Source organism: Methylosinus sp. LW4, from assembly GCF_000379125.1.
Lineage (GTDB): Bacteria > Pseudomonadota > Alphaproteobacteria > Rhizobiales > Beijerinckiaceae > Methylosinus.
Genome location: NZ_KB900626.1, coordinates 1,527,112 through 1,583,503, shown reverse-complemented (window position 1 = coordinate 1,583,503; position 56,392 = coordinate 1,527,112). Strand labels below are relative to the sequence as shown.

Genomic DNA, 56,392 nt, shown 5'->3' with positions numbered 1-56,392 from the left:
GGGCGCGGAGCGCGGCGACGAGATCGGCGCGATCTCCAAGGCCTTGATCGTGCTGAGAGACGCGGTGCGGGCCAATAATGAGATGGCGGCCGAGATCCGCGCCCGTGACGACCGCGAGGAGCGGCTGCGCCGCGAGGCCGTCATTCGCGAGCAGGTCGAGCATTATTCCCACGAACTTTCGGCGACGACCGCGGCGCTCGGCGAGCTGACGAAGAAAATGGCCGGCGCATCGGAGGAGATGATCGTGCAGGAACGTCGCGCCCGCGAGGATACGGATTTCGCCCGCACCGCCTCGTTGCAGGCGGCCGCCGACGTCGCCTCGGTCGCCACCGCCTCGGAGCAATTGCTGGAGGCGATCGGCGAGATCAGCCGTCAGGCGGTGGAGTCGACCACAGTCGTGCGCCAGGCCGTGCAGGAGACCAATGGCTCCAGCGCCGAGATGCTGCGCCTCTCCGCCGCCGCCAATCGCGTCGGCGATGTGGTGAGCCTCATCTCGCGCATCGCGGCGCAGACCAATCTTCTCGCGCTCAACGCCACCATAGAGGCGGCGCGCGCCGGCGAGGCGGGCCGCGGCTTCGCTGTGGTGGCGCAGGAGGTCAAGAGCCTCGCCACCCAGACCGGCAAGGCGACGCAGGAGATCGCCGATCAGATTTCCGAGATTCAGGCGGCGACCAATCTCTCCGTCTCCTCCATCGACAAGATCAAGAACAAGATCGCAGAGGTGGAGCATATTTCGGCGATCATCACTTCCGCCGTGCATGAGCAGGACGCCGCCACCAAGGACATCACCCGCAGCGTGCGCTCGGCCGCCGACAGCGCCTCGGCCATGTCGCAGCATGTCTCGCAAGTGGCCAGCGCCATGGCCATGACCGGCGCTGGCGCCGAGTCGATCGTGACGCTCGCCCGCGAGATCGACCATATGGCCCGCCGCACTCAGGCGCATACGGAAGAGCTGGCGCAGAGCCTCGCGAGCTGACGATGGGGCGAATAGCGAGTAGCGAGTAGTTCTACTCGCTACTCGCTACTCGCTACTCGCTCACCCCAAATCCAGCTCGAACGCCGCTTCCACATGCAGCGGCAGGCGCTTCGGCGCGATATAGACCGCGTCGCCGCGCAGCACATGGTCTGCGGCCCAGGGATTGGACGCGAGCCATTTCGACGCCGCGCGGGAGATGCGCCGGCGCTTCTCCTCGGTGATGGAGATCATCGCTTCGTCGAGATTGGCGCGCGCCTTCACTTCCACGAAGGCGATTGTCCGCCCGCGACGCGCCACAATGTCGATCTCGCCGCCGCGAATGCGATAGCGGCGGTCGAGGACGGCGTAGAATTTGGCTCTCAGGAAAAGCGCCGCGATCGTCTCGGCGCGCAGCCCGCCGCGATAGCGGGTGCGCCTTTCTTCCGTCTCGCTCACTCGCGCGTCTCGCTCTCGCGCTCGGCGGCGAGCTTGATCGCCCGCGCATAGACTTCGCGGCGCGGCCGGCCGGTGGAGGCGGAGACGACGCTGGCGGCGTCCTTCAGCGAATGGGCGGCGAGCGCCTCCTCGAGCTTGGCGTCGAGCTCCGCCTCGCTCGTCGCCTCGGCGTCCGCGCCGGGCGGGGCGATCAGCACGACGATCTCGCCGCGCGGCGGCTCCTCCTCGCGCAGAGCCGCGGCGAGCGCGTCGAGCTTGCCGCGCCGCACCGATTCATAGAGCTTGGTCAGCTCGCGGGCGATGGCGGCGTCGCGCGGGCCCAGCACGGCGGCGGCGTCTTCCAGCGTCTCGGCGACGCGCTTGGGCGATTCGAAGAACACGAGAGTGCCGGGAATGCGCGCCAGCTCGGCGAGGCGCGCGCGTCGCGGCCCGCCCTTATGCGGCAAAAATCCCTCGAAGAAGAAGCGGTCGGTCGGAAGGCCGGCGACGACCAGCGCCGCCAGCACGGCGGAAGGGCCGGGGACAGATGTGACCTTGATTCCCTTTTCCAGCGACTCGGCCACGAGCTTGAAGCCGGGGTCGGAGACCAGCGGCGTGCCGGCGTCGGAGACGAGAGCCAGCGCCGCCCCGGCCTCCAGCCGCGCGATGAGATGCGGCCGCATCACATGGGCGTTGTGCTCGTGATAGGCGACCAGCGGCGTCGAAATCCCATAATGGGCGAGCAAAGTCTTGGTGACGCGCGTGTCCTCCGCCACGACGGCGTCGGCCGCGGCCAGAGTCGACAAGGCGCGGAAGGAGATATCCTTCAGATTGCCGATCGGCGTCGCGACGAGATGCAGCCCTGGCGCGATCTTCTCCGCCTCCGCCCGCAGGCCGAAAGCGGTATAAGCCGCCGGCGTCGTCACTTTTCCCTCGCTCATGGCCCGCCTCTCTGCCGATGCGTTCGATGAATCGTCCGCATGTTCTTTTTACAGAACATGGAAAGCGCGTTCAAGGCCGCAATTTCCCCGCAAAATTCCATTTTATTTCAATTTAGGGGTTGCCGCGCGCTTTCCGCAATCGCGTATAAGACGGCGATTTCATCGGGCCGTTCGAGCGGGAGGCTTCCATTGGTCATGGGTAGGCGGAACAGGTTTCGGCGGGGCGGCGCTGCGGCGTCGGCGCGCCTCGTCTGCGCCTTGGCTGCGGCGTCCTTTCTCAGCGCCTGCAATCCCACGGCGGGGCCCGGCGTTCCGGGCGCTCCCGATCTGCGGCTCTCGGCGCCGCTCGGCAAGGTTGAGGTCGGCCAGCTCAACGAGGGCGAGCTGATCGGCAGCGGCGCGACGCGCATCGCGCTGATCGTGCCGCTCTCCATGGCCTCCGGGCCGAGCCAGGTGGGCGCCTCGCTGCTGAACGCCGCCAAGCTCGCCTATGCCGACAGCGGCGCCAATGATGTGACCATTCTGGTCAAGGACGACCATTCGACGCCCGCCGGCGCCGCCCAGGCCGCGCAAAACGCCATAAACGAGGGCGCGGAGATCGTCATCGGCCCCGTCTTCGCCAGCGGCGTGAAGGAGGCGGCGCGCGTCGCCCGCGGCGCGGGCAAGCCGATCATCGCTTTCTCGACCGATTCCTCCGTCGCCGGCAAGGGCGTCTATCTCCTGTCCTTCCTGGTGGAGGGCTATGTCGAGCGCATCGTCGATTTCGCCGCGCAGCGCGGCAAGAAATCCATCGCCGCGCTCGTGCCCGAGAATGATTATGGCACTGTGGCGCTGGCGCAATTCCAGCAGAGCGCGGCCAATCACGGAATGCGCGTGCTGACGATCGAGCGCTACAAGCCCGGCGCCGTGCAGCCTTCAGTGCAGCGCATCGCCCAGGCGGCCGAGCAGATCGACGCTCTGTTCATCCCCGAGCAGGCCGAGGCCATGGCCGCCGTCTCGCAGGAATTGCAGGCGGCGCATATCGACACCAAGCGCATTCAGGTGCTCGGCACCGGCCTCTGGAACGACGCCCGCGTGCTGAAGCTTCCGGCGCTGCAAGGCGCTTGGTTCGTCGCGCCGGAGAACGCCGGCTTCAACTCCCTGGCGCAGCGCTACCGCGCCAAGTTCAACACCGATCCGGCCCGCATAGCGACGCTCGCCTATGACGCCGTGTCGCTGGCCATCGCTCTGTCGCGCAGCCAGGGCTCGCAGCGCTATTCGGACAATGTGCTGGTCAATCCGTCGGGCTTCAACGGCGCCGATGGGGTCTTCCGCTTCAAGGCCGACGGCATGAACGAGCGCGGCCTCTCCGTGCTGGAGATTTCCGGCGGCGCCGCCAAGGTGCTCTCGCCCGCGCCGCGGACGTTTACGGGGAACGGGGCGTAAGCAGCGCGCCCCCTCCCTCACCCTCCCCCGCAATAGCGGGAGAGGGAGACGGCAAACGCTACGCGAAACCCCGATGAAGCGCCGAATCTGCCCCCTCTCCCGCGAAGCGGGGGAGGGCTGGGGAGGGGGCCTCACGCCACTTTCGAGAAATCCGCGACCTGCAGCATGGCCTCGCGCAGCTCCGCGAGCAGGCGCAGGCGGTTGAGGCGCACTTTCGGATCGTCGCAATTCACCGTCACCGCCTCGAAGAAGTCGTCGACAGGCTCGCGCAGCTTCGACAGCGCCTGCATGGCGCTCTCGAAATTCTCCTTGTCGAGCCGCTCGGAGGTCTCCTCCCGCGCGCGCTTGATGGCGGCGGCGAGCTTATGCTCGGGCAGCTCCATGCGCAGATTGGGATGGTGCGGCTCGTCATAGGCGCCGGCGCCGTCCTTCTTCTCCTCGATCTTGAGAATATTGGCGGCGCGGCGGAAGCCGGCGAGCAGATTCTTGCCGTCGTCGGTGTCGAGGAATTTCCCCAGAGCCTCCACCTTGCGCGTGATGGTGAGCAGATCGTCCGGCATTTGCGCGCTCCCTTCTCGAGACTGCGCCGAGGCCGAGGCCCCGAGCGCCGCATCGATGAGGTCATATCGTGCGCCGCGATCGCGAAGGTAGACCTTCAGGCGGTCGATGAAGAAGGCGAGGAGATCGGCCGCATTGGCGGCCAGCAGTGGCGGCAGCGTCTCGCGCAAGAAAATCTCGGCGGCAGGCGAGGGCGCCTCGGCGCCCGGCTCTCTGCCGACGGCGTGAAGCTGCTTCTCTATGTCGCGGCGCAAATGCGCCTCGGCGTCGGCCGAGAGAGTCGCGGCTCCATTGGGCGAGAGGTCCGAGGCGACGCGATTGACCTCGCTCGTCACCAGCTCGCGCAGCGGCGTGCGCGCCGCGAGCCAGACAGGCCATTGCGCCGCGGCGAAGGCTTTGCGCAGCGGCAGCCGCAGCTCATTCTCGAGCGCGAGGCGGATGACGCCCAGCGCCGCTCTCCGCAGCGCATAAGGGTCCTTGCTCCCGGTCGGCTTCTCGTCGATCGCCCAAAAGCCGACCAGAGTGTCGAGCTTGTCGGCGAGCGCCACGGCGATGGACACCGGGCTGGTCGGAATACGGTCCGCCGGCCCCTGCGGCTTGTAATGCTCCTCCAGCGCCGCGGCGACCTCCGCGTCCTCGCCCTGCGCCGCCGCATAATAGCGGCCCATGAGTCCCTGAAGCTCGGGGAACTCGCCGACCATTTCGGTGACGAGATCGGCCTTGGCGAGCGTCGCCGCCCGCGCGGCCTTGTCCGCATCGGCGCCGACGATCGGCGCCAACTCGCGCGCCAGCGCCTCGATGCGCTTCACGCGCTCGCCCTGCGTTCCGAGCTTTTCGTGGAATACGATATTGTCGAGCTTGGGCAGGCGCTCGCCGAGCGGCGTCTTCAGATCGGTCTCATAGAAGAATTTGGCGTCCGACAGACGCGCGGCGATGACGCGTTGATTGCCGCCGATGATCGTCTCGCCGCCATCGCTCGCCTCTATGTTCGAGACGAGGATGAAGCGATTGGCGAGGCCGCCGTCATGGCGCTTCAGCACGAAGCATTTCTGATTGACGCGAATGGTCGTGCGAATGACCTCGGGCGGAATGGAGAGAAAGCTCTCGTCGAAAGCGCCCATCAGCGTCACCGGCCATTCGACGAGGCCGGCGACCTCCTCGAGAAGCGCGGCGTCCTCGATGAGCTCGAGCCCCAGCGCCATAGCGAGATTGCGCGCGTCATGAAGGACGATGTCGCGCCGGCGCGCGGCGTCGAGCACGACCTTCGCCTTCTCGAGCGCGGGCACGTAATCGTCGAAGCGCTTCACCGCGAAGGGCGCCGGCGCCAGGAAGCGATGGCCGTGGGAGAGATCGCCGCTCTCGATTCCATCGACCGAGAAGCGCACGATGTCGGGCGTCTCCATCTCGGTGCCGAAAGTGGCGAGGATGGATTGCAGCGGCCGCACCCAGCGCAGCGAATCGAGCCGCGTCGAGGCCTTGCCCCAGCGCATGGATTTCGGCCAGGGGAAGCTCTTCACGATTCCCGGCAGCAGATCCGCCAGCACCTCTATCGTCTCGCGCCCGGCGCGCTCGATGACGGCGACATAGAACTCGCCTTTTTTGGCGTCCTTCTCGATCTTCGCCTCGTCGATCGACGCGAGGCCGGCGCTCTTCAGAAAGCCCTGAATGGCGGCCTCCGGCGCGCCGACGCGCGGACCCTTCTTCTCCTCGCGCGTATCGGGCTGGCGGCCGGGCAGGCCGGCGATATGCAGCGCCAGCCGGCGCGGCGTCGCATGAGCGGCCGCGCCCTCATAGGTCAGCCCCTTTTCGGCGAGCGCGCCGCAGACCAGCCGCTGCAGATCATCGGCCGCCTGACGCTGCATGCGGGCGGGGATTTCTTCGCTGAAGAGTTCGAGGAGAAGGTCGGGCATCGATTTATCTGTTTCTCGTGCGTGCGGAAACGAGGCGTTCTTCCACCCTCCCCTTCAGGGGGAGGGTCGGCCTGCGCAGCAGGCCGGGGTGGGGTGAGCCCGAGTCTTTGTTGCGCGGACCCCACCCCGCGCCTATGGCGCGACCCTCCCCCTGAAGGGGAGGGTGGGGGCGCGGGGCCTGCGATTTCGCGGTGATCAGCATCGGGGGTCTCAGCGTTCGTCATTCGGCGGCGCGTCGAGAGAGCCGTACAGCGCCGCATGGATCGTGTCGAGAACGCCGTCGATATTCTCGTAAACTTCCTGGTTCCAGAAACGGAGAACGCGATAGCCTTCTCGTTCGAGCCAGAGCGTCCGCGCTGTGTCTCTCTGCGACGCCTCGGTTTCGGCATGCGAAGGGCCATCGACCTCGATCACGAGCCTCTCGCGCAAGCAGACGAAATCAACGACATAAGGTCCGATCGGCGCCTGTCTTCGAAAATGCGTGCGCAGCAGCGGCACGCGATCCAGTTCGCGCCAGAGTCTCTGCTCTGCGCTTGTCGTATTTTCACGGAGGCGGCGCGCCGTTCCGAGACGAAATCGTCGAAGCCTGTCCTCCTCGCGCATAGTGGGCCGTCCTGCTCACCCTTCCCTTGAAAGGGAGGGTCGGCCTGCGCAGCAAGCCGGGGTGGGGTGAACTCCCGAAATCTCTATCGCGCGGACCCCACCCCGCGCCTTCAGCGCGACCCTCCCCCTGAAGGGGAGGGTGGGGGCGCGGGCCGCCGTTACAAAGGCTCCTCGGAGGCGAGCGCGTCGCTCGCATGCGTCGGCGTCTCCAGCAGATAGCGCTCAACGTCCAGCGCCGCCATGCAGCCGAGGCCGGCGGCCGTCACCGCTTGGCGATAGGTCTCGTCGGCCACGTCGCCGGCCGCGAACACGCCCGGAATATTGGTGTTGGTCGTGCCCGGCTGCACGGCGATATAGCCGGAGGGTTTCAGCTCCAGCTGGCCGACGAACAGCTCCGAGGCCGGCTGATGGCCGATGGCGATGAAGACGCCATCCACATCCAGAGTCTGCGTCGTGCCGGTCTTGACGTTCTTCACGCGCGTCTGCGTCACCGAAGGCGGGGCGCTGCCGCCCAAAATCTCGTCGATGGCGTGATCGAAGAGGATTTTGACATTGGGCCGCGCGGCCAGCCGCTCCTGCAGCACGCGCTCGGCGCGGAAAGAGTCGCGGCGATGCACCACCGTCACCTCGGCGGCGATCTGCGAGAGATAGAGCGCCTCCTCGACCGCCGTATTGCCGCCGCCGACGACCAGCACCTTCTTGCCGCGGAAGAAGAAGCCGTCGCAAGTGGCGCAGGCGGAGACGCCATAGCCCTTGAACGCCTCCTCGCTCGGAAGGCCGAGCCATTTGGCCTTGGCGCCGGTCGCGATGATGAGCGCGTCCGCCGTGTAGAGCGTTCCCGAATCGCCGAGCAGCTCGAAGGGGCGCTTGTCGAGCCGCGCCTCGACGATATGGTCGGAGACGAGCTTCGCGCCGACATGCTCCGCCTGCGCGCGCATCTGATCCATCAGCCAGGGGCCTTGGATCGGCTCGGCGAAGCCGGGGTAGTTCTCCACATCTGTGGTGATCATGAGCTGGCCGCCCTGATCGAAGCCGGCGATGACCACGGGCTCGAGCATGGCGCGCGCCGTGTAGATCGCCGCCGTATAGCCGGCGGGGCCGGACCCCAGCACGATGACGCGGGCGTGCAGGCGGCCTTTATCGTCTGCGGACATGAAGAGGCTCTTTGCGAATGTCTCCGCGCGGACGGCGCGGCGCGTTCGGATGGGCGCAATCTAGCCATTATGCGTAGCGCCGCAACCGCTCCTGATCTTCGGGCGACTCGCGAATTTATTACGAAGCGCGCGAGCCATGAAGCAATACGGGGGCCGCCCCATGGAAGGCCGCGAAGCGGCGGGCGATCTCTTCGGCGATGGCCGGCGTCTCGTTCAGCGGCTCGTAGCGCCAATGCTCGAGCCGTCCGCGCCAGCGGCGCAGAGCGCCGCGCTGTTCCAGCGCATCGAGAAAGGCGGCGATCTTGGCGGCGCCGCCTTCCGGCTCGAAGACGTGGATCGGCGCGCCGGTCGCGGCCGCCTCGGCGACCATATTGACGCTATCGGCGGTCACCAGCAGCGCCTGCGCGCCGGCGAGAATGGAGAGATAGGGATTCTCGCTTTCCCCCATCCAAAGAAAGGCGCGCGCTTCCTTCTCCCGCGCGCGGGAGAAGGTGGCCCTCGCGTCAGCGAGGGTCGGATGAGGGCCCCCGAGCCGCTCCCGTAACGCCTCGATCAGCGGCGCCGGCGTTCGCCGCGAGACCGTCGCGGCGATGCTCCACCCCTGGTCCAGTATGGCGCCGACGTCGGCGAGAAGCCGTTCCGCATCTCGCTCCGAAAACCGAAAATGGCGGCTATCCCCGCCGATGAGCAGCCCCACTCTCGGCTCCGGCAGCGTCGCGACGCGGGGATCGAGAGCGGCGCGGGCTTCGGCGAGGCGCTGCGGCGTCAGCCGATTCGCCGGCGCAAGCGGGGCGATGACATTTTCGCCTGTGAGCCCATCATGGCGCGGCGCGACGATGGCATCCGCTGTTCCGAGCCCGCTGGCCGGGCGGTTCACATAGACGGTGAAGACCGCGCCGCCCGAGGCGCGCTTCACATGGCGCAGATAGGGAATGGTGCGCCGTCCGCAGGCGATGGCGATATCGGGATAGGGCGGGGCGAGGAGCTTCGCCTCGCGCAGGTCGATCGGGCCGAAAGGCGCGAGCGCGGCGATGAACGCGCGGGGAGCGAGGCGAATGAGGCGGGGAGAGAGGCCGAGGGCTTCGGCTATGCCGAGGCTCTGGACCTCGTGGCCGGCGCGGCCGTCGGAGAGGACCCAGGCGGTTCGCGCTCTCCCTTCTCCCGCTTGCGGGAGAAGGTGGCCCCGTGAAACGGGGTCGGATGAGGGTCCGAGCCGCTCGTCAAAATCTTGGCCTGCGGGAGGCGCCCTCATCCGACCCTCGCTGACGCGAGGGCCACCTTCTCCCACGAGTGGGAGAAGGAGCGCGCGAGCTTTTTCAGATTCCTCTCGGTCCCCGGGTCCGCCCCTTCTCCCGCGTAGCGGGGGAGGGCTCGGGAGGGGGCCTCGCCGCCCATGCCGCTCAGACGAAAGCGACCTTCAAAATCTCATAGCTCTTGCCGCCGCCCGGCGTCTTCACTTCGACCGTGTCGCCGGCCTTCTTGCCGATCAGCGCGCGGGCGATGGGGGAGGCGATGGAGACGCGGCCGTTCTTCACATCGGCCTCGGGCTCGCCGACGATCTGATAGGCCTTCTCTTCCTCGGTGTCCTCGTCGACGACCGTGACCGTCGCGCCGAACTTCACCGTATTGCCGGTGAGCTTGGATACGTCTATGACCTCGGCGCGGGAGAGCTTGTCCTCGAGCTCGGCGATGCGGCCCTCGTTCAGCGATTGGGCCTCTTTCGCGGCGTGATATTCAGCGTTTTCCGAGAGATCGCCATGGGCGCGCGCTTCGGCGATCGCCTGAATGATGCGCGGACGTTCGATCTGCTGGCGCTGACGCAGCTCCTCGTCGAGAGTCGCGTAGCCGGCGGCGGTCATAGGCACCTTGTCCACCATGTCTCTTGCTCTTTCGCTCCCGGATGCGTCCAGACCCGGCCAATAAAATTCCCCGCGCCCCCGGACCAGCGTGAGCTGCGGCGGACGGTCGGACTTCCTCGACATGAACGAGCCGCGGATGCGGCGGCCTTCACTTATATTCGCGCGGCGCGAGGTCACGCATTCGACGCGAAATAGTCCTGAAGGGCGCGGACTTCGAGATCTCCCGATACATAGGCCCTGATGCTCTGGACCGCTGCGATCGCGCCGGCCAGAGTCGTATAATAGGGGACTTTATGCAATAGCGCAGCTTGGCGCAAGGAACGAGAATCCGCCAGCGCCTGAGCGCCTTCGGTCGTGTTGAACACCAGCTGAACCGAGCCGTTCTTGATGGCGTCCACAATATGCGGACGCCCTTCCGACACTTTGTTGAGCTTTTGCGCCGGCACGCCCTGATCCTGCAGATAGCGCGCCGTGCCGCCCGTCGCCACCACCGTGAAGCCGAGGCTCACCAGCTGCTGAACCGCCGGTATGACACGCGGCTTGTCGGCGTCGCGCACCGAGACGAAGACGGTTCCCTGCCGCGGCACCTTGGTGCCGCCCCCTAACTGGCTCTTGGCGAAGGCCGCCTCGAAGCTGCGGTCGAGGCCGATGACCTCGCCGGTCGAGCGCATCTCGGGCCCGAGCACGGTGTCGACGCCGGGGAAGCGCGCGAAGGGGAAGACCGACTCCTTCACGCCGACGTGATTCGGCGCGCGGGAGGGCAGGGTGAAGGCCGAGAGCTTCTCCCCGGCCATGATGCGCGCCGCGATCTTGGCGATGGGGGCGCCGACCACCTTGGCGACGAATGGCACAGTGCGCGAGGCGCGCGGATTGACCTCCAGCACGAAGATTTCGCCGTCCTTCAGCGCATACTGCACATTCATCAGCCCGATGACGCCGAGCGCCTTGGCGAGCTGGATCGTCTGCCGCTCGAGCTCCGCCACCATCTCCGCCGAGAGCGAGCGCGGCGGCAGCGAGCAGGCCGAATCGCCGGAATGAATGCCCGCTTCCTCGATATGCTCCATCACCCCGGCGATGGCCGCCTCCTCGCCATCGGCGAGGCAGTCGACGTCCACCTCTATAGCGTCGGTGAGATAGCGGTCGAAGAGCAGCGGATTCTTGCCGAGAACCGTGTTGATCTGCCCGGTCTTGTCATTGGGATAGCGCGCCTTGACGTCCGACGGCACGAGGCTCGGCAGCGTGCCGAGCAGATAATCATCGAGCGTGTTCTGATCGCGGATGATCGCCATGGCGCGCCCGCCCAGCACATAGGAGGGCCGCACCACCAGAGGCAGGCCGAGCTCGCCGGCGACGAGCCGCGACTGCTCCACCGAATAGGCGATGCCGTTCTTCGGCTGCTTCAATCCGAGCTTGTCGAGCAGGCGCTTGAAGCGGTCGCGATCCTCGGCGAGGTCGATCGAATCGACCGGCGTGCCGAGAATGGGCAGGCCCGCCGAGCTCAGCGCATGGGCGAGCTTCAAGGGCGTCTGGCCGCCATATTGGACGATGACGCCATGCAATGTCCCATTGCTGCGCTCGACGTCCAAAATCTCCTCCACATCCTCGGCCGTCAGCGGCTCGAAGTAGAGACGATCGGAGGTGTCGTAATCCGTCGACACTGTCTCGGGATTGCAATTGATCATGATGGTTTCATAGCCGGCGTCGGCGAGCGCGAAGCAGGCGTGGCAGCAGCAATAGTCGAATTCTATGCCCTGGCCGATGCGGTTCGGCCCGCCGCCCAGAATGACCACCTTGCGCTCGGCGGAAGGCCGCGCCTCATTGGCCGGCGCGCCGAGGAAAGGCGTCTCATAGGTCGAATACATATAGGCGGTGGGCGAGGCGAATTCGGCCGCGCAAGTGTCGATGCGCTTATAGACCGGCCGCACGTCGAGCGCCCGCCGCGCCGCGCGCACTTCCTTCTCGCCGGCGCCGGTGAGCGTCGCGAGCCGCGCGTCGGAGAAGCCTGCGAATTTCAGGGCGCGAAAGTTTTCGGCGTCCTTGGGCAGGCCGAAAGCGCGCACCCGCGCCTCCAGCGCGACGATCTCTTCGATCCGCGCTATGAACCAGGGGTCGATCTTGCAGGCTTCGTGAATCTCCTGCGGATCCATGCCGAGCCGCAACGCCTGGCCGACGACGAGCAGCCGATCCGGCGTCGGCGTGCCGAGCGCGGCGCGCAGCACGTTCATATCGTCGCCGCGGCCCATGCCGTCGATCTCGATCTCGTCGAGGCCGGAGAGGCCGGTCTCCAGCGAGCGCAGCGCCTTTTGCAGCGATTCGGCGAAATTGCGCCCGATCGCCATGGCCTCGCCGACGGATTTCATCGCCGTCGTCAGAATGGGCTCGGCGCCGGGGAATTTCTCGAAAGCGAAGCGTGGAATTTTGGTGACGACATAATCGATCGTCGGCTCGAAGGAGGCGGGCGTCGCGCCGCCCGTTATGTCGTTGGCGATCTCGTCCAGCGTGTAGCCGACGGCGAGCTTGGCGGCGACCTTGGCGATGGGGAAGCCCGTCGCCTTGGAGGCCAGCGCCGAGGAGCGTGACACGCGCGGATTCATCTCGATGACGATCATGCGGCCGGTGGCGGGATCGACGGCGAATTGCACATTCGAGCCGCCGGTCTCGACGCCGATCTCGCGCAGCACGGCGAGCGAGGCGTCGCGCATGATCTGATATTCTTTGTCGGTCAGCGTCAGGGCAGGGGCGACCGTGATGGAATCGCCCGTATGCACGCCCATGGGATCGATATTCTCGATCGAGCAGACGATGATGCAATTGTCCGCTTTGTCGCGGACGACCTCCATCTCATATTCTTTCCAGCCGATGACGCTCTCTTCGATGAGCACTTCGGTGGTCGGCGAGGCGTCCAGGCCCCGCTCGATGATGTCGATGAACTCCGCCTTGTTATAGGCGATGCCGCCGCCCGTGCCGGCCAGGGTGAAGGACGGCCGAATGATCGCCGGCAGGCCGATATCCTCCAGCGCCTCCAGCGCCTCGGTCAGGCCCTTGGAAATATAGCGCCGCTTGCGCTCCGGCTCATCCGCTTCCCAGCGGCGACGAATATCGGCGATCGCCTTCTGCTTCTCTTCGTCGGAGAGGGCGGAGGCCTCGATCTCGGCGATATCGGCGTTGCGCTTGGCCTTGTCGGAGGTCTTGACGTCGGTGGCGTTGGCGAGGCGCGAGCGCGGCGTCTCGAGGCCGATTTTCGTCATCGCCTCGCGGAACAATTCGCGATCCTCGGCCTTGTCTATGGCCTGGGCGTTGGCGCCGATCATCTCGACGTCGAATTTCTCCAGCACGCCCATGCGCTCGAGCGAGAGCGCGCAATTCAGCGCCGTCTGGCCGCCCATGGTGGGCAGCAGCGCGAAGCCGCCGGGCGCGGCGTAGCGCTCCTTCTCGATGATCTTGGCGACGATCTCTGGCGTGATCGGCTCGACATAGGTCCGATCCGCCATATCGGGATCGGTCATGATCGTCGCGGGATTGGAATTGACGAGGACGATTCGATAGCCCTCGGCGCGCAGGGCCTTGCAGGCCTGAGTGCCGGAATAGTCGAATTCGCAGGCCTGGCCGATGACGATGGGGCCGGCGCCGATGATCAGAATGGTCGAGATGTCTGTTCGCTTCGGCATGTCGGTCCGTCTGTCATCCTTTCGTCGCGGGACGCTCCCCAGAATGGGGGAGAGCGCGCGTCTTGTCGTCTATCGGGGCGCCGGCGCGCACAAAAAAAGGCCGCGCTGCAGCCTTTCCAAGGTCCAGCGCGCCCTCCCTAGAGACGAGATCGAGCGGGGCGGTCGGCCCGGCCCGGCGGTCGGCCGTGTGTTAGACGAGAATCTGCGGAAGGGAAAGGGGCAGGGAGGCCCCCTGGGGAAGAGTCAGCGTGGATTGGCCGGCCCGCCCACCTGAATCCGCGCCGTGAGGTGCTGCAGGACCGTCCGATTCTCGAGGTGATAGGCGACGTTCAGCACGAAGCTGTCGTAGCCGGTGAAATTATGCTCGGGCGTGTAGGTCACAATCGTCGCATAGCCGGGCTGGCCCTGGCAGTGCCGCACCGGCGCCTGCCCCTCGCCAATGGTCAGCGTCCCATGCTCGGGATGCTGTGGCGACACCACTGTCGCCCGCTGCGCGAGCCGATAGTTCGGCACGCCCTGGCAATTCACCCGGAAGGAATGAAAATAAAAGACGGTCGGCGTGTTGGGCTGCGTCAAGCGGGTGAGCAGCGCATCTCGGGCCGCCGCCGGCGCCGTGGGCAGCGTTGCGGCGGCGAGGAGCGTGAGAGCGACAGCGCGCGCAATGAGCCGACAATTCATGAGGTTCTCGGAAACAGACGAAACCGGAAGTCATTACATCGGATTTATGTATTAGTCCAGATCAGGCTTGGCCGTCATCCGTCATGGGGCGGCCAGTGTCCACGCTTTTCGCTCAGGCTCTGCGGAACGGGCCTGGAAGCTTCTGTGGCGCGGCGATCCGCAATTGCTTGTTGACGTTCATGCGTCCGAACACGACTTCGATCGCCGAGGGAGCGACGCCGAACTCGCCGGCGAGAAAGCGGACCATGTGATCGGTCGCCCGGCCTCGCCGCGGCGCCGTGGTCACGCTGACCTCGAGCTGATGGCCTCTGGGCTTGCCGATGGCGTCGCGACTGGCGGCCGGCCGTCCCAATATGTTGACCACCAGCGTCTCGCCTTCCCACCAGAAAAAGCGCTCGTCCTCCGCCGATTTGCGCGTCATCGATCGGCTCCCGGCCGCAGCGGCGAATCGACGCGCGTGGCGAGCCAGATCACATGCCGCGCGCCGCCGCCTCCGCGATGGGCCCGCGCCTTCGCCTCCTCGACGCGAAAGCCGGCCTTGCGCAGACGCGCGGAAAACGCTCGATCCGGCGCGCAGGACCATACGGCCAGCACGCCGGCCGGACGCAGCGCGGCCCGCGCCGCCCGCAGTCCCTCCTCGCCATAGAGCCCGCCATTGGAATCGCGCGTCAGGCCCTCGGGACCATTGTCGACGTCGAGGAGAATGGCGTCATAGGCGCCGCGGCCGGAGCGAATCGTCTGGCCGACGTCCTCCACTTCTATGTCGAGACGCGGATCGGCCAGGCTGTCGCCGAAAACCTCGGCCATCGGTCCACGCGCCCAGGCCACGACGGCGGGCACGAGCTCGGCCACGGTGATCCGCGCCTGGGGGCCGAGGGCGCCGAGCGCGGCGCGCAAGGTGAAGCCCATGCCGAGCCCGCCGATGAGCGCGCGCGGCTGCGCCCGGCCGGCGATCTTCGCGCAGGCGAGCGTGGCCAGCGCCTCCTCCGAGCCGCTGAGGCGGCTGTTCATCAGCTCATTATTGCCGAGCATGATCGAGAATTCCGCGCCGCGCCGCTTGAGCCGCAGCTCGCCCGCGCCGCCGGGGACGGGGGCCGTATCGAGCAGGGTCCAGGGGATCACGGGAGGGCTTCCTTCGAGGGTGCGCGGCGTTTCAGCGGCGCGGTGATAGCGCGAGGCGAGATTCGGCGTCCAGCGCGGCGAAGGCGGAATGGCCCACGAAACTGGGCGCGGCCCGGCTCGACGCGGCGCTGCGCGTCCGAATTCAAAGCATTGGCGCCTCATTGGCGCGTCGTCCCGTCGACTAGAAATTCGCCATGAACTCGGCTATAGGACGAAAAAATATCTCTGTTCGCCGCGCGGATTGCGGCCGGCGCGACGAACGGATTTCCCGATCGGAGTCCGCCTATCCATGTCGCTCGAGCCATTCGGATATATTCCTCTCTCCCTTCTCGCCTGGGCTGCGCAAATGGTCGCGTTCCACGGGATCGGCTACGCATTCGAATGGTGTGATTCGACCGGTCGGCTGAAGCGCTTCAAGGTGCGCGAGCTCGATCGCATGAGCTATCGTGAGCTGCTGCCGCGTGTCTTGCTCAACCAGACGACGATTCTTCTGCCCTCCATGCTGGCGGTGGAATATTTCGGCCTCGGCTTTCTCGGCGCGCCGCATCTGACCTGGACCGCGCTCGTCCTGACCATGATCGGCATGCTGATCGGCCATGACATCGTGCAATATGTCGCGCATCGCCATTTGCTGCATCATCCGGCGCTGATGAACCGGCTCGGACATGCGCTGCATCACCAGACCGGCGCCAGCAAGGCGATCAGCGCCTGCTATCAGTCCGGCGCGGATTTCTTCTTCGAGATCGTGCTGCCCTATCTTCTGCCGCTGGTTCTCGTCGGCGGCGGCGGCGCCAGCGTCGCTTTCCATCTGTGGACGACGAGCCTCGGCGCGCTCGGCGGGCTCTATGAGCATTCCGGCTATGATTTCGGCCTCGCCTTCCGCGATCCGGCGGCGACCGGCTGGCGCAAGCGGCTCAACGCCGCGCTGGAGCATCTCACCTCCAGCGCGGCGCACGGCTTCCACCATACGCGTGGCAATGTGAGCTTTTCCGACGGCTTCGGCACCCCGGGCATTTGCGACACCCTGTTCAAGACGCGTTGGGATCTGGTGCCGGAGCGCGCGCGCCGGAGAGAGCGCGCGGCGGCGACGTCGGCCTGAGCTCGGCGAGGCGAGAAGCCGGCTCTTCGTCAATTGGTCAGCAGAACGCCGGTGGCCTGCGCGGTCGCATCATTGGCGGCGCATGTCACCGACATGACGGCGTCGTTATAGTCGTAGTCGTCGGTGTTTCCGCCCATGTCGTTCCAGGCGTAATAGAGCGTCTTGCCCGCCGCCGCCGCACAATTGAGCGCCGCATAGCTCGGCAAAGAGGAGAGGCAGGAGCCGCTGACCAGCGACGACAGGCTGGTGACGACCTGAAGGCTGCAGTTTTTCGTCACGGTCGGATAGGCCGATTTGCTCGGCGGCGACAGATGCGAATAGAAATAATGCGTCGAGCCCTGCGCGCCGCCATAGCCGTTGGACCCGTAGCCGCTGCGTCCGCCGGTGACATTGTAGAGGGCCAGTCCCAATTTCTGGCCCGCGGTGAGCGTCACCTTGATCGTGCCGGAAGTAGAGCCGCCGGTGTTGCTGAACAGCTTGGTGAGATTGGAGGTCGAGGGCGCCGAGCCGTCGCTCGGCACGATGTAATAGTAGAGCGTGTTGGCGTCCAAGGCGCTGGAGTTGAACTGCGATAGGGCGATGCTCGCCGTATAGACGAAGTTTTTCGCGGTCGCCGTCACCGATATCGGCGCATTGGCCATGATGGCGCCCAGCATCTGGCTCTTGGCCGTGGCCGAGGCCGTCACCGTGACGATATAGGCGGTGGTCGAGCTGCTGGAGGCGGCTGTCGATGTCGTCGCCGAATAGCTGACGGAGGCCGAGGCGCTGGGCAGCAGCGCGACGGCGCCGGCCATATAGGCTTTGGCGGCCGTGACCGCGGCGGCGCTGGTCGAGGAGGAGACATAGGCCGTCGCGCCCGCCAAGGCCGCCTGATCGACGGCGTTCTGCAATCGGGAGCGAATCGCGAAGGCGCTCGCCAGATTGACGCCGGCCCCGATCAGCAGAGCGAGCGGCAGCAGCACGGCGGCGAACAGCAGGACGGCCGCGCCGCGGCGATCCGCGCGGAAGCGGGCGAATGTCGATTTTTTTTCAGTCATGGCTCACCTTCGTGCCGTTGCGTGGCTTGGCGACCGCGATCGCCGAGAATGAGAAGGTCGACGGCAGCACATAGGCGACGGGCGCCTTGTAGGCGTAGGTCGCCTGCACCACTATGGCGCTGTCGCCGGATGTGGGCGTGTAGGTCGCCGCCAGAGTCGGGGCGTTGGTCGTCGCGGCGGCGGATCCGCAGCTCGTGTCCTGCCAGTCCTTCGTCCGGCCGCTGCTCGAATAGACGACGCTCGTCACCGCGGCTGTGAAGCCCGAGCTCGTCAGCGGCGACAGCGTCATTTGCGCGCCCGAGCAGAGATTGGACATGATCGTCGTCGAGATGCTCGTCTGCTGGGAGACGAGATCGGCCAAGGTCTGCGCCGCCAGTCGCACTTTCCAGCTCGCGCGAATGAGCCGCGTCGCCTCGAAGGCGCCGAGAGTGAGCATGAGAGCGACCGGCGCGATCAGCGCGAATTCGACGAGCGCGACGCCGCCGTCGTTTCGAGGCGGGCGGCTCATGAATAGGGCTCGTTCTGGAAGGCGACCGTCGACAGAATCAGCAGATAGCCGTTCTTGCCGAAGAAAGCCGAGAGCCAGGGAGCGAACAGCGTCCGCGTGAAGCCGACCCGCACCAGCACGTCCGATCCCCCCGAGCCGATGGAAAAGCTCGTATTGGTCAGCGCATTGGAGCTGTCGGTCGTGATGGTTGTCGAAAGGGCGGAGAAGCTCGTCCCCGATTGGACCGAATATTTGATCGAGGAGCAGGGGACGACGGCGTAGAGATAGCTGCAGAGCGTCGTCTTGAAGGCGGCCGAAGTCGTCGTCGCGCCGATCTTGACGCTGCGCGCCGCGCGCAATGTCGCGCTGTCCAGCACGCTCTGCGCGAGCAGGGTCATGCCCAGATCGATCCATACGACCAGGATCAAAACGAAAATCGGCGCGATGAACGCGAATTCGACCGCCGTCGCGCCGTTTCGAGCTTCGAAGAAGGCGGCGCGCTTCTCACATGTTCCCAAAGTGGCCATCATGGCGCTCCGCCTGTGCGTGGGAAATATTCCCACATCATGCGCGACGCGCGTTACCTATGGATTAATGCGGATCCGTCTCGCGGAAGCCCCGTTCCCGCGCCATTCGCCATAATGTCGCCCGAACTCGCCCGTCATCTGGCCGCGGCGACGAAGCTTCCGCGGTCGCCGGCCGCTCTCTTCTCGTCTCGCGCGCGTGGCCCGCGCGCTTGTTTTCTCGTGGATCTGTCCGGGTGGCGCGCGCCGGCGATTTGGTCTACAGAAAGTTAACCGCCTACGCCCGATGAGGTCGATCACATGCCGATGATTTTCCGCTCGTCCCGTTATCGCGTCGCGGTTCTCGCCTGCGTTCTGCTCGCGGCGGCGCCGGCTCGCGCCGACATTCTGGACAGCATCACGAGCGGCTTCGGTCTCTTCTCGGGCGAGAAATACAAGACCGAGATTCTGCCCGATATTCCGGCCGAGGATATTTACAATCAGGGCCTCGCTCGCATGGACGCCCATGATTATGAGAACGCCGCCAAAAAGTTCGGCGAGCTCGAGAAGCAATATCCCTTCTCGCAATGGGCGCGCAAAGGCCTGCTGATGCAGACTTTCGCGCAATATCAGAAGCCCGCCTATGACGACGCGGTCGCCTCGGCGCAGCGTTACATCGGCCTCTATCCGACCTCTCCCGACACGCCCTACATGTATTATCTCGCGGGAATGTCCTATTATAATCAGGTCCCTGCGGTGATGCAGGATCAGGAGAGCGCCGAGAAGGCTCTGGCAATCTTCACCCAGCTCGTCGAGAAATTCCCCAAGTCGGAATATGTGACCGACGTCAAATACAAGATTCAGGTGGCGCGTGATCAGCTCGCCGCCAAGGACATGACGGTCGGCCGCTTCTATCTGACCCGCAAGAATTATGCGGCCGCGATCAATCGCTTCCACGACGTTCTCGCCAAATATCAGACGACCCGCCACGCCGAGGAGGCGCTATATCGGTTGACGGAAGCCTATTTCGCCATGGGCGTCGTCAATGAGGCGCAGACGGCGGCAGCCATTCTGGGGCATAATTTCCCCGATTCGTCCTGGTACAAGGACGCGCATGCGCTGCTCGCGACGGGCGGCGTCGCGCCCGAGGAACATCAGGGCTCCTGGCTCTCCAAGATCGGCAAGACGCTCGGCGCCAGCTGAGCGTTCGCGAGGGCGAGCCGAGGGGGCCGGAAGAGTAGAGCGCGCGCATGCTCGTCCGTTTGTCTATTCGCGATATCGTCCTCATCGACAGGCTCGATCTCGAGTTCGCGTCCGGCCTGACCACGCTGACCGGCGAGACCGGCGCCGGCAAATCCATCCTTCTCGACGCTTTCCTTCTCGCGCTCGGTGCGCGCGGCGACGCCTCGCTGGTGCGCGCCGGCGAGGAGCAGGGGCAGGTGACGGCGGCCTTCGATCTGCCGCGCGACCATCCGGCCCTCGCCGCGGCGCGCGAGTTCGGCCTCGACGCCGAGGACGAGCTGGTCTTGCGCCGGGTGCAGACCAGCGACGGCCGCACCCGCGCCTTCGTCAACGACCAGCCGGCGAGCGCCCAGGCGCTGCGCGCCATCGGCGCCTCGCTGGTCGAGATCCATTGCCAGCACGATGATCGCGCGCTCGTCGATCCGAGCGCGCATAGGGCGCTTGTCGACGCCCATGGCGCGCTCGGCGACAGAACCGCGCAGCTGCGCGAGCTGCATGGCGTGCTGCAGCGCGCCCGCCGCGAGCTGGCCGAGGAGGAGGCGCGCGTCGCCAAGGCGCGGGCCGAGGCCGACTATCTGCGCCACGCCAATGAGGAGCTGGAGGCGCTGGCGCCGCAGCCCGGCGAGGAGGCGGCGCTCGCCGAGCGGCGTCAGACCATGCAGCGCTCCGAGAAAGTGGCTGGCGATCTGCGCGACGCGCTCGAGGCTTTTTCAGGCGATCATTCGCCCGCCGGCGAGATCGCCTCCGCCGCGCGGCGGCTGGAGCGGCGCGCGAGCCAGGCGCCGCAGCTGATCGAGCCGCCGGCCAAGGCGCTCGCCAACGCGCTGGACGCGCTCTCTCTCGCCGAGCAGGCGCTCGAGCAGGCGCTGCGCGACGCCGATTTCGACCCGCGTGAATTGGAGCGCATAGAGGAGCGGCTGTTCGCGCTGCGCGGCGCAGCGCGCAAGCATCAGACCAGCGTCGACGCGCTGCCCGCGCTGGCCGAGCGTTTCGCCGCCGATCTCGCCGCGCTCGACGCCGGCGAGGCGCGCATCGTCGCGCTGAGCGAGGCGGTCGCCAAAGCGCAGGCCGCCTACGCGAAGGCGGCGGAAAGCCTTTCGGCGGCGCGGCGTGCGGCGGCCAAGGCGCTCGACGCTCTGGTGGAGGGCGAGCTGAAGCCCTTGAAGCTGGAAGGCGCGCGTTTTCGCACCGAGATCGTCAGCGATCCGGCGACCGCAGGGCCGGACGGCTATGACCGCGTGGAGTTCTGGGTGCAGACCAATCCGGGCTCGCGGCCTGGCCCGCTGGTGAAGGTCGCCTCGGGCGGCGAGCTCGCGCGCTTCATGCTGGCGCTGAAAGTCGTGCTCGCCGATCGCGGCTCGGCGCCGACGCTCGTCTTCGACGAGATCGACACCGGCGTCGGCGGCGCGGTGGCGGACGCCATCGGGCAGCGCCTGGCGCGGCTCGCGAAACGCGCGCAAGTGCTCACCGTCACCCATGCGCCGCAAGTGGCGGCGCGCGCCAGCCGGCATTTGCGCATCGCCAAAGGCGCGGTGAAAGGCAAGGCGAAAGACCGCGTGGCGACGCGCGTCGCCGAGCTGGAGGAGGCGGAGCGCCGCGAGGAGATCGCCCGCATGCTCTCGGGCGCCGCCATCACCGACGAGGCCCGCGCGGCGGCCCGCCGGCTGCTGGAAGGGGCCGGCTGAAATCCGTACGGATTCGGGCCGATTTGGCGAAAGCTCGATCTTCGGTTAAGAAGCGCTAACCAAATCGGCTCGGGAGGACGAATGAGACTGGCGATTTGCGCGGCGGCCGCCGCCATGGGCTTTGCGCTCGCGGGCTGCAATTCCTCTTCTCCCGAACGTCAATTCGTCGCCAAGGCGGTCGAAGAGCCGCCGCCGCCGAAGGCGAAGCTCTCGCAGCGCGAGAAGCTGGAGGAGAGCATCTCCCGTTGCGCGCGCACCTATGACATTCCCGCATCGCTGATCCATACCGCCGTCCGCCGCGAGAGCAATTACAATCCCGCCGCCAAGAACGGGCCCTATTGGGGCTTGATGCAGATCCGCTACGACACGGCGCGCAGCGTCGGCTACAATGGCCCGGCCAAGGGCCTGCTGGACGCGGAAACCAATCTCGCCTACGCCGGCGCCTATCTCGCCAACGCCTTCCGCGTCGCCGGCGGCGACGCGCAAAGGGCCATTCAGCTCTACGCCAAGGGCTTTTATTACGAGGCCAAGCGCAAGGGCCTGCTCGGCCAAATGGCCAATGGGCGCTCCTCCGCCGACGAGAAGAGCGAGCCGACGACGACCGTGGCCGAGGCGGAGCCGCCGGTCACTGTGCTGGCCGCGATCGATATTCCGGCGGGCAAGCATGTCAGGCCGGCCGAGCCGCAAGCGCAGCCGGAGCCGGTCATGATGTATACCGAAGCGCAGGCCCCGGTCGCGCTGGAGGAGCAGCCCGCGCAGCAATAGGGCCGAGCGTCAAAAAGCGTCCGGCCAGCGGCGCGCTCCGTGATAGACGCGCAATATGTGAATGGCCTCGTTCTGCACGCGATAAGGAACGAGGTAGGGCGTTCCTGCGACGACGAATTCCCGTGTGCCGAAAATGCGGAAACGGCGTTGTTCCGCTCGTGGTTCCGACATTCCAGAACGTCGCGGCGTGGATGACCGCGACAAGCGCGGTCACGGCGCTGGAGACATTCGGTCCTCGCCCTGGTTCGGAGCCTTCGAGCCCGCATGGAGCCCGCGCCCTCGCATTGCCTCCCGCGCCGCGCTGGCCTAAGACAGCCCTCCGCCCTTTTTGAAGCCAGCCCGCGCCGATGCGAGACGAATCTTTGCCCAAGATCGAGACCGAAACGCTCGCGGATCTGCGCGACGAGATCGACCGCATCGATCGCGAGATGCATGGCCTGCTGATGCAGCGCGGCGAGATCATCGATCGGCTGATCGCGGTGAAGGGCCAGAACGGCGCCTCCGCCTTTCGCCCGGACCGCGAGGCGAAGATGATGCGCGCGCTGGTCTCGCGGCATACGGGCCTGTTGCCGGTCGATACGGTCGAGGGCATTTGGCGCATCATCGTCTCCACCTTCACCTATATGCAGGCGGAATATTCCCTCCACGCCGATGATTCCGGCGGCGACGCCGCCATGCGCGACAGCGCGCGCTTTCACTTCGGCTTCACCGTGCCTTATGTCACCCATCACGGCGCCGGCGCCGTGGTCGCGGCGGTGGCTGGCTCCAAGGGCGATCTCGGCATGCTGCGCTCCGCCGGCGCGCAGGAGGAGGGCGCCTGGTGGACGCGCCTCATCGGCGAGAATGCGCCCAAGATCATCGCGCGCCTGCCCTTCGTCGAGCGGCCCAATCATCCGGCCGGCCTGCCGGTGCTGATCGTCGCCAAGCCGCTGGCCGAGGCCGCCTCGCAGGATATCGCCCTCTATGCGCTCACGCTGCCGAAATGGCATGCGGCCGCCCCTGCGGCGATCGACGCGCTGGCCGGCGAAATTCTCGCCACCGCGCCGCAGGGCGGCGAGCTGTCGCTGCTCGTCGCCGCGCCCGGCCATGTGAAAGCCGCGAAATTTGTGGAAGAGCTGGCGCACGCCGGCGTCGGCCGCGCCAGCGCCGAGCCGGTCGGCAGCCATGCGGCGCGTTTCGAATTGGACACGGCCCGCAGCGGCGTTTTTGCTCCGAGGAGTTGACGAGATGACCAAACCTGTCGTGCGGCGAAGCGTGCTGGCGATCGACGCTTATGTGCCCGGCAAGAGCGCCGCTCCGGGCGCCGCGCGCGTCTTCAAGCTCTCGGCCAATGAGACGCCGCTCGGGCCGTCTCCCAAAGCCGTGGAGGCGCTGCGCGCGCTGGCGCCCAAGATCGCCGCCTATCCCGACGGCTCGGCGACGCGGCTGCGGCAGGCGATCGGCGCCGCCCATAGGCTCGATCCCGATCGCATCGTCTGCGGCGCCGGCTCCGACGATATTCTCGCGCTGCTCGCGCACGCCTTCATCGAGCCGGGCGATGAGGGGATCTACACGCAGTACGGATTCCTGGAGTATCGCATCGTCATTCTGGCGGCGGGCGGCGTTCCCGTCATCGCGCCGGAGACCGATTACAAGGCGAGCGTCGATGCGATTTTGGAGAGGGTGACGGAGCGCACGAAAATCGTCTTCGTCGCCAATCCCAATAATCCGACCGGGACCTATCTGCCGAAATCGGAGATTCTCCGGCTCGCCGATGCGCTGCCGCCGCATGTCGTGCTCGTCATCGACGCGGCCTATGCGGAATATGTGCGCGCGGACGATTATTCGGCGGCGCTCGAGCTCGCCGCGACGCGCGACAATGTGGTGACGACGCGCACTTTCTCGAAAATCTACGGTCTCGCGGGGCTGCGCCTCGGCTGGGGCTATGGCTCGGCGCATATCATGGATGCGCTGAACCGGCTGCGCGGCCCGTTCAATGTCAGCGCCGCGGCGATCGAGGCGGGCATAGAGGCGGTGCAGGACAAGGCGCATGTCGAGGCGGCGATCGCGCATAATGCGCGTTGGCTGCCGTTTTTGACGCAGGAGATCGAGGCGCTGGGGCTCGAGGTGCTGCCGAGCGTCGCCAATTTCATCGCCATTCGCTTTCCCGATGAGGCCGGTCGCACAGCGGCGGACGCCGATCGCTTCCTCACGTCGCGCGGGCTCGTGCTGCGCGCGATCGGCGCTTATGGAATGCCGCAATTTCTGCGGCTGACCATCGGCTCGGAGGAGGCCAATCGCCTCGTCGTCGCGGCGCTCGGCGAATTCACCGCCTCATGGCGCGCGGCGCCGCGGGCCGCGCATGGCTGACCCGCGCGCGCCGATCTTCGAGAAGGTCGCGCTGATCGGCCTCGGCCTCATCGGCTCGTCGATCGCGCGCGGCGCGCGCGCCTATGGCGCCGCGACGCGCATCGTCGCGAGCGACGCCTCGGAAGATGTGCGCGCGCGCGTGCGCGAGCTCGGCATAGCCGATGAAACGACGGCCGATCTCGCCGAAGCCGTGACCGGCGCCGATCTCGTCATTCTCTGCGTGCCGGTCGGCGCCTGCGGCGAGGTCGCGCGCGTGATCGCGCCGCATCTTGCACCCGGCGCCGTTCTCTCCGACGTCGGCTCGGTGAAGGGCGCCATTGTCGCGCAGGTCGCGCCGCATGTGCCGGCCAGCGTGCATTTCATTCCCGCGCATCCGATCGCCGGCACGGAATATTCCGGGCCGGACGCCGGCTTTGCGACGCTGTTTCAGAATCGCTGGTGCATTCTCACGCCGCAGGATGGTTTCGACGGCGAGGCGGTGACGAAGCTCTCGGCCTTTTGGACGCGGCTCGGCGCCAATGTCGAGACGATGAGCGCGACGCATCATGATCTCGTGCTGGCGGTGACGAGCCATCTGCCGCATCTCATCGCTTACAATATCGTCGGCACGGCCGCCGACCTCGAGGAGGTCACGCAGTCGGAGGTCATCAAATTCTCGGCGTCGGGCTTTCGCGATTTCACGCGCATCGCCGCTTCCGATCCGACCATGTGGCGCGATATTTTCTTGAACAACAAGGACGCCGTGCTGGAGATGCTCGGCCGTTTCGACGAGGATTTGACCGCGCTGCGCCGCATGATCCGCACCGGCGACGGCGACGGGCTGTTCGCGCTGTTCACGCGCACGCGCGCCATCCGCCGCAGCATCATAGCGCAGGGCCAGGATACGGCGGCGCCGGATTTCGGACGCGCGGCGCCGCGCGAGGAGTGAGGCGGAGCGCGCCCTCCCTCACATGGGAGGGAGGGCGGCCGGCGTTACACGAAATCTCGATGAAGCGCGGAGTCTTCTCCCTCTCCTGCGTAGCGGGGGAGGGTTGGGGAGGGGGCGCTTCGCCGCTCAAATCAATCCCATCACCCGCAGCGCATCGGAAATCTCCTCGCGCCGTTTCTCCACCGCCGCCTCGCCTTCGCGCACGGCTTCCTCTGTGCGGTCGAACTCGAGCAGGCCGATATGGCCGACGCGCGGCGTGATGTGAACGTCGGGCGGGTCGCCGGCGAGGCGCGAGCGCGTCAGCCGGTCCTGCATGATGCTGAGCGAGGTCGTCATCACGCCGAAAATGCTGGGCCGATCGGGGTCGCGGCGAAAGACTCCGCGCGTCAGCGATTCGGTGAGCGAGGCGACGAAGGGCTTCTGCTTTTGCTCGAGCAGAGTGATCGGATCGAAGCCCATTGTCGAAGGGATGCGCGCGGCGTCGCGCGACTTGCCGATGATATCAGTGTTGAGGTTGACCGCAATGACCAGCTCCGCGCCGAGCGCGCGGCAGGCGGCGACCGGCAGAGGATCGACCAGCGCGCCATCGGCGAGCCAGCGTCCGTCGACCTCCATCGGCGGAAACAGGCCCGGCAGCGAGAAGGAGGCGCGCAGCGTCTCGGCGAGATCGCCTTTTTGCAGCCAGATCTCATGGCCGGTGATGAGATCGGTGGCGACGGCGACGAAAGGCGTCGGCAAGGTCTCGACGCGCATGGGGCCGAGCGCGCGGCGCAATTCCATCAGCAGGCGGTCGCCTTTGATGAGCCCGCCATAGCCGAGCTGGAGATCGAGATAGGAGACGATCTTGCGCTTGTCGAGCGAGGTCGCCCAGGCCTCGAGCTCGTCGAGCTTGCCGGCCAGAAAGCAGCCGCCGACGAGCGCGCCCGCCGAGGTTCCGGCGACGACGTCGAAGGAGACGCCCATGCGCGTCAGCGCGCGCACCGCGCCGATATGCGCCCAGCCGCGCGCCATGCCGGAGCTGAGCGCGAGGCCGATTCTGCGCCTGCCGAGCGGATGCTCCTCTTTGTCGGGCGTCATCGTCGCTTCCCTCGTCGTCGCCGCTCAGGCTCTTTTTTTCGCCCCCCGCAGGTCACATATCACATTCGCCGCCCTCGAGGGGCGCGAGGGCGAAGGTCACGCCGCAATGCGCGGGGCGAGGGGAGCGCAATGGGCTCCGAGACGATCGAATATGATCGCTATCGCGTGATGGTCGAGGCCTCGCCGGCGGCGATTCTCATCGTCGGCGCCGATGGGCTGGTCCGCTACGCCAATCGCGAGACGGAGCTTTTGTTCGGCTATGCGCGCGAGGAGCTGATCGGCCGCTCTGTCGATCTGCTGACCCCCGCGGTCGTCCAACGCCGCCACGCCGCCTACCGCCGGCTCTTTTACGCCGATCCGAGCCGCCGCATGATGGGCGTCGGCCATGAGATCAAGGCGCGGCGTCGCGACGGCGGCGAGTTTCCAGTCGAGATCGGGCTCGCGCCGCTGGCGACGGCGCGCGAGATGTTGGTGACGGCGACGGTTCTCGACATGAGCCGGCGACGAGAGATGGAGCGCGCGCTCGCCGCCAGCGTGGCGGAGCTGGAGCGCGCCAATGAGCGGCTCGGCCAATTCGCCTATGTGGCGTCGCTCGATCTGCAGCAGCCCTTGACCGAGATCGCCGCGCAATCGGCGCGTCTCGATACGGCGATGGCGGCGGGATGCTGCGCGGAGATCGCGCAGGCCAGCGCGCATATGCGCTGCGCGGCCGTGCGCGCGCGCAAGCTCGTCGGCGATCTGCTCATTTACGCGCGCACCATTTATGGCGATCAGCAATTGGAGGCGCTGGATCTGCGCGAGGAGGTGCAGCTCACCCTCGTCGCGCTGTCACAGTCGATCGAGGCGGGCGGGACCAGGCTCGATGTCGATATTCCCGCCGCCGCTTTCGTCGGCGACCGCACGCAATTCGCCTGCCTGATGCAGAATATTGTGGCCAACGCCGTCAAATATCGCAAGCCCGGCCGTCCGGCCGAGGTGACGATCGCGGCGACGCTGGAGCAGGGCGCCATTCGCCTCTCCATCGTCGACAAGGGCGTCGGCTTCGATCAGGATTTCGCGCAGCGGATTTTCGAGCCCTTCAGCCGGCCGGAGAGCGACGTGGAATACGCCGGCACGGGCATAGAGCTGGCGATCTGCAAATCCATCGCGGATCGCCACGGCTGGGAGATAGAGGTGGAGTCGCAGCCGGGCGACGGCACGGCGTTCCGCCTCGCGATACCGGCGCTGTTCGCGCCGTCTCTGTGAGGCTTTTCCCGCGAGAGGAGATCGGCGCGCGCGTCAGCCCAGGCGCGAAGCCGTCTCGCGCAAATGGGCGAAGGCGCCTTTGGCGGCGTCGACCAGCGCCTCCGGCCCGCGCGGGCGCTTGCCGCGCATGCGAGGCTCCTTGGGCGCCTCCTCGCGCATCAGCCGCGGCTGCGCGAGATGCGGCGCCACGCCCTCGCGCATCACGGCGCGGCGCAGCGGGCCGAGCGCCGTCATGGCGATGAAGCCGGCGCCGCGAATGAGGTCGATCGGCAGATAGGGGACGATCAGCGAGCGATTGAGCAGATCGACCCCATGGGTTCGGAAGCCGATGTCGGCGCGGCGGTGCGTCTCATAGCGCAACAACGCGCGCGAGAGCTCCTTGGGATTGCGCAGATCGACGCTGGCGAGGCAATCCTCGAGATCGGCGACGTCGCGCAGGCTGAGATTGAGCCCCTGCGCGCCGATGGGCGGAAAGACGTGACAGGTCTCGCCGACCAGCGCCAGCCGCGGCGCCGTCAGCCGCGACACTTGCAGCCCGCCCATGCGGAACTCGCCTATGCCGCTCTCGATCGCGATGGAGCCGAGCTTCTCGCGCGAATAATCCTCCATCTCGTATTGCAGCTCGTCGCGCGGCTTGGCGAGGCGGCGCTTGGCGTCGCGCGGGCTCATCAGCCAGACGAGGCTGGAGCGATGCTCCGCGCCCTCGCGCGGCGGCAGCGGCACCAGAGTGAAGGGGCCGGAGCGCGTGTGAAACTCGGTCGAGACATTGTCGTGCGGCAGCTCGTGGCGCAGCAGAGCGGTGAGCGCCACTTGCGGATAGGTCCATTCCTTCGTGTCTATGCCGGCGGCGGCGCGCGCCTTGCTGCCGCGCCCATCGGCGGCCACGATGAAATCGGCGGCGATGCGGCGCCCGTCGGCGAGGATCGCCGTCGCGCCATCCTCCGCGAGCTCATAGTCGGCGATGTCGGTCTCGATAATCTCGAAGCTCCCGGTCGCGCGGGCGTGCTCGAGCAGAATGGCGGTCAGCTCGTCATTGGAGACATTGAGCCCGAAGGCGGGAAGATCGATCTCCTCCGAGCGCATCACGAGATCGGGCACGGGGAGAAGCTGGTCCGTGTCGTCGATCATCTGGATCGTCTCGATCGGGCAGGCGGCGGCGCGGACCTTCTCCAGCACGCCGATCGAATCGAGAAAGCGCACCGAGGCCTCGAACAGCGCGATGGTGCGGCCGGGCAGAGGCGGGGGGAAGCGCCCGGCGAGCGTCACGCGCCAGCCGGCGTTGGCGAAGGCGAGGGCGGCGGCTATGCCCGTGGAGCCGGCCCCGGCGACGAGAATTTGCGTGTCGATCGTGGGGCTTCCCGCCAATGTCTCGGCCATGTGCTGCGTCTCCGTTTCGGGGAATCCTTCTACACTATGGGAAGAGGAAGGCGAAGCCGCTCGCCGGCGGCTTTCCGTCGCTGTCGGAAAAGCTGTCGGCTTCCTGGCTCGCGTCAATCCCCGGTCGCAATCGGCGTGGATTTTTGCGAAGAGGCGGGCGGGATTATTTTGGAGACGATCATGGTGAAGGCCATTCGCATTTATGAGACGGGCGGGCCGCAGGTTCTGCGCTATGAGGATGTCGAGCTGCCGCCGCCGGGTCCGGGCGAGGCGCAGATCGTCCAGCGGGCGATCGGCGTCAATTTCATCGATATTTATTTGCGCACAGGCGCCTATCCTTCGACGCTTCCCTTCACCCCCGGCTTCGAGGGCGCGGGCGAGGTGGTCGCGCTCGGCGAGGGCGTCGATGAATTCGAGATCGGCGATCGCGTCGCCTATGTCGGACCGCTCGGCGGCTATGCGGAGGCGCGCAATATTCCCGCCGCCTCATTGGCGAGGTTGCCGAAATCCTTCTCCTTCGAGACCGGCGCCTCGATGATGCTCAAAGGGCTCACGGCGCAATATCTGCTGCGGCGAACCTATAAGGTGAAAGAGGGGGACCGAATTCTCGTGCATGCGGGCGCCGGCGGCGTCGGCCAATTGCTCTGCCAATGGGGAAGCGCGCTCGGCGCGCATGTGATCGCCACGGTCGGCGACGAGGAGAAGGCGAAAATCGCCAAGGAGGCCGGGGCGGCGCATACGATTCTCTATCGCAGCGAGGATTTCGCCGCCGCCGTGCGGGAAATCACCGGCGGCAAGCTGTGCGATGTCGTCTATGACGGCGTCGGCCGCGACACTTTTCCCGCCTCGCTCGATTGCCTGAAGCCTTTCGGACTTTTCGTCAGTTATGGCTCCGCCTCCGGCAAGATCGAGGCTTTCGACATCAATCTCCTGTCGCAGAAGGGCTCGCTCTTCGCGACGCGGCCCTCGCTCTTCGCCCATATCGCGCGGCGCAAGGACTATGACAAAATGACCAAGGATGTGGTGCGCGCGATCAAGAAGGGCGTGCTGCGGCTCGAGCGGCCGGCCCTTTTTCGGCTCGAGGACGCCGCTCTCGTCCATGCCGACCTCGAGGCGCGGCGCACGACAGGGGCGCTCGTGCTCGTTCCCTGAGCCTTCCGTCGGGCGCCGCTGCAAAATCTTCGTCCATGTGACATTTTTGGCACAGGCGCGCCGGGCGGCCCTGGTCGCAGAATTTAGCGAATTGAATTTGCGGGCGCTGGCGAATCGCGCTCGTCGGCCCCGCCCGCTCGGGCGGCGCTGAACCGGGGCCGTGCCGGGGCTTTTCCCGGCCAGGCCTGGACAAATGCGACCTTTTATGCCGGGCGCAGCGACGAGGAATCGGGTAGGCTCCAAATCGTTCCGGCTTTGAGGTTCCTCCCACCTCCCGATGGGCCGGGGCCCACTCTCAAAACCCGGCGTTCTCGCCGGGTTTTTTTCTGCCTGCGGCGGGGGCGCGGGCCGCGCGTCTTTCCGCCTTTTTCGATGATTAATAAAAGCTTATGTCGATGTCTCGGGGCCAAGGCCGCGCGGCGGGCGTAGCCTTGGCCGCGCGCTTTCGTTTTTGCGCGGTTGCATTCGGGCTCAAAGCGGCACATCTTGAAAGGCGCGGCGCCAGCGCCGCGAAGCATGAGGGTCACAAGCTGACGACAAGTCTTCCCGGGGCGGCGCGCGCGCCGTCTCAGCCGGCTTCCGGGCCGATCGGCCAGATCGCCGGCTCCATCGCCGAAAAAGTCCTCACGAGCCTCGACGACTCCAAGGCCGAGGACGTCATCTCCATCGATCTGCGCGGCAAGACGACGATCGCCGATGACATGGTCATCGCGACCGGCCGTTCCACCACGCATGTCGGCGCCATCGCCGACAGAGTGCTCAAAGCCTGCAAGGAGGCCGGTCTCGTCGCGCCGCGCGTCGAGGGTCTGCCGCAGTGCGACTGGGTGCTGATCGACGCGGGCGACGTCATCGTCCACATTTTCCGGCCCGAGGTGCGCCAGTTCTACAACCTCGAGAAAATGTGGGGCGGCGCGCGGCCGAGCGAGCTGCGCGCGGTCTGAGCGCTAGAGGGCGAAACGGGACAGGACGGCATTCGCCGAAGCGCGAATGTCCGTAAGAGGACATGCGTCTCGGAATTCTCTGTGTCGGTCGGCTCAAGGCCGGCCCGGAGCGTGAGCTCTACGCACGCTACGCCGCCCGCGTCGCGGCGATGCGAAATATCGGGCTCACGGGGCTCGATCTCCTGGAAATCGACGAGAGCCGGGCGCGCAATCCGGCCGAGCGCATGGCGCAGGAAGGCGATTGCCTGCTCGCCGCTCTGCCGGCGGGCGGAAAGCTCGTCGTCTTCGACGAGCGCGGCAAGCCGGCCAGCAGCGCCGATTTCGCGGCCATGGTCGAGAGCGACAGGGACAAAGGCGTAAAATCGCTATGGTTCGCGATCGGCGGCTCAGAGGGGTTGTCGCCCGCCGTGCGGGAGAAGGCCGGCGCGGTCTTTTCCTTCGGGCGCATGACGCTGCCGCATCAGATCGTGCGAATCCTCGTCGCCGAGCAGATCTATCGGGCGACGACAATTCTTTCTGGACACCCGTATCACCGCGCCTGAAATGTGCGCCGCTTATTCACCACGACGACATGAAGATTGCTTCCGCCGGTCGGCCGGGCTCAGAGCGAGAGGAATGAAATGACCGAGCCGCCGCTGATCCGCTTCGTCGTCTGCGTCGGCGACGTCTGCGACCGCGAGGGACGCGGCAGCGCGCTGCATGAGCGCTTGAGCGCGGCGCTCGATATCGATTTCGGCAAAGGGATTTCCGCCGGCGAGATCGCCTGCGTGAGGCGCAGCTGCCTGCGCCATTGCTCGCAGGGAATCCCCATGGTCCGCATCGAGCCGTCCGGCGACGTTCACGCCGATCCAGACATAGAGCATATGCTCGATCTCGTGGAGGAGGCGCTCATCGGCTGAGCGGCGCCTCCACGCTTCATGCTGGATTATTCGTCGCCGACCTTGGCCGGCTTCAGCACCACGGGGCGAAGCAGGAAGGACGGAATATGGTCGCCGAGGCCGATGACCGGCGGCCCGTCATCCTCATGCTGGCGCGTCGTCGGCCGGCGGTCGCGGCGATCGCCATAGGTCGGCGGCCGCTCGGGACGGGGACGCGCAGGGCGCGCCTCGCGCTCATGTCTCGGCTCCCGCTCTTGCCGGGTCTCGCGCTCCGGCCGGGCTTCGCGTTCTTGCCTCGGCTCGCGCTCGGGCCGGGGCTCCCGCTCGCGTCTGGGCTCGCGCTCTGGCCGAGCCTCGCGGCGCGGCTCGCGCTCCGCCGATGAACGGCGGCCGCCACGCTCGCCGCCACGCTCGCCGCCGCGCGCGCTGCGTCCGCGACCGCGCGATTCGCGCGCCGGCGCCTCGGACGGCGGCGGCAGCTCGTGGAGGCCAGGGCCTTCCCAGTCGATCTTATTGCCGATCAGCGTCTCGATCTGATCGAGATATTTGCGATCGTCGTCGGTGACGAGGGTGAAGGCCGTGCCGGAACGGCCGGCGCGGCCCGTGCGGCCGATGCGATGGACATAGTCCTCGCTATGCGTCGGCACGTCGAAATTGAAGACATGGCTGACGTCGGGAATGTCGAGGCCGCGCGCCGCGACGTCCGAGCAGACGAGAAGATTGACGTCGCCATTCTTGAAGGCGTCGAGCGAGGCCATGCGGGCGAGCTGGTCCATGTCGCCATGCAGGGCGCCGGCGGAGAAGCCGTGCTTGTCCAGCGAGCGATGCAGGATCGCGACGTCGCGCTTGCGATTGCAGAAGATGATCGCATTCTTGAAATTATCCGCGCCGCGGATGATCCGGCGCAAGGTCTCGCGCTTCTCGGCGTGGCCATGGGTGGCGACCAGCGCCTGGCGGATCGTCGCCGCCGTCGTCGAGGCGCGCGCGACCTCGACTCGTACAGGATTGTGCAAGAATGCCTCGGTGAGGCGCGTGATCTCCGGCGGCATCGTCGCGGAGAAGAACAAGGTCTGCCGCGTGAAGGGCACCAGCTTGCAGACGCGCTCTATGTCCGGGATGAAGCCCATGTCGAGCATGCGGTCCGCCTCGTCGATGACGAGAATCTCGATATTCGTCAGCAGCAGCTTGCCGCGGTCGAAGAAGTCGAGCAGGCGGCCGGGCGTCGCGATCAGAACGTCGGCGCCGCGCATGATCTTGGCTTCCTGATCTCCGAAGGAGACGCCGCCGATCAGAAGCGCGACATTGAGCTTATGATTTGCGCCATATTTGGCGAAGCTCGCCTCGACCTGCGCCGCGAGCTCGCGCGTCGGCTCGAGAATCAGCGTGCGCGGCATTCGCGCGCGGGCGCGGCCCTGCTCGAGCCGGCACAGCATGGGAAGCGTGAACGCCGCCGTCTTGCCGGTGCCCGTCTGGGCGATGCCCAGAATGTCGCGCCCCTGCAGCGCGGGGGGAATGGCCTGTTCCTGAATGGGCGTGGGCTGAGTGTAGCCGGACGCCTCAACGGCCGCGAGGACCTTTTGGGAAAGGCCGAGTTCGTCGAAGTTCATCAATGGTCCTGGTCGCGGCTTTCATGACATCTGGCAAGGGAAGGGCGCGCGAATGCCGCGGGGGCGCGCGTCGTCCTCGAGAGGCGGGCCGTCGCAAATCGACGGTTATGTCCGCTGGCGTTCTGCTCGACGATCTGGGGAGCAAGACGCGCGCCATGCTTGAAGCCGAATGCGCCGGATGTCAATGAATTTGACTCGGGGCCATCGCGAGCGGCGCCGCGCCGCTGCGGATGTTTTCGTTGAAGCTTCGCCCTATTTGGGCTCCGCGCCGCAGGGGGAGGCGGGCGCGACGGCTTTTTGGCCCGGCGCGATCGAGCCGGTGGCGGCGTGATCGACGCCGACGAAGCCGATGCGATGCACGATCTGAGTCGTCATGCTCGTCTGCGCCGCGGCGAGCTGCGCGCGGCCGCGCTCTTCCTTATGGACAAAAGCGAGGAGCGGCAGCTCGCCGTTTTGTAACTTTGCCGACAGCAGATTGGCCCCGAGCACGCAGGTGAGCGCCAGCACGGCCGACCCCAAGGCAACTTTTTCGACGAGCCTACCCGCCGTGTCCCGCCGAAACCGATCGAGCATCGACATTCGCGCCTCTTTTCAATCGCGCGCCTCGCATTTGCGTGAGCGCGACAGTAGGCGCCGTGGGTAAAGGACGCGTTTACGCTCATGGTTTTCAATAAGTAGACGGATGCGACGCGCCGTCGCGGGGCGGAATCGCGACATTGGCGGCGCCTTTTGGAAACCGCGTCGGGAGCCGAATGCGCCGCCGCGGCGCGCTCACTTGTTCGCCCGCCGCGGCACATTATGTCCTAGGCGGATTGTCGAAGGACGGGGCGCGACCGAGGCGCCGCCCGGGGCTCGCCTCGGACTTTTTTCAACCGTTTCAGCTTTTCGGGTCTTGCCAATGCTCCCGCGAGAAAGAAAACTCGGCGCTACCCCGCTTCGACGGCGCCGCGAAAGCCGACCAGGGGCCCGCGGCACAGAGAATGCTACGCAGATGTCAGCCGGGCCTTTCGCGGGCGAAACATCGGAAAGGGGAATGAGGAAAGCCGAGGTGACCGTGATCGATGATCTTACGCTCGACAGCCGGCTCGCGTCCGCCATGGACGCCGACGGCGGGCCTCCCCATGCGGGCGGAAAAGAGCCTCGCAAAGGCGGCGGCGACGGTGGGCCGGGGTCGGGAACGGCGCTGATCACCCGCACGCGGACGCAGACGCGGCGGCCCAACATGTATCGCGTCTTGTTGCTCAACGACGACTACACGACCCAGGAGTTCGTGGTCATCGTTCTGCGTAAATATTTCAACAAGAGCCTGGAAGAAGCCACTCGGATAATGCTGCACGTGCATAATCACGGCGTCGGCGAATGCGGCGTCTACACCTATGAGGTGGCGGAGACGAAAGTCACGCAAGTGATGGACTATGCGCGCAAGCACCAGCATCCGCTTCAGTGCATCATGGAAAAGAAGTGAGGGCGGACGATCGATGCCGACATTCTCGCGCAACCTGAAGCAGTCACTCGACCGCGCGCTCGCCTCGGCGAGGGAGCGGCATCATGAATATGCGACTTTGGAGCATCTGCTCCTCAGCCTCATAGACGACCAGGACGCCGCAGCCGTGCTGCGCGCCTGCTCGGTCGATCTCGATCTGCTCGCCAAAAATTTGCGCGAATATATCGATCACGAGCTGGACAATCTGGTCAATGAATCGGCAGGCGACTGCAAGCCGACCGCCGGCTTCCAGCGCGTCGTGCAGCGCGCCATCATCAGCGTGCAGTCCTCCGGCCGCGAGGATGTGAGCGGCGCCAATGTCCTGGTCGCCTTGTTCGCCGAGCGCGAGAGCCACGCCGTCTATTTCCTGCAGGAGCAGGATATGACGCGCTATGACGCGGTGAACTACATCAGCCACGGCATCGCCAAGCGGCCGGGCCTCTCGGACGGCTCGCGCGCGCCGCGCGGCATCGAGGACGAGGCGGAGCGGGGCGAGGGCAGGGAAGGCCGCGAGGGCGAGCAGCGTAAGAAGGAAGGCGCGCTCGAGGCCTATTGCGTCAATCTCAACCGCAAGGCGCGCGACGGCCGCATCGATCCGCTGATCGGCCGCGAGCAGGAGGTGCTGCGCACAGTGCAGGTGCTCTGCCGCCGGCAGAAGAACAATCCGCTGCTGGTCGGCGATCCGGGCGTCGGCAAGACGGCCATCGCCGAAGGCCTCGCCCGCAAGATCATTCAGAACGAGGTTCCCGAGGTGCTCGCCGGCGCGACAGTGTTCGCGCTCGACATGGGCACGCTGCTCGCCGGCACGCGCTATCGCGGCGACTTCGAGGAGCGGCTGAAGCAAGTTATCAAGGAAATAGAGGCGCATAAGAATGCGATCCTCTTCATCGACGAGATCCATACGGTGATCGGCGCCGGCGCCACTTCCGGCGGCGCGATGGACGCCTCCAATCTGCTGAAGCCCGCGCTGGCCCAGGGCACGCTGCGCTGCATCGGCTCGACCACCTATCGCGAATATCGCCAATATTTCGAGAAGGACCGCGCTCTGGTGCGGCGCTTCCAAAAGATCGACGTCAATGAGCCGTCGATCCCGGATGCGGTGGAGATCGTCAAGGGCCTCAAGCCCTATTTCGAGGAGTTCCACAAGATCCGCTACACCACCGAGGCGCTGAAGGCCGCGGTGGAGCTCTCGGCCCGCTACATCCATGATCGCAAGCTGCCGGACAAGGCGCTCGACGTGATCGACGAGACCGGCGCGGCGCAAATGCTGGTGCCGGAGTCCAAGCGCAAAAAGACGATCGGCCTCAAGGAGATCGAGACCACCATCGCGACCATGGCGCGCATCCCCGCCAAGACCGTCTCCAAGGACGACGCCGAGGTGCTCGCCCATCTCGACGAGACCTTGAAGCGCGTCGTCTATGGGCAGGACAAGGCGGTCACGGCGCTCACCTCGGCGATCAAGCTGGCCCGCGCCGGCTTGCGCGATCCCGAGAAGCCGATCGGCTGCTATCTCTTCTCCGGCCCGACCGGCGTCGGCAAGACGGAGGCCGCGCGCCAGCTCGCCACCTCGCTGGGCATAGAGCTGATCCGCTTCGACATGTCGGAATATATGGAGCGCCATACGGTCAGCCGGCTCATCGGCGCGCCTCCCGGCTATGTCGGCTTCGATCAGGGCGGCCTGCTGACGGATGGCATCGACCAGCATCCGCATTGCGTGCTGCTGCTGGACGAGATCGAGAAGGCGCATTCCGATCTCTTCAACATCCTTCTGCAGGTGATGGACCACGGCAAGCTGACGGATCACAATGGCAAGCAGATCGACTTCCGCAATGTGATCCTCATCATGACGACCAACGCCGGCGCCGCCGATCTCGCCAAGAAGCCCATCGGCTTCACCCGCGGCAAGACGCATAGCGCGGAGGATAATGACGCGATCAATCACCTCTTCGCGCCGGAGTTCCGCAATCGTCTCGACTCGATCGTCCATTTCGGCCATCTGCCGGAGGAGGTGATCGCCCGCGTCGTCGACAAGTTCATCCTGCAGCTTGAGGCGCAGCTCGCCGACCGCAATGTCACGATCGAGCTCTCCGACGAGGCGCGGTCCTGGCTCGTCGAGCATGGCTATGACCAGGCCATGGGCGCGCGTCCAATGGGCCGCGTCATCCACACGCATATCAAGACGCCGCTCGCTGACGAGGTTCTCTTCGGCCGGCTGAAGAATGGCGGCGCGGTGCGCGTGGTGGTGGTGACGGATGACAGCGGCGCCAAGACGCTGAGCTTCGTCTTCCCCGAGGGGCCGGTGCTTCCGCGTCCCGAGCGCGACATTGTCGAGGCCGGCAAGAAGCGCGCGTCGGCGGCGGAGAGCAGCGCCGAGCCGCGCAAGAGCCGCAAGGCGAAGGACGGCGACGGCGGCAAGGATGCAGGCAAGGCCGAGCCGGCGCCGCGCAGCGCCAGCGCGCGTCCGCGCAGCGTCCCGGAGACGCCGCTCAAGAGCTGAGCGCGCGATCCCTCACGGGATGTTAATGACTTCGACTGTATTCTCGAAGCCGGGCTCATGCCCGGCTTCGTCATTTGCGCGCTCCCGCGCTTCTGTCCGAGGGTCGAGGTGGGAAAATAAATGCGCGTGGCGATCGTTCACTATTGGTTCGTCGGCATGCGCGGCGGTGAGAAGGTCGTCGAAGCACTGATACGGCTCTATCCGCAGGCCGATCTCTTCACCCATGTGATCGATCCGGCCGCCGTCTCGCAGACGATCCTCTCGCGCCCGATCAAGACCAGCTTCATCCAATCTCTGCCGCGTGCGATAAAATATTATCGGCAATATCTGTCCTTCATGCCGCTCGCCTGCGAGCAGCTCGATCTGCGCGGCTATGATCTCGTCATCTCGAGCGAGTCTGGGCCGGCGAAGGGGATCATCCCGCCGCCGGAGGCGCTGCATGTCTGCTATTGCCATTCGCCCATGCGTTATTTGTGGAATATGTACCACGAATATCGCGAGGAATCGGGCCGTCTAACGCGCCTGCTGATGCCGCTTTTGGCGCATTATCTGCGCAATTGGGATGCTTTGTCGGCGACGCGCGTCGATCATTTCATCGCCAATTCCGCGACAGTCGCGCAACGCGTCGAGCGCTATTATCGCCGCTCCGCCGATGTCGTGCATCCGCCGGTCTCCGCCGACGTCTTCTCGATCGCGCCTGCGGATGAGATCGGCGATTATTATCTGATGGTCGGCGAGCTCGTCGGCTATAAGCGGCCCGATCTCGCCATAGACGCCTTCAACGCCATGGGCAAAAAGCTCGTCGTCATCGGCGGCGGCTCCAATCTGGACGCGATCCGGCGCCGCGCCGGCCCGACGGTGTCGGTGCTCGGCCCGCAGCCCTTCGACGTTCTGGCGCGGCATTATTCACGCTGCCGCGCGCTGATCTTTCCGGGTGAGGAAGATTTCGGCATCGTGCCGCTCGAGGCGATGGCGAGCGGCCGGCCGGTGATCGCCTTCCGCCGCGGCGGGGCGACGGAGACCGTTGTCGAGAATGAGACAGGCGTTTTCTTCGACACGCAGACGGTCGAAGCGCTGAGCGAGGCGGTGACGCGCTGCGAGCGCATGGAATTCTCGCCCGAGCGCATTCGCGCCCATGCGCTCGGCTTCGGCGAGGAGCGTTTCCTGCGCGAGATGCGCGAGAAGATCGACTCCTATTTCGCCGCCCGCGAAGCGAAACGCTAATGATGCTTTTCGACTGATACGGTTTCCGCGTTACCGATGTGCGGACGAAACGACAACCCCTCGCCCTGAGGAGCCCGCGCAGCGGGCGTCTCGAAGGGGCTGAGCCACGCGCGCTGGACCATCCTTCGAGGCTTTTTGCGTTCCGCAAAAAGCGCCTCAGGATGAGGGAGCTGTATCTGCGCGCTCACTGCTCCTGCGCGGCGCGCTTGCGCTTTGGCGCGGGCGCCGCTTTCGCCGCTTTGGCTTTCTCCGCGCGCGGTGGTCGACGCTTCAGCACTTCGGCGAGATAGCGCCCCGTATGGCTGCGCTTCGCCGCGACGATCTCGGCGGGCGGTCCGGCGGCCACGATCTCGCCGCCGCCGTCGCCGCCCTCGGGTCCGAGATCGATGATCCAATCGGCCGTCTTGATGACCTCGAGATTATGTTCGATGACGACGACGCTATTGCCCTGATCCACGAGCTCGTGCAGCACCTCGAGCAGTTTCGCGACATCGTGGAAATGCAGGCCAGTCGTCGGCTCGTCGAGAATGTACAGCGTGCGGCCGGTGGAGCGGCGCGCCAGCTCTTTGGCCAGCTTCACGCGCTGCGCCTCGCCGCCGGAGAGGGTCGTCGCCTGCTGCCCGACGCGAATGTAATCGAGGCCGACGCGCTTCAACGTTTCCATCTTGTCGCGGATCGCCGGCACGGCTTTGAACAAGATGGCCGCTTCCTCCACCGTCATGTCGAGCACATCGGCGATGGACTTCTCGCGATATTTCACCTCTAGCGTCTCGCGATCGTAACGCTTGCCCTTGCAGACGTCGCAAGTGACATAGACGTCGGGCAGAAAATGCATCTCGATCTTGATGACGCCGTCGCCCTGGCAGGCTTCGCAGCGTCCGCCCTTCACATTGAAGGAGAAGCGCCCCGGCGCATAGCCGCGCGCCTTCGCCTCGGGCAGGCCGGCGAACCATTCGCGGATCGGAGTGAAGGCGCCCGTGTAGGTCGCGGGATTGGAGCGCGGCGTGCGGCCGATCGGCGATTGGTCGATATCGATGATCTTGTCGATATGCTCGAGCCCGTCGATCTTGTCGAAAGGCGCCGGATGCTCATGCGCATTGTTGAGGCGCCGCGCCACTGCTTTGTACAGCGTCTCGATCACGAGCGTGGATTTGCCGCCGCCGGAGACGCCGGTGACGGCGGTGAAGAGGCCCAAGGGAATCTTCGCCTCGACATTTTTCAGATTGTTTCCGCGCGCGCCGGAAATCTTCAGCCAGCGGCCGGGGTCGGGCTTGCGCAGCGCATGGCGCAGGGTCACTTGGCGAGCGCCGGTCAAATATTGGCCGGTGAGCGAATTCGCATCGTCCATTATCTCCTGCGGCGCGCCTTTGGAGACGATATGGCCGCCATGCACGCCGGCGCCCGGGCCGACATCGACGACATAATCGGCGGAGAGAATGGCGTCCTCGTCATGCTCGACGACGATGACGCTATTGCCGAGATCGCGCAGCCGCCGCAGCGTGTCGAGCAGGCGATCATTGTCGCGCTGATGCAGGCCGATCGACGGCTCGTCCAGCACATAGAGCACGCCGGTGAGGCCGGAGCCGATCTGCGACGCCAAGCGAATGCGCTGGCTCTCGCCGCCGGACAAAGTGCCGGAGGCGCGCGAGAGCGTCAGATAATCGAGGCCGACATCGACGAGGAAGGTGAGGCGATCGCGTATCTCTTTTAGTATGCGATGCGCGATCTCATTGCGCTTGGCGTCGAGCTTCTCCGGCAGAGCGCGGAACCAGTCGAGCGCCGCGCGCACGGAGAGGTCCGACACTTCGCCGATATGGCGCATGTCGATCTTCACGGCGAGCGCTTCCGGCTTCAGGCGATAGCCCAGGCACGCCTTGCAAGGCTCCGCCGACATATAGCGGCCGATCTCCTCGCGCGCCCATTCGCTGTCCGTCTCCAGGAAGCGGCGCTGCAGATTGGCGACGACGCCTTCGAAAGGCTTCTTCACATCATAGGCGCGCGCGCCATCGTCATAGGAGAAGCGGATCTCCTCCTTGCCGGAGCCGTGCAGAAGCACGTCGCGCACGGATTGGTCGAGCTTCTCGAACGGCGTGTCCATGCGGAATTTATAGTGACGGCCGAGCGATTCCAGCGCTTGCCCATAATAGGGCGAGGAGGATTTCGCCCAAGGCGCGATGGCGCCTTTGCGCAGCGAGAGCTTGGGATCGGGAACGACGAGATCGGGATCGATCACCTGCTCCTGGCCGAGGCCGCTGCAGACGGGGCAGGCGCCGAAGGGATTGTTGAACGAGAAGAGCCGCGGCTCGATCTCGGAAATGGTGAAGCCGGAGACAGGGCAGGCGAATTTCGACGAGAAGACGATGTGATCCGCCGCATAATGGGTGGAGGCGTAGGCGGCGGGCGTCGCAGCGGCGGGCGCATCGGCGCTCGCAGGCTTGCTGTCCGCGAATTCCACCACGGCGAGGCCATTGGCGAGTTCCAGCGCCGTCTCGAAACTATCGGCGAGGCGCGCCGCAATATCCGCGCGCACCACGATGCGATCGACGACAATGTCGATATCGTGCTTCAGCTTTTTGTCGAGCGGCGGCGTGTCGGCGATTTCATAATAGACGCCATCGATCTTCAGACGCTGAAAGCCGCGCTTGGTATAGTCCGCGATCTCTTTTTTATATTCGCCCTTGCGGCCGCGCACGACGGGCGCGAGCAGATAGAGGCGCGTTCCCTGCGGCAGCGCCAGCACGCGATCGACCATTTGCGAGACGGTCTGGCTCTCGATCGGCAGGCCCGTCGCCGGCGAATAGGGAATGCCCGCGCGCGCCCAAAGCAGGCGCATGTAATCGTGAATCTCCGTCACCGTGCCGACGGTGGAGCGCGGGTTTTTCGACGTCGTCTTCTGCTCGATGGAGATGGCCGGCGAGAGGCCGTCGATCTGATCGACGTCCGGCTTCTGCATCATCTCGAGGAATTGCCGCGCATAGGCGGAGAGCGACTCGACATAGCGGCGCTGGCCCTCCGCATAAATCGTGTCGAAAGCGAGCGAGGATTTGCCCGAGCCCGAGAGGCCGGTGAAGACGACGAATTTGTCGCGTGGAATGACGAGATCGACATTCTTGAGATTATGCTCGCGCGCGCCGCGAATGGAGATCACCTTGCCGTCGAACAGCTCGTCGAGAGAGGCTTGGGCGGCGGATTTTTTCGAGCTTCGCATGGGCACGACCAGAACTGGAGCGGCGGGCGTTTCCACCCTCCCCTGTGAGGGGGAGGGTCGCGCCGAAGGCGCGGGGTGGGGTGTCTCCCCGAGTCTCGCGGCGCACCCCACCCCGGACGGCTTCGCCGTCCGACCCCTCCCCCTATAGGGGAGGGTGGAATGCGCCCTTCTCCCCGGGCCGGCGCGATCTTACGCCCTCGCGCCCTTCTTGCCATGCTGCGGCGCAGTAATCCACAGCCTCGAGCAGGGCGCGGCACAAATCATGCTGCCGTTCCCGAAACAACCGGGAAAGGCGCGCGCTTCGATGGCGTTATTCGGACAATTCTGCGCGGCGGAGACGGCGCGATGAGCGAGCCCATCCGCGCCGTCCTGATCGATCTCGAAGGCGTGGTCCTGCCCATGACCTTCATGAATGACACGCTGCTGCCGCTCGCGGCCACGCGGCTCGGCGGCTATATCGTCGAGCATGCCGAGGACGAGGAGGTGGAGGAGGCGCTGGAGGAGACCGGGCGCCTCATGGGCGGTTATGAGCTCGATCCCACTCAGGCGGAATCTCTGCTGCTGCGCTGGATGAAGCAAGGCCGCAAGGCGACGCCGCTGAAAATCATTCAGGGCCTCGTGTGGCAGGAGGCCTATGCGGCCGGCTCCCTCGCGGCGGAACTCTACCCGGATGTCGCCGGCTGTCTCTCGGCCTGGGCCGCCGCCGGGATCCGCCTCTTCGTCTACTCCTCCAATTCGGAATTGGCCCAGAAGCTGCTGCTGAGCCATTCCTCCTCCGAGCAGGTGACGGCCCTGTTCGAGGGCTTTTTCGACACCACGCTCGGGCAGAAGATCGAGCCCGGCTCCTATCGCGATCTCTGCGAAAATCTGGGCTTGGCGCCCGGCTCGGCGCTCGTGCTGTCGGAGAATGAGGAGGAGCTGGACGCCGCCCAGACGGCGGGCCTCGCCACGACCCGCATGGCCCGCGATGGAAATGTGGCGAGCCGCCATCCCGTGAGCGCGGACTTGCTCTCCTTGAACATCGGACAGTGACGATGACGAAATTCACGCTCGAAACGCGCGACGGGACACGGTCGGAGATCGCCGGCAAGGATCGCGCGACGATGATGAAGCTGATCCGCAAATCCGGCGTCGAGGAGCTGGTCGCCGAATGCGGCGGCAGCTGCACCTGCGCCACCTGCCAAATCTATGTCGATCTGCCCGAAGGCGTCGCCATGCCTCCCATGGAGCCGGCCGAGGCCATCATGCTGTCCAAGGCCGCCAATCGTCAGATCAATTCGCGTCTCGCCTGCCAGATGAAGTTCGACTCGAGCCTCGACGGCATGCACGTCCGCATCGCCCCGGAAGATTACAGCAACTGCTAATTCGAGCCGGAAGCGGAGCGTTTCGATGGAGCATCGTCGGCTCGGTCGCTCGGGCCTCGCCTGTGCGCCGCTCGTGCTCGGCTGCCACGTCTTCGGATGGACGGCCGATGCCGCGGCCTCCTGCGCCATTCTGGATGCTTTCGTCGATCGCGGCTTCTCGCTGATCGACACGGCGGACACTTATTCCACTTGGATTCCCGGCCATAGCGGCGGCGAGTCCGAGACGATCATCGGCAATTGGCTGCAGGCGACGGGCAAGCGCGACCGCGTGCTGATCGCCACCAAGCTCGGCGGCGCCATGCCCAATGTGGGCAAGGGCCTCTCCCGCGCGCATATCATCCGCTCGGCCGAGGACTCGCTGCGCCGTCTGCGGACCGATCGCATCGATCTCTATCAGGCGCATTTCGACGATACGGCGACGCCCTTCGAGGAGACGCTGGAAGCCTTCGCGACGCTCATCGAGAGCGGCAAGGTGCGGGCCATCGGCGCTTCCAATTATTCGGCGCCGCGCCTCGCCGAGGCGCTGGCGGCCGCGCGCGCCCATGGGTTGCCGCTCTTCTCCTGCCTGCAGCCGCATTACAATCTCGTCACCCGCGCCTATTACGAGGGCGATCTGCGCCGCCTGTGCCTCGCGGAGGACATTGGCGTCATCCCCTTTCGGGCGCTGGAGGCGGGCTTTCTCACCGGCAAATATCGCTCCATGGAGGACACGGTCGGCGCGGCGCGCGGCGCCGTCGTCGCGGGCGTTCTCGACGAGCGCAGCCTCGATATATTGCGGGAGCTGGACCGCGCCGCCGGGCAATTTCGCGCCACGCCGGCGCAGATCGCCATCGCCTGGCTGCTGGCGCAGGAGGGCGTCGCCGCGCCCATCGTCAGCGTGACGAGCGTCGCCCAGCTCGAGGAGATTTTCGGCGCGCTGACGCTGACGCTCGATGCGCGAACGCTGATGCGGCTCGATATGGTGAGCGCGTGAGCGGCCGGTCTCGGCTTGCCATTGCCGGCTCTCTTCTCCAGTTCTAGGAACAGTCGACCGAAAAGCTGGAGAGAGGGACCAAAATTGACCGCAGCCGCCATTGCCGAGGCGCCGCCGCGCAAAAACGCGCATAGCCTCTACCTCCAGGTGCTCGCGGCGATCGTGCTCGGCGCGCTGCTCGGCGTCTATTTCCCCGACATCGCTCAGAGCCCCTGGATGGAGGCGATGGGCAAGGGCTTCGTCAATCTCATCAAAATGGTGATCGCGCCGATCATCTTCTGCACCATTGTCTCCGGCATCGCTCATCTCGAGAGCGCCGCCAAGGTCGGCCGCGTCGGCATAAAGGCGCTCGTCTATTTCGAGGTGGTCTCGACCGTCGCTCTGGCGCTCGGGCTCCTCGTCGGCAATGTGCTGCGGCCGGGCGAAGGCTTCTCCGGCAAGGCGGACCCCGCCGCCGTCGCCAAATATCTCGAGCCCGCCGCGCAGCGCACGCCGGTCGAGTTCGTGCTCGGCGTCATTCCCGACAGCGTCATCGGCGCCTTCGCCAAAGGCGATATTCTGCAGGTGTTGCTGTTCTCCATCCTGTTCGGCTTCGCGCTGATGGCGCTGGGCGAGCGGGGCAGGGCGCTGCGCGGCTTCATCGACGAGGCGGGCCACGCCATGTTCGGCGTCATCGCCATTGTGATGAAGGCTGCGCCGATCGGCGCTTTCGGCGCCATGGGCTATACGGTGGGCAAATATGGCTCCGACGCGCTGTGGAGCCTCGCCTGGCTGGTCGGCTCCTTCTATCTCACCTCCATATTGTTCGTCGTCGTCGCGCTCGGCCTCGTCGCCCGCATCGTCGGCTTCGATATATTGCGCTTCCTCGCCTATATTCGCGACGAATTGCTGATCGTGCTCGGCACCTCATCGTCGGAGAGCGCGCTGCCGCAGCTGATGGAGAAGCTCGAGCGCCTCGGCTGCTCGAAATCCGTCGTCGGCCTCGTGGTGCCGACCGGCTATTCCTTCAATCTCGACGGCACCAACATCTATATGACGCTGACCAGCCTGTTCATCGCTCAGGCGCTGGGCGTTGAGCTGACGGCGAGCCAGCAATTCGTCATTCTCACCGTGGCCATGCTGACATCCAAGGGCGCATCCGGCGTGACCGGGGCAGGCTTCATCACGCTCGGCGCGACGCTCTCCTCCATCGATCCGCGCCTCGCACCGGGCATAGGCATTGTCATCGGCGTCGATAAATTCATGAGCGAGTGCCGCGCGCTCACCAATATTTGCGGCAATGGCGTCGCCGCCATCGTCGTCGCCTGGTGGGAGAAAGAGCTCGATCACGACAAGCTCGCCGCCGGCCTCTCGCGCCGCGTCGACCCGAGCAATGTGGAAACCGCCATCACGACGGAATAGCAGTCGCGCGGATTGGCGCGGAAAGCGGCGGTCTGCCCGAACTGTGGCCTTGCGACAGCGTGTTTCGTCATATAGTTCGGATACTTGATGATTTGAACTCCGGCCGATCGGCGCGCGCGTCACGCGCTCCCTGCGCGCAGCGGGGGCATGATTTGCCGCTGCAAATCACAGGATCGCTCGCGCGAGCTATCGGCTCGCATCCGAGCCATTTTGCGCGAACCAGCGAGGCGCAGCATGTCGCGAATTGGCGTTTCTTCCCGCCGCGGCTTTTTACAGGGATGCGCCGCCGGCGCCTTGTCCACGCTTCCGGGCGCGGCTTTCGCGGATGAGCGGCGGCCCGTCGTCGTAATGACCAATCACAATGACGACACTCTGTCGCTGTTCGAGAAAGGCTTCGAGAAAGCCTATCCGCAATATCGCGTGCAGATCGTCTGGCTGATGCCGCCGGACGCCATGCGCCATCTTCGCGACGCTTCGGCGCAGAGCCCCGACGTCTGGTGGCAGGCGGCGCCGCATAATCATCTCGCCGATATGGCGAAGGACGGCTTCATGCAGCCGCTCGGCCTCTTCAAGGAGGGGCTGCCCGCGGCGATCGGCGCGCTGCCGCTGGAGGGGGAGGGCGATCTCTTCCACGCCTCGCAGCTGACCGCCTTCGGCTTTTTCGTCAACAGCAAGGCGATCAAAGCGCAAAATCTCCCCTGGCCCGAGGATTGGGCCGTGCTGGCCGGCCCGGCCTATGCCGGCAAGGTCGCCATGTCCGACCCCTGGACCGTGCGCTTCGGCAGCCAATTGCTGAGCGTCGCGACGCAATCCTTCGGCTGGGAGAAGGGCTGGGCGCTGCTCTCCGCCATCGCCGGCAACGCCGTGCTGATGCAAAAGGGCCTGCGCGACGAGGTCATCTCCGGCCGCCAGCCGGTGGCGCTGCATATCGACACTGTGCCCAACGCCGAGCAGCGCTTCCGCCAGCCGATGGAGCGCGTCTATCCGAAGCATGGCGCGATCGTGAACGCCGGCTATATCGGCCTTTTGAAGAAGGCCGCCAATGTCGAGGGCGCGCGCGCCTTCGCCGCCTATGTGCTCTCGGCCGAGGGGCAGGCGCTGCTGCCGAGGACCGATCTGCCGCGCCTGCCGGTGCGGCCCGACGTCTACGCCGTGCTGGGCAAGGAGCAGTTCGATCCTTTCGCCGCGCAGGCCGCGGGACAATTCGTCTATCAGCCGACCGACGAAAGCGGCGGCCGCTCCACTGCGATGGCGGCGCTGTTCAACGGCCTCGTGCAGGACAAGGAGCTGCTGTCCGGCCTCTGGCGGCGCGTGCATGCGGCGGAGGCGGCGGGACGCGGCGGCTCCCATGTCGCCGAGGCGCGGCGCGCGCTGGAGGAGATTCCGGTCGCAGCGGATTTCTGGAAGGATGAGGCGATCACCGCCGCCTTCCGTCCGCGACGCCGGCCGGAGAACGCCGTCGCCCCCGAAGCGAGCCCCGCGCCGCAGACGAGCGCCGGCCAGCCCGAGCAGGCGCAGGTCATTCCCGGTCAGCCGAACGGCCTCACGATCCCCGAGCCCGCCAAGCCGATCATCGAGAAATGGCGCGCCGCCTTTCGTGAGAATCAGGCGCGGGCGAGTCGCCTGCTGGACGAGGCCAAGGCGTGAGGCTCCTTCTTTTTCGCTCTTCGACGCTCGTCGCATCGTTTCTGGCGGCGATTATCGCCGGATCATTCGGCTCGGCGTGGGCCGAGGAGTTTCCGCGCGAAGCCTATAGCTATCCGGTCGCCGGACTCGACGCCGCCGCAGAGGACGCTTTCTATCGCGGCCGCGTCGAGTTCCTGCGCTCCTGGTCCTTTCCGCCGGGCGGCGGCGAGGGTTCCGGGCTCGGGCCGCTGTTCAACCGCATCTCTTGCGCCGCCTGCCATCAGAAGAACGGCCGCGGCCAGCCGCCGAGCGGGCCGGACGAGCGCATGCTGTCCATGCTGGTGCGGCTCTCTGTGCCGGGCGACGGCCCGCATGGCGCGCCCAAGCCGCATCCCGCCTATGGCGGACAGCTGAATGAGGAGGGCGCGCCCGGCGTGCCGGGGGAGGGCCGCGCCGCCGTCTCCTGGGAGGCGGCGTCGGCGACGCTCGCCGACGGCTCCATCGTGGCGCTCCGCCGTCCGCGCATAGACTTCGTCGGTCTCGCCTATGGGCCGCTCGACGGCGCTCTTTTTTCGCCGCGAGTCGCGCCGGCGGTGTTCGGCGACGGATTGCTCGAATCCGTGCCGATCGAGACCATGAGGCGCATCGCCGCCGAGCAGCCGGCGCAGGGCGTCCATGGCGTCGTCAACGAGGTCTATGACGTCATTTCCGGCCAAATGGTCCCGGGGCGCTTCGGCTGGAAGGCGAACAGCCCCAATCTGAAGCAGCAGATCGCCGAGGCTTTCATCGGCGACCTCGGCGTCACCACGCCGCTGTTTCCCGAGGATCAATGCGCCGAGCGGCAGGAGGCCTGCCGGGCCGCGACAAAGTCGAAGAACCGGCCCGAGCTGGACGCGCTGCGGCTCGACGACATCGACTTCTTCAACGCGCATCTCGCCCCGCCGCCGCGCCGCGACGCAGATAATCCGCAAGTCGCGCGCGGCGAGACGCTCTTCCTCGCCTCCGGGTGCGGCGTCTGCCATGTCCCGAGCCTGAAGACGCAGGCGCATCCGAAATTTTCGCAGACGCTGCCGACGCAGACGATCGCGCCCTATACCGATCTTATGCTGCATGACATGGGCGAGGCGCTCGCCGATGGCCGGCCCGATTTTTCCGCCAGCGGGCGGCAGTGGCGCACCGCGCCCTTGTGGGGCGTCGGTCTCGTGCCGATCGTCAATGAGCACAGCCTGCTGCTGCACGACGGACGCGCGCGCACGCTGGAGGAGGCGATCCTCTGGCACGGCGGCGAGGGCGAAGCGGCGAAAGGCGCCTATGCCGCGCTGAAGAAAGACGAGCGCGAGGCGCTGATCGCCTTTCTGCGTTCGCTGTGAGGATGCGCCGAATGAGACTGTTCGTTTCCATCGCGCTCACGCTCGCGGCGCTCGTCCCGGCGCGCGCGGAGGAAATTCGCGTGCTGGCGGCGGGAAGCCTCCGCGGCGCCCTGACGGCCGTCGCGACGGAGTTCGAGAAGAGCAGCAGCGATCATGTGGCGCTGGTTTTCGGCCCCGCTGGCTCGCTGCATGATCGGATCATCGGCGGCGAGGCCTTCGACGTCTACGCCACCGCCGCTTTTCCGCAGGCGCGATCCTTGACCGAGAAGGGGCTGGCGCGGCCGAGCGTCCTGCTGGCGCGCAACAAGCTCTGCGCCGTCGCGCCCGCCAAATCGCCGATAACGCGGGAGACGCTGGTCGATTCCCTGCTCGATCCCGCCGTGCGGCCGGGGACCTCGACGCCGAAGTCCGATCCCGCCGGCGATTACGCCTTAGCCTTCTTCCGCCGCATCGACGAGAAGCGCCCGGGCGCTTTCGAGACGCTGACCGGCAAGGCGAAGATTCTCTTCGGCGGCGGCGAGCCGAAAAGCGCCGAGCCGCGCCCGCAAAATCAGCCGCTGACGCATTGGCTCGACGAGGGCGCGGTCGATCTGCTGCTTGTCTATTGCTCCGGCGCGATCCCCATGGCCGAAAAATCGGCCGGCAAATATCGGGCCTTTCCGCTGCCCGATCTCTATGACGTCGCGGTCGAATATGGCGTCGCTCTGTCGCCGCGCGCTTCCGCCGCGGCGTTGGATTTCTATCTGACGCTCCTGTCGCCGACGGGACAAGCGGCCTTGCGCCGCGCCGGCTTCGTCCCGGTCTCGGAGCCCGCCGCCGAAAAGTGAGCCGGCCGCCGCTGAGCCGCCTCCTACAGCTTCGCGAAGGCGCGCGCGACGACCGGCGCGGGGCGAGGCGTCCACGCGCATGTCGAAGCATGTTGCAAATCCGTCACAGCGAATGGGAATTCGGCCCGCGCCCGAATGTGAGAGCTTGATGAGACTTTCACATGCGAGGGAGAGACGCGCTCGAGGCCGAGCTGCGAGCTCGACGCGGTGGCGGCTCAGACCGCGCTCCCAGGGTCTATCGGATGATGCGGTGGTTTCGACGGCGAGGCTGCTTCTCGCGCGCTGCTTGGGCGATAGCGGCCGCATGGCTCTTCGCTGCGCTGGCGCTGGGTTCGGCGTTCGCCGCCGCGAAGAGCGAGCCCTCGCGCATCAGCGCCCGCGTCGCGGATGGCGTGAGCGAGACGAGATGCGCCGCCGATAGCGAGCGGCGCCGGCACACCCATGATTGCCCTATCGGTTGCCTCTCCTGTCCCGCGAGCGACGGGGGAACGAACGCCGGGAGGCTCGCGAGCGCGGTCTCGCAGCCGGGTGCGCCGATGGGCTCCTGCGGCGTCGCTGCGGGCTTCGCCGAGCTCTTCGTCATTCGTCACCCTGCGCGCATCCATCTCGGGTCGCCGCGCGCTCCTCCGCCTGTCTCCTGATCGATAGGCCGCGGCGGCTCGCCGTGGATTTCCGATGTTCCGTCCGGCCCCGATCGCGGGCGCGCCAGGAGACGACTTCTATGATCCGTTCGAATTTGCTGCGCGGCGCTTCCGCCTGCGCGATCGCTCTCGCATTCGCTCTGCCTGCCCGAGGGCAGGAGTCTCTCCCGGCCATAGACATCGCGGGACAAACGCTCGGCGGAAGCGGCTCTGGAAAGGCGGGCGCAGCCGATCGGTCGGGAGGGCGCGAGACGGGCTATAATCAGGTGGGGCCGGCCGCCTCGACAAAGACGAGCATCCCGATTCTGGAAACGCCCTATTCCGTCCAGATCGTTCCGCGCGAGACGATGGACGACCGGCAGGCGGTCAGCATACGCGACGCGCTCTTCACCAATGTCAGCGGCGTCGCCGGCTCCTCGAACTATTACGACGGCGTCATCGTCCGCGGCTTCGACAGCGGCAACCAGACCTATCGCAATGGGCTGCGGCAGCCGAATACGAGCTATCAGGAGACGACCAACCTCCAATCGATCGAGGTCCTCAAGGGGCCGGCGGCGATGCTCTATGGACGCGTGGAGCCCGGCGGGGTGATCAACATCGTGACCAAGCGCCCGCAGGAGACGCCCTATTTCTCCGTGCATCAGCAGGTCGGAAGCTTCGGCCTGACGCGCACGGCGATCGACGCCACGGGGCCGCTGCTGGAAGACAAGACGCTCCTCTATCGCATGAACGTCTCCTACCTCGCCAAGGACAGCTTCCAGCCGCATGTCGGCCAGGACAATCTGCTGATCTCGCCGACGATCACATGGCGGCCGACCGAGCAATTCACGGTCAACGTCGAGGGCGAATATCAGCGGAGCTATTTCAGAGATTTGTCGCCGATCCCCGCGCTCGGCTTTCGCCCGGCGGGCATTCCGATCAGCCGCTATCTGCTCGACTCCTATGTCGCCGACAAATACCCCAACTTTCAGGAGCGGTCGCTGTTCGGCTATGATTGGACATATCGGATCGACAATGATTGGAGCGTGACGAACCGCCTGTCACACACGCGCGCCGATTATCGGCAGCGTGGAGATTGGCTCGATTCCTTCTCCAACGAGGCGACCGGCGACGCGCTTCGTGGAATCTGGCTGGTGCCGACTCCGAATGCGGCCGAGCCGATTTTCTACAGAGAGACGGTCTCCACCAATGTCGATCTCCAAGGCAAGGCGGTGACGGGTCCGCTCACGCATCGCGTGCTCGCCGGCTTCGACTATTATAGCTTCGACTCGAAGGCCCATGGCCATTGCTGCGACTATATTTCTCCGATCAACATCTATTATCCGGTCAATATTCCCGCCAATGTCGATGCGCTGAGCTCCTCCTACCGCACCATCACCAAGGAAAAATGGAAGGGGCTCTATGCGCAGGACCAAATATCCTTTTGGGACGATCGCATTCAGCTGCTTCTCGGCGGGCGCCATGATTGGGCGGAGTCGAGCACGGCGACATTGTGGTCCGACGAATCCTTCGCCGAGGTCGACGCACGACGAGTCGTCGTGCCGGTCAGCGCGAATAGCCCGCGGATCGGCGTGCTGATCCGGCCATTCTCCTGGCTTTCCGTCTATGGCAATTACACGCGCTCCTATGGCTCGAGCAATGGCATAGACCAATACAACAAACCGCTGCAGCCGCAGATCGGAACGCAATACGAGGGCGGCGTGAAGGCCGAGCTGCTGGACGGGCGGCTCACCGCGACCGCGGCTTATTTCGACATAGACAAGAAAAACCAGACCACGCCGATCTCCGGCACGCCTTTCGTGCGCGTCATCGACGGACGCAGCAATGGCGTCGAGCTCGATGTGACGGGGCGCATCGACGAGCATTGGAGCGTCATCGCCAATTTCACTCATCTCGATGCGCGCATCGTCAAGGACCGTAATGTCACCAGCGGGAGCGGAACGGCCGGCAAGCGGCTCAATTCCGTGCCGCACAACACAGCAAATCTCTGGGCGAAATACGAGGCCTGGGGCGCGCTCGCCGGTCTTACCCTCGGCGGCGGCGTCTCCTATGTCGACAAGGCGTTCGGCGACGACGACAACAGCTATGAGCTGCCCGCGCATGCGCGCGTCGATGTCATGGCGTCCTACAAGCTCGAGGCCGGCTGGCTTCCGCATGCGCCGAAATTGACGTTCCAGCTCAATGTCAACAATCTGCTCGACACGACCTATTACGAGGGCGGCGGCGGGCGGATGGGCGCGGTTCCCGGGGCGCCGCGAACTTTCCTCGGGTCATTGCGCGCGGAGTTCTGACCATGAGCGACGACATCGATCGAAAGAGCCGAGCGCCACGGACGAGCAGCGGATCGCGAGGCCTCGTCCAAGGCCGCGCGCTGTGGCTCGCCACGCATCGCTACATCGGCTTTGTCGCCGGCGCGGTCTTTGTCGTCATCGGCCTCTCGGGAAGCCTGCTCGCATTCCGCGTCGAGATCGACGAATTTCTGAACAAGGACCTCTTCGTCCCGACGCATTACACGCTCGGCGGCGAGCGCGCGTCGGTGGATCGCATCATCGAGACGAGCCGTTCCGCCGCGCCGGAAGACGCGGCGCCCGTCTGGATGCATTTCCCCAAAAGCGACGGCGGCTATTTCGACGTCATCTATTCGACGCGGGAGTCGGAGGGGCGCGCGAAAGCCTATCAGATCGTCGTCGATCCGGTCACCGCCGCCGTCAAAGGCGCGCGCCTGATCGTCGATGACGGCAATCACTTCGCCGAGCCTTTGGCCGTGCTGCTGATCCATCTGCACTCGGCGCTTCTGCTCGGCGAGAACGGCGCGACCTTGGTCGGATTCGTCGGCCTCTTCCTGCTCCTCTCGCTGACGACCGGCGTCTATCTCTGGTGGCCGCGCAATGGCAGATGGCGGCAGGCGTTCCAGATCAAGCGCGGCGCGAGCGCCGAGCGCCTGACGCTCGATCTCCACAAGACGACGGGGGTCTATGTCGTCGCCATCTTCGCCGTGATGATATTTTCTGGACTCTATCTGACCTTCGGCGCGCAAGTGACCGCGCTCGTCGATCTCTTTTCCCCGGTTCATACGCATCGTCTCCAGAAGCAGACATCCGCCTCTGCGGATGGCCGCCCGTCGATCGGCGCCGAAGCGGCGGTGGCCGCGGTGGACCGGCTGTTTCCCGACGGCAGGCTGATGAGCCTGTCGCTGCCGGAGGCGCCGGAGAGCGTCTTCGTCGTCGGCAAGCGCGCCGATGACGAGGTCAATGTGAGCGAGCCGCGCCGGCAGGCGGCGGTAGATCGCTACAGCGGCCAAATCCTCGCGATCGAAGACCCTCATCGTTTCACGGCGGGCGAGAAATTCCTGGAATGGCAATTTCCCTTGCATTCCGGCGAGGCTTTCGGCGATCTCGGACGCGCCGCCGTCGCTTTGCTCGGCGTCGCGCCGGCGCTGCTCTACATAACCGGCCTCGCGCGCTGGCTGCAGAAACGGCGCGCGCGGGCGAGGGACAATGTGTGAAGCGCCGCGCACGTCGCCAGCGAATGAGGCCGCTCACATACGGAACGAGAGAGCATCCGTCTTCTGGCGTCCCAATTGCGCTTCCGCCCGGGGCGAAACGATCGGCGATCCACACTCAATCGGATGACGGGCGATCGGCGCCGGCTTCGGGCGCTGCTCGTGAGGCCGCGGGAAGCGCGCAGGCGGCTGTTCGACCGAACCAGCGGTAGCGATTGCGCGCGACGAGGCGATAGAGCGCATCGGCGACGAAGCGCGGCAATAGTCGCGCGAGAGGGGCGGCGCGCGCCGGTCCGCGCAATTGCCGGGCGAGCGCGAGCAGCGCCTCGGAGTCCTTCATGAGGCGGCCGTTCTCGATGAAGAGGAAGCTCTCGGGCGCATCCGGGTCGATATCCGCCTTTCGCGCCAAGGCGCGCCCGTCCTCGGATTGTATCGCGACGAAGCGGATGGACGGCGTGATCTCATTTGCGAGCACATAGCGAACTGTCCAGTCGCACAGCGCGCAAACGCCGTCATAGACGAAGATCGGCGCATCCTCCGGCATCTCCGCTAGTGAGCCCTTGTAATGCACGACATGGCCGACGATCGGAAAGCGGACATCTATGTCGAAGGTGAAGCGCTCGCCCTCGGCGCTCTCGAAACATTCGATCGTCGGCGTCGTCGCTCGCGGCAGCGGGATTTTCAGCAGGCGCCATTCTGCTAGCGACCAGCGCAGGCCGGCGGGCGAGGCGGTGAGATCGAAATAGAGATCGAATGGCCCGAAATGCTCGATCAAACGCCCATCCGGCGCCGCCTGCATGACGCTCTCATAGCGGCGTCCGGCGAAGTCGCGCCGCCAGAATTCGCATTTTCCCGAGAGCGGCGTGAAGCGGACATGGGTCTCGATATTCTCGCCCGTCGCTGGAAGACTGGCGAGGAAGGCGAGCACCGCCGCGCCGAAGCCGCGGCCCTGTGCGGAGACTTTCGCGCGGCCGCCGGTGAAGAGCTCGCGCTCGAGCGTGTGGAAGCGACGGACCGGCGCGGGTAGGAGATCGAAGCGCTCGGCGAGGAGGTCTTGAAAGAGTGTGGTCATGTCTATCTCCATTTTTTAAAATTGCGGCTTGGCGACCATCAGCCAGAAGATCGCGATCATGGCGATGAAGGCCGGCCAGCCGAGCGCGAACCACCAGAGGAAATAGGTTCCATAGACCGGCGGCAGCGGCGCGTCTTTCTCGAGACATTGCTCGGCGATGCGCGCCATGCGGATTTGCAGCCACACGACCGGCAGCCAGCAGGCGCCGACGAAGAGATAGAGCGCGATGGCCGCGAGCAGCCAGGGCGTATCGAGCGGCCAGCCTTGATCCAACGCCAGCAGCACGCCGGTGACGGGCTGCAGGATAACGGCGGGCGTGGTGAACAGCCAATCGGCGAGCACGACATTTTTATTGGCCGTGACGATAGCGCGCAGATCGCCGCGCAGATTGCTTGCGAGGCCGTGAAAGGCCGTGCCGAGCCCCGTGCCGAACAATATCGTCGAGCTGACGATATGCGCCGTCTTCAGAGTGAGAGGATCGAGCATGGGTCAGGCCTCCAATGCGATCATGACGAGGATCGCCGCGGTGATCGGCAAATTTTTGAGCAACGGCGCGAAAGGATGCAGCCAGTAGTCGGCCGGAAGCCGTGTCGCGATCAGCGTGAAGACGAGCATCGTCGTCAGCTGCGCGACGCCGACGAGGGCAGGGCGCCAGCGCAGCAGCAGCAGCGCGCCGAGCAGAAGATCGACCGCCGCGCCGCCATAGAGCGCCATGTCGGCGAGGGCGCCGTGAACGCCGATCTCGGCGAGCAACGCAGCGCTTTTCTCCTGCGGATAGAGGCCGAAAGAGAGGAAGCCCGTCGCGATCCACAGCAGGCCGAGGGTCCAGCGCAGCACTGGCGGCAGGAAGAAAAGTCGCGCCGCGCGCCTGTCCGCCGCGCACGCCGGCTCCAGCGCCAGCGCGTCGCGAATGCGCCGCGGCGGCCGGCCGAGCGCCGCCGTCATCGGCGCGCTATGCGCGACATTGCCGCGCGAGAGAAGCTTGACCACCTCGCGATTGAGCGGGCCGGTCGAGACGCGTCCGCCGATCGACGCTGCGAGTAGAAACAGTCGATAGGGGACGCGAAAGAAGCGCGTCGGCTTCAGGCCGAGCCATTCGCGCAATAGCGCGAGCAGCGCATCCGTCGTCATCGCCTCCGGTCCGACGACATCGAGGCGGCGTGGCGAGGGCGAGCCTTCCGCGAGGCGCGCCGCGAGCTCGGCGAGATCGCCGACATGCACGGGCTGAAAGCGCCAGGCGCCATCGCCGAAGCTCGGCAGCCATGGCAATACGGCGGCGGCGAGCAGCCAGCGCGTGCTCGCGCCGCCGCGGCCGACGACGAGCGAGGGGCGCAATATGCGCCAATCGAGCCGCGCGCCTTCAGGGTCGAGCGCCGCGAGCCGTTCTTCGGCGACAGCTTTGCTGCGCTGATAGAGCGTCTCGCCGTCGCTCTCGACGCCGAGCGCCGATAGGTGAATGAGCCGCGCGACGCCGGCGGCGAGGCAGGCGCGAAAGAGATCGGAGGCGCCCGCCGCATGGACGGC

Annotated in this window: 49 protein-coding genes (2 of these 49 running past the window's edge); 26 read left to right on the top strand and 23 right to left on the bottom strand. The window is 66.1% G+C overall.

Going from position 1 to position 56,392, the window contains the following annotated elements; translation table 11 throughout:
- Positions 1-976, top strand: the 3' portion of a protein-coding gene (locus tag METLW4_RS0108055; protein WP_018265697.1) for a methyl-accepting chemotaxis protein. Its footprint begins 347 nt before the window's first position; 976 of the gene's 1,323 nt are visible here — the last part of the coding sequence; its start codon lies beyond the left edge, outside the window; its stop codon occupies positions 974-976.
- 60 nt (positions 977-1,036) lie between these two features.
- Here METLW4_RS0108055 and METLW4_RS0108050 read toward each other — a convergent pair whose 3' ends face one another.
- The gene (locus METLW4_RS0108050; RefSeq protein WP_018265696.1) at positions 1,037-1,411 is read right to left on the bottom strand and encodes a YraN family protein; all 375 of its coding nucleotides are present in this window, start codon (positions 1,409-1,411) and stop codon (positions 1,037-1,039) included.
- Entirely contained in the window at positions 1,408-2,331 is a 924-nt protein-coding gene (gene rsmI / locus METLW4_RS0108045; protein WP_018265695.1) for a 16S rRNA (cytidine(1402)-2'-O)-methyltransferase, read from the bottom strand. Before rsmI ends, METLW4_RS0108050 begins: the two co-directional genes overlap by 4 nt.
- A 195-nt stretch (positions 2,332-2,526) precedes the next feature.
- On the opposite strand from rsmI, the gene METLW4_RS0108040 reads away from it, so the two are divergent.
- Positions 2,527-3,756, top strand: coding sequence for a penicillin-binding protein activator (locus METLW4_RS0108040; protein ID WP_026191345.1), 1,230 nt, complete (start codon positions 2,527-2,529; stop codon positions 3,754-3,756).
- 131 nt (positions 3,757-3,887) lie between these two features.
- Here the strand turns inward: METLW4_RS0108040 and glyS are convergent, their stop codons facing one another.
- The 9 genes from glyS to METLW4_RS24385 form a co-directional block, all read right to left on the bottom strand.
- Positions 3,888-6,224 carry a glycine--tRNA ligase subunit beta gene (glyS, locus tag METLW4_RS0108035; RefSeq protein WP_026191344.1) on the bottom strand — a complete coding sequence of 779 codons (2,337 nt, stop codon included), beginning with the start codon at positions 6,222-6,224 and terminating at the stop codon, positions 3,888-3,890.
- 210 nt (positions 6,225-6,434) lie between these two features.
- Entirely contained in the window at positions 6,435-6,827 is a 393-nt protein-coding gene (locus METLW4_RS24390) for an endonuclease domain-containing protein (RefSeq protein WP_018265692.1), read from the bottom strand.
- Between the two features lie 158 nt (positions 6,828-6,985).
- Positions 6,986-7,981, bottom strand: coding sequence for a thioredoxin-disulfide reductase (gene trxB, locus METLW4_RS0108025; protein WP_018265691.1), 996 nt, complete (start codon positions 7,979-7,981; stop codon positions 6,986-6,988).
- A 118-nt stretch (positions 7,982-8,099) separates the two neighbouring features.
- Complete coding sequence (locus METLW4_RS0108020; protein ID WP_018265690.1) at positions 8,100-9,233, bottom strand: mitochondrial fission ELM1 family protein; 1,134 nt, start codon at positions 9,231-9,233, stop codon at positions 8,100-8,102.
- Between the two features lie 148 nt (positions 9,234-9,381).
- Positions 9,382-9,855, bottom strand: coding sequence for a transcription elongation factor GreA (gene greA, locus METLW4_RS0108010; RefSeq protein ID WP_026191343.1), 474 nt, complete (start codon positions 9,853-9,855; stop codon positions 9,382-9,384).
- 158 nt (positions 9,856-10,013) lie between these two features.
- Entirely contained in the window at positions 10,014-13,508 is a 3,495-nt protein-coding gene (gene carB, locus METLW4_RS0108005) for a carbamoyl-phosphate synthase large subunit (RefSeq protein ID WP_018265687.1), read from the bottom strand.
- 243 nt (positions 13,509-13,751) lie between these two features.
- A complete protein-coding gene (locus METLW4_RS0108000; protein WP_018265686.1) occupies positions 13,752-14,186 on the bottom strand; it encodes a hypothetical protein in 435 nt (144 codons plus the stop codon).
- 112 nt (positions 14,187-14,298) lie between these two features.
- Positions 14,299-14,607 carry a DUF167 domain-containing protein gene (locus METLW4_RS0107995; protein ID WP_018265685.1) on the bottom strand — a complete coding sequence of 103 codons (309 nt, stop codon included), beginning with the start codon at positions 14,605-14,607 and terminating at the stop codon, positions 14,299-14,301.
- Positions 14,604-15,308: a hypothetical protein gene (locus METLW4_RS24385; protein ID WP_043332427.1), complete on the bottom strand. Its 705-nt coding sequence runs from the start codon at positions 15,306-15,308 to the stop codon at positions 14,604-14,606. Before METLW4_RS24385 ends, METLW4_RS0107995 begins: the two co-directional genes overlap by 4 nt.
- A gap of 289 nt (positions 15,309-15,597) precedes the next feature.
- On the opposite strand from METLW4_RS24385, the gene METLW4_RS0107985 reads away from it, so the two are divergent.
- A complete protein-coding gene (locus METLW4_RS0107985; protein ID WP_018265683.1) occupies positions 15,598-16,407 on the top strand; it encodes a sterol desaturase family protein in 810 nt (269 codons plus the stop codon).
- Between the two features lie 29 nt (positions 16,408-16,436).
- Here METLW4_RS0107985 and METLW4_RS0107980 read toward each other — a convergent pair whose 3' ends face one another.
- From METLW4_RS0107980 to METLW4_RS0107970, 3 genes are read right to left on the bottom strand one after another with little or no spacing between them, the layout of a single operon-like run.
- Positions 16,437-17,444 (bottom strand): pilus assembly protein TadG-related protein, encoded by a 1,008-nt coding sequence (locus tag METLW4_RS0107980; protein WP_018265682.1) that lies wholly within the window; start codon positions 17,442-17,444, stop codon positions 16,437-16,439.
- Positions 17,437-17,952: a TadE/TadG family type IV pilus assembly protein gene (locus METLW4_RS27725; protein WP_018265681.1), complete on the bottom strand. Its 516-nt coding sequence runs from the start codon at positions 17,950-17,952 to the stop codon at positions 17,437-17,439. Before METLW4_RS27725 ends, METLW4_RS0107980 begins: the two co-directional genes overlap by 8 nt.
- Entirely contained in the window at positions 17,949-18,461 is a 513-nt protein-coding gene (locus METLW4_RS0107970; RefSeq protein WP_043331773.1) for a TadE/TadG family type IV pilus assembly protein, read from the bottom strand. Before METLW4_RS0107970 ends, METLW4_RS27725 begins: the two co-directional genes overlap by 4 nt.
- A gap of 294 nt (positions 18,462-18,755) precedes the next feature.
- Here METLW4_RS0107970 and METLW4_RS0107965 point away from each other — a divergent pair, with 294 nt between their 5' ends.
- The 3 genes from METLW4_RS0107965 to METLW4_RS24375 all read left to right on the top strand — a co-directional run bounded on the left by METLW4_RS0107965 (position 18,756) and on the right by METLW4_RS24375 (position 22,126).
- A complete protein-coding gene (locus METLW4_RS0107965; RefSeq protein ID WP_018265679.1) occupies positions 18,756-19,637 on the top strand; it encodes an outer membrane protein assembly factor BamD in 882 nt (293 codons plus the stop codon).
- Positions 19,638-19,684: 47 nt separating this feature from the next.
- The gene (recN, locus tag METLW4_RS0107960) at positions 19,685-21,361 is read left to right on the top strand and encodes a DNA repair protein RecN (protein WP_018265678.1); all 1,677 of its coding nucleotides are present in this window, start codon (positions 19,685-19,687) and stop codon (positions 21,359-21,361) included.
- A gap of 81 nt (positions 21,362-21,442) precedes the next feature.
- Entirely contained in the window at positions 21,443-22,126 is a 684-nt protein-coding gene (locus METLW4_RS24375) for a lytic transglycosylase domain-containing protein (protein ID WP_018265677.1), read from the top strand.
- 9 nt (positions 22,127-22,135) lie between these two features.
- Here the strand turns inward: METLW4_RS24375 and METLW4_RS27010 are convergent, their stop codons facing one another.
- A complete protein-coding gene (locus METLW4_RS27010) occupies positions 22,136-22,297 on the bottom strand; it encodes a type II toxin-antitoxin system RelE/ParE family toxin (protein WP_018265676.1) in 162 nt (53 codons plus the stop codon).
- Between the two features lie 176 nt (positions 22,298-22,473).
- On the opposite strand from METLW4_RS27010, the gene METLW4_RS0107945 reads away from it, so the two are divergent.
- The 3 genes from METLW4_RS0107945 to METLW4_RS0107935 are packed head-to-tail and all read left to right on the top strand — an operon-like array spanning position 22,474 to position 25,403.
- Positions 22,474-23,349 (top strand): chorismate mutase, encoded by an 876-nt coding sequence (locus METLW4_RS0107945; protein ID WP_051079622.1) that lies wholly within the window; start codon positions 22,474-22,476, stop codon positions 23,347-23,349.
- 4 nt (positions 23,350-23,353) lie between these two features.
- Positions 23,354-24,475: a histidinol-phosphate transaminase gene (gene hisC / locus METLW4_RS0107940; protein ID WP_018265674.1), complete on the top strand. Its 1,122-nt coding sequence runs from the start codon at positions 23,354-23,356 to the stop codon at positions 24,473-24,475.
- Positions 24,468-25,403, top strand: coding sequence for a prephenate/arogenate dehydrogenase family protein (locus METLW4_RS0107935; protein ID WP_018265673.1), 936 nt, complete (start codon positions 24,468-24,470; stop codon positions 25,401-25,403). The genes hisC and METLW4_RS0107935 overlap by 8 nt, the downstream gene beginning before the upstream one ends.
- A 126-nt stretch (positions 25,404-25,529) precedes the next feature.
- Here the strand turns inward: METLW4_RS0107935 and METLW4_RS0107930 are convergent, their stop codons facing one another.
- Complete coding sequence (locus METLW4_RS0107930) at positions 25,530-26,480, bottom strand: patatin-like phospholipase family protein (RefSeq protein WP_018265672.1); 951 nt, start codon at positions 26,478-26,480, stop codon at positions 25,530-25,532.
- 129 nt (positions 26,481-26,609) lie between these two features.
- Between METLW4_RS0107930 and METLW4_RS0107925 the strand changes: the two genes are divergently transcribed.
- Positions 26,610-27,725, top strand: coding sequence for a sensor histidine kinase (locus METLW4_RS0107925; RefSeq protein ID WP_018265671.1), 1,116 nt, complete (start codon positions 26,610-26,612; stop codon positions 27,723-27,725).
- Positions 27,726-27,758: 33 nt separating this feature from the next.
- Here METLW4_RS0107925 and METLW4_RS0107920 read toward each other — a convergent pair whose 3' ends face one another.
- Positions 27,759-29,102: an FAD-dependent monooxygenase gene (locus tag METLW4_RS0107920; RefSeq protein ID WP_018265670.1), complete on the bottom strand. Its 1,344-nt coding sequence runs from the start codon at positions 29,100-29,102 to the stop codon at positions 27,759-27,761.
- Positions 29,103-29,282: 180 nt separating this feature from the next.
- Here METLW4_RS0107920 and METLW4_RS0107915 point away from each other — a divergent pair, with 180 nt between their 5' ends.
- The 4 genes from METLW4_RS0107915 to METLW4_RS0107900 all read left to right on the top strand — a co-directional run bounded on the left by METLW4_RS0107915 (position 29,283) and on the right by METLW4_RS0107900 (position 32,094).
- Positions 29,283-30,254, top strand: a complete 972-nt coding sequence (locus tag METLW4_RS0107915) for a quinone oxidoreductase family protein (RefSeq protein WP_026191341.1) — start codon at positions 29,283-29,285, stop codon at positions 30,252-30,254.
- Positions 30,255-30,649: 395 nt separating this feature from the next.
- On the top strand, positions 30,650-31,195 hold the full coding sequence (rsfS, locus tag METLW4_RS28875; protein WP_371212322.1) for a ribosome silencing factor: 546 nt from the start codon (positions 30,650-30,652) through the stop codon (positions 31,193-31,195).
- Positions 31,196-31,257: 62 nt separating this feature from the next.
- Positions 31,258-31,737, top strand: a complete 480-nt coding sequence (gene rlmH, locus METLW4_RS0107905) for a 23S rRNA (pseudouridine(1915)-N(3))-methyltransferase RlmH (protein ID WP_018265667.1) — start codon at positions 31,258-31,260, stop codon at positions 31,735-31,737.
- A gap of 78 nt (positions 31,738-31,815) precedes the next feature.
- On the top strand, positions 31,816-32,094 hold the full coding sequence (locus tag METLW4_RS0107900; RefSeq protein WP_018265666.1) for a (2Fe-2S) ferredoxin domain-containing protein: 279 nt from the start codon (positions 31,816-31,818) through the stop codon (positions 32,092-32,094).
- A gap of 26 nt (positions 32,095-32,120) precedes the next feature.
- Here the strand turns inward: METLW4_RS0107900 and METLW4_RS0107895 are convergent, their stop codons facing one another.
- The gene (locus tag METLW4_RS0107895) at positions 32,121-33,680 is read right to left on the bottom strand and encodes a DEAD/DEAH box helicase (protein WP_018265665.1); all 1,560 of its coding nucleotides are present in this window, start codon (positions 33,678-33,680) and stop codon (positions 32,121-32,123) included.
- Between the two features lie 252 nt (positions 33,681-33,932).
- A complete protein-coding gene (locus METLW4_RS0107885; protein ID WP_157234988.1) occupies positions 33,933-34,259 on the bottom strand; it encodes a hypothetical protein in 327 nt (108 codons plus the stop codon).
- A gap of 517 nt (positions 34,260-34,776) precedes the next feature.
- Between METLW4_RS0107885 and clpS the strand changes: the two genes are divergently transcribed.
- The 3 genes from clpS (at position 34,777) to METLW4_RS0107870 (ending at position 38,884) form a co-directional block, all read left to right on the top strand.
- The gene (gene clpS, locus METLW4_RS0107880; protein ID WP_043332417.1) at positions 34,777-35,145 is read left to right on the top strand and encodes an ATP-dependent Clp protease adapter ClpS; all 369 of its coding nucleotides are present in this window, start codon (positions 34,777-34,779) and stop codon (positions 35,143-35,145) included.
- Between the two features lie 13 nt (positions 35,146-35,158).
- Positions 35,159-37,660 (top strand): ATP-dependent Clp protease ATP-binding subunit ClpA, encoded by a 2,502-nt coding sequence (gene clpA, locus METLW4_RS0107875; RefSeq protein WP_018265662.1) that lies wholly within the window; start codon positions 35,159-35,161, stop codon positions 37,658-37,660.
- Positions 37,661-37,780: 120 nt separating this feature from the next.
- Complete coding sequence (locus tag METLW4_RS0107870) at positions 37,781-38,884, top strand: glycosyltransferase (RefSeq protein WP_018265661.1); 1,104 nt, start codon at positions 37,781-37,783, stop codon at positions 38,882-38,884.
- Positions 38,885-39,068: 184 nt separating this feature from the next.
- Here METLW4_RS0107870 and uvrA read toward each other — a convergent pair whose 3' ends face one another.
- Positions 39,069-42,092 carry an excinuclease ABC subunit UvrA gene (gene uvrA, locus METLW4_RS0107865; protein ID WP_018265660.1) on the bottom strand — a complete coding sequence of 1,008 codons (3,024 nt, stop codon included), beginning with the start codon at positions 42,090-42,092 and terminating at the stop codon, positions 39,069-39,071.
- A 345-nt stretch (positions 42,093-42,437) separates the two neighbouring features.
- On the opposite strand from uvrA, the gene mtnC reads away from it, so the two are divergent.
- The 9 genes from mtnC (at position 42,438) to METLW4_RS0107815 (ending at position 53,799) form a co-directional block, all read left to right on the top strand.
- Positions 42,438-43,124, top strand: coding sequence for an acireductone synthase (gene mtnC, locus METLW4_RS0107860; RefSeq protein ID WP_018265659.1), 687 nt, complete (start codon positions 42,438-42,440; stop codon positions 43,122-43,124).
- 2 nt (positions 43,125-43,126) lie between these two features.
- Positions 43,127-43,456 carry a ferredoxin gene (locus METLW4_RS0107855; protein ID WP_018265658.1) on the top strand — a complete coding sequence of 110 codons (330 nt, stop codon included), beginning with the start codon at positions 43,127-43,129 and terminating at the stop codon, positions 43,454-43,456.
- A gap of 25 nt (positions 43,457-43,481) precedes the next feature.
- Positions 43,482-44,429: an aldo/keto reductase gene (locus tag METLW4_RS0107850; protein ID WP_018265657.1), complete on the top strand. Its 948-nt coding sequence runs from the start codon at positions 43,482-43,484 to the stop codon at positions 44,427-44,429.
- An 84-nt stretch (positions 44,430-44,513) separates the two neighbouring features.
- The gene (gene dctA, locus METLW4_RS0107845) at positions 44,514-45,830 is read left to right on the top strand and encodes a C4-dicarboxylate transporter DctA (RefSeq protein ID WP_018265656.1); all 1,317 of its coding nucleotides are present in this window, start codon (positions 44,514-44,516) and stop codon (positions 45,828-45,830) included.
- A gap of 147 nt (positions 45,831-45,977) precedes the next feature.
- Complete coding sequence (locus METLW4_RS24360; protein WP_083919240.1) at positions 45,978-47,477, top strand: ABC transporter substrate-binding protein; 1,500 nt, start codon at positions 45,978-45,980, stop codon at positions 47,475-47,477.
- Positions 47,474-48,826, top strand: a complete 1,353-nt coding sequence (locus METLW4_RS0107835; protein ID WP_018265654.1) for a di-heme oxidoreductase family protein — start codon at positions 47,474-47,476, stop codon at positions 48,824-48,826. The genes METLW4_RS24360 and METLW4_RS0107835 overlap by 4 nt, the downstream gene beginning before the upstream one ends.
- 11 nt (positions 48,827-48,837) lie before the next feature.
- Entirely contained in the window at positions 48,838-49,653 is an 816-nt protein-coding gene (locus METLW4_RS24355; RefSeq protein ID WP_157234986.1) for a substrate-binding domain-containing protein, read from the top strand.
- A gap of 721 nt (positions 49,654-50,374) precedes the next feature.
- Entirely contained in the window at positions 50,375-52,585 is a 2,211-nt protein-coding gene (locus METLW4_RS0107820; RefSeq protein ID WP_018265651.1) for a TonB-dependent siderophore receptor, read from the top strand.
- 2 nt (positions 52,586-52,587) lie between these two features.
- Positions 52,588-53,799, top strand: coding sequence for a PepSY-associated TM helix domain-containing protein (locus METLW4_RS0107815; RefSeq protein WP_018265650.1), 1,212 nt, complete (start codon positions 52,588-52,590; stop codon positions 53,797-53,799).
- Between the two features lie 115 nt (positions 53,800-53,914).
- Here the strand turns inward: METLW4_RS0107815 and METLW4_RS26400 are convergent, their stop codons facing one another.
- The 3 genes in view from METLW4_RS26400 to METLW4_RS0107800 are tightly spaced (at most 15 nt apart) and all read right to left on the bottom strand, a layout consistent with a single transcriptional unit that may run on beyond the window.
- A complete protein-coding gene (locus METLW4_RS26400; RefSeq protein ID WP_157234984.1) occupies positions 53,915-54,868 on the bottom strand; it encodes a DUF4166 domain-containing protein in 954 nt (317 codons plus the stop codon).
- Positions 54,869-54,883: 15 nt separating this feature from the next.
- The gene (locus tag METLW4_RS0107805) at positions 54,884-55,354 is read right to left on the bottom strand and encodes a DUF2269 family protein (protein ID WP_018265648.1); all 471 of its coding nucleotides are present in this window, start codon (positions 55,352-55,354) and stop codon (positions 54,884-54,886) included.
- Between the two features lie 3 nt (positions 55,355-55,357).
- A protein-coding gene (locus METLW4_RS0107800; RefSeq protein ID WP_018265647.1) for an NAD(P)H-binding protein crosses the window boundary here: on the bottom strand, positions 55,358-56,392 show its 3' portion. The gene runs 216 nt beyond the window's last position; the window shows 1,035 of its 1,251 coding nt (coding positions 217-1,251); the start codon falls outside the window, past its right edge; it ends in the stop codon at positions 55,358-55,360.

Excerpts from the sequence above, each read along its gene's own strand:
- rsmI (WP_018265695.1), bottom strand. The coding sequence starts at position 2,331 with ATGAGCGAGGGAAAAGTGACGACGCCGGCGGCTTATACCGCTTTCGGC.
- METLW4_RS0108040 (WP_026191345.1), top strand. The coding sequence starts at position 2,527 with ATGGGTAGGCGGAACAGGTTTCGGCGGGGCGGCGCTGCGGCGTCGGCG.
- glyS (WP_026191344.1), bottom strand. The coding sequence starts at position 6,224 with ATGCCCGACCTTCTCCTCGAACTCTTCAGCGAAGAAATCCCCGCCCGC.
- METLW4_RS24390 (WP_018265692.1), bottom strand. The coding sequence starts at position 6,827 with ATGCGCGAGGAGGACAGGCTTCGACGATTTCGTCTCGGAACGGCGCGC.
- trxB (WP_018265691.1), bottom strand. The coding sequence starts at position 7,981 with ATGTCCGCAGACGATAAAGGCCGCCTGCACGCCCGCGTCATCGTGCTG.
- METLW4_RS0108020 (WP_018265690.1), bottom strand. The coding sequence starts at position 9,233 with ATGAGGGCGCCTCCCGCAGGCCAAGATTTTGACGAGCGGCTCGGACCC.
- carB (WP_018265687.1), bottom strand. The coding sequence starts at position 13,508 with ATGCCGAAGCGAACAGACATCTCGACCATTCTGATCATCGGCGCCGGC.
- METLW4_RS0108000 (WP_018265686.1), bottom strand. The coding sequence starts at position 14,186 with ATGAATTGTCGGCTCATTGCGCGCGCTGTCGCTCTCACGCTCCTCGCC.
- METLW4_RS0107995 (WP_018265685.1), bottom strand. The coding sequence starts at position 14,607 with ATGACGCGCAAATCGGCGGAGGACGAGCGCTTTTTCTGGTGGGAAGGC.
- METLW4_RS0107985 (WP_018265683.1), top strand. The coding sequence starts at position 15,598 with ATGTCGCTCGAGCCATTCGGATATATTCCTCTCTCCCTTCTCGCCTGG.
- METLW4_RS0107980 (WP_018265682.1), bottom strand. The coding sequence starts at position 17,444 with ATGACTGAAAAAAAATCGACATTCGCCCGCTTCCGCGCGGATCGCCGC.
- METLW4_RS27725 (WP_018265681.1), bottom strand. The coding sequence starts at position 17,952 with ATGAGCCGCCCGCCTCGAAACGACGGCGGCGTCGCGCTCGTCGAATTC.
- METLW4_RS0107970 (WP_043331773.1), bottom strand. The coding sequence starts at position 18,461 with ATGATGGCCACTTTGGGAACATGTGAGAAGCGCGCCGCCTTCTTCGAA.
- METLW4_RS0107965 (WP_018265679.1), top strand. The coding sequence starts at position 18,756 with ATGCCGATGATTTTCCGCTCGTCCCGTTATCGCGTCGCGGTTCTCGCC.
- recN (WP_018265678.1), top strand. The coding sequence starts at position 19,685 with ATGCTCGTCCGTTTGTCTATTCGCGATATCGTCCTCATCGACAGGCTC.
- METLW4_RS24375 (WP_018265677.1), top strand. The coding sequence starts at position 21,443 with ATGAGACTGGCGATTTGCGCGGCGGCCGCCGCCATGGGCTTTGCGCTC.
- METLW4_RS27010 (WP_018265676.1), bottom strand. The coding sequence starts at position 22,297 with ATGTCGGAACCACGAGCGGAACAACGCCGTTTCCGCATTTTCGGCACA.
- METLW4_RS0107945 (WP_051079622.1), top strand. The coding sequence starts at position 22,474 with ATGCGAGACGAATCTTTGCCCAAGATCGAGACCGAAACGCTCGCGGAT.
- hisC (WP_018265674.1), top strand. The coding sequence starts at position 23,354 with ATGACCAAACCTGTCGTGCGGCGAAGCGTGCTGGCGATCGACGCTTAT.
- METLW4_RS0107935 (WP_018265673.1), top strand. The coding sequence starts at position 24,468 with ATGGCTGACCCGCGCGCGCCGATCTTCGAGAAGGTCGCGCTGATCGGC.
- METLW4_RS0107930 (WP_018265672.1), bottom strand. The coding sequence starts at position 26,480 with ATGACGCCCGACAAAGAGGAGCATCCGCTCGGCAGGCGCAGAATCGGC.
- METLW4_RS0107925 (WP_018265671.1), top strand. The coding sequence starts at position 26,610 with ATGGGCTCCGAGACGATCGAATATGATCGCTATCGCGTGATGGTCGAG.
- METLW4_RS0107920 (WP_018265670.1), bottom strand. The coding sequence starts at position 29,102 with ATGGCCGAGACATTGGCGGGAAGCCCCACGATCGACACGCAAATTCTC.
- METLW4_RS0107915 (WP_026191341.1), top strand. The coding sequence starts at position 29,283 with ATGGTGAAGGCCATTCGCATTTATGAGACGGGCGGGCCGCAGGTTCTG.
- rsfS (WP_371212322.1), top strand. The coding sequence starts at position 30,650 with ATGTCTCGGGGCCAAGGCCGCGCGGCGGGCGTAGCCTTGGCCGCGCGC.
- rlmH (WP_018265667.1), top strand. The coding sequence starts at position 31,258 with ATGCGTCTCGGAATTCTCTGTGTCGGTCGGCTCAAGGCCGGCCCGGAG.
- METLW4_RS0107900 (WP_018265666.1), top strand. The coding sequence starts at position 31,816 with ATGACCGAGCCGCCGCTGATCCGCTTCGTCGTCTGCGTCGGCGACGTC.
- METLW4_RS0107895 (WP_018265665.1), bottom strand. The coding sequence starts at position 33,680 with ATGAACTTCGACGAACTCGGCCTTTCCCAAAAGGTCCTCGCGGCCGTT.
- METLW4_RS0107885 (WP_157234988.1), bottom strand. The coding sequence starts at position 34,259 with ATGTCGATGCTCGATCGGTTTCGGCGGGACACGGCGGGTAGGCTCGTC.
- clpS (WP_043332417.1), top strand. The coding sequence starts at position 34,777 with ATGGACGCCGACGGCGGGCCTCCCCATGCGGGCGGAAAAGAGCCTCGC.
- clpA (WP_018265662.1), top strand. The coding sequence starts at position 35,159 with ATGCCGACATTCTCGCGCAACCTGAAGCAGTCACTCGACCGCGCGCTC.
- METLW4_RS0107870 (WP_018265661.1), top strand. The coding sequence starts at position 37,781 with ATGCGCGTGGCGATCGTTCACTATTGGTTCGTCGGCATGCGCGGCGGT.
- uvrA (WP_018265660.1), bottom strand. The coding sequence starts at position 42,092 with ATGCGAAGCTCGAAAAAATCCGCCGCCCAAGCCTCTCTCGACGAGCTG.
- mtnC (WP_018265659.1), top strand. The coding sequence starts at position 42,438 with ATGAGCGAGCCCATCCGCGCCGTCCTGATCGATCTCGAAGGCGTGGTC.
- METLW4_RS0107855 (WP_018265658.1), top strand. The coding sequence starts at position 43,127 with ATGACGAAATTCACGCTCGAAACGCGCGACGGGACACGGTCGGAGATC.
- METLW4_RS0107850 (WP_018265657.1), top strand. The coding sequence starts at position 43,482 with ATGGAGCATCGTCGGCTCGGTCGCTCGGGCCTCGCCTGTGCGCCGCTC.
- METLW4_RS24360 (WP_083919240.1), top strand. The coding sequence starts at position 45,978 with ATGATTTGCCGCTGCAAATCACAGGATCGCTCGCGCGAGCTATCGGCT.
- METLW4_RS24355 (WP_157234986.1), top strand. The coding sequence starts at position 48,838 with ATGAGACTGTTCGTTTCCATCGCGCTCACGCTCGCGGCGCTCGTCCCG.
- METLW4_RS0107820 (WP_018265651.1), top strand. The coding sequence starts at position 50,375 with ATGATCCGTTCGAATTTGCTGCGCGGCGCTTCCGCCTGCGCGATCGCT.
- METLW4_RS0107815 (WP_018265650.1), top strand. The coding sequence starts at position 52,588 with ATGAGCGACGACATCGATCGAAAGAGCCGAGCGCCACGGACGAGCAGC.
- METLW4_RS26400 (WP_157234984.1), bottom strand. The coding sequence starts at position 54,868 with ATGACCACACTCTTTCAAGACCTCCTCGCCGAGCGCTTCGATCTCCTA.
- METLW4_RS0107805 (WP_018265648.1), bottom strand. The coding sequence starts at position 55,354 with ATGCTCGATCCTCTCACTCTGAAGACGGCGCATATCGTCAGCTCGACG.